Source organism: Thomasclavelia sp. (genome assembly GCF_047249845.1).
Classification (GTDB): Bacteria; Bacillota_I; Bacilli_A; order Erysipelotrichales; family Coprobacillaceae; genus Thomasclavelia.
In genome coordinates, this window is sequence record NZ_JBKTWO010000013.1 from 1 (window position 1) to 57671 (window position 57671).

Consider the following 57671-nt stretch of genomic DNA (forward strand, 5'->3'; position numbering starts at 1 on the left):
CTAACATCTGCATTACTTTAGCTAAACGATCAAATGCATTATTTACTTCTTCTTGACTAGCATTAGCATTATCATATACAGTTTGAGCATTTTCTAATGCTGCTTTGAATTCATCAGCTACTACTGGTACTAATTTATCTAACTGTTCTTGAGTTATTGCACTAGCCATATCAAGAGCAATTGATAATGCTGTTTTATTAGTTGATATAGTAGTTTCAGATACTAAAACAGTAAATGTTGCTTCTTTACCTTGATAACTTACTGTAATTGTTTGTTTTCCTACTGTATTTTTATCATAACCTGTTATTTGATAATCTGTAATAGTTTTTTCACTTCCATCACTATATATTGCTTTTACTTCTAACCCCTTAAGATCTAATTCTTCATTTATTTTATATTCAAGTTTATCTGGCTGTTTACTAATAGCTATATCTGATAAAGTAATCTCTTTTTGAGCTTCAATTTTTATAATTGTAAATGAGTGTGGGCTTAATTCAATATCTACTGATGACTTATCATTGATGAATTCACTTTTTTCAATTGGAACATTATTAGGATTTTCTAATGTATTTTCAGCTGTAAATGAACTTCCTACTAATGTTTGAATTTCTACTTTTCTATCTGTAGCATCAAGACCATCTAGATTAATTTTCATTTTTTTACTATTTGAACGATCAACATTTACAACCGCCACATAAATATTTCCATCATCATCCTTACTAACTAATGTAGAATATGATGTTACCCCATTAGCCATTTTATCTACCTGATCAAATTCTGCAGATAAAATTTGATTACCAAAATTTTTATTAATCATTTCAAAAACTTTTGCTGAAGGAGTAGCAAAAAATTTATAATCTCCTTCACCAGTAGTTGTATTCGCTCCTGCTTGTGGTACTGCTTGTATAACTGCCTGTTGTGTAGGGCCTAATGAATCTGCTCCAGAACTATACCAATCAACTAAACAATGTTTTTGAATATACGGACTTCCTAGACGTACATATTCCATCATTACCTTAGCTATATACAATGCATGAGTTTGTGAACGAACTAGTGAATCAGTTGATCTAAATATACCATATTCAGAAATTACTGGCACCTTACCTTCTGGCATCATATTAACATAGTCTTGAACATGTTTTATTCCTACATCTTCAGCTTTTTTCATTGCTGAATCATAAAATACTTCAGGATTTGCACTTCCTCCATCTGGAGTCCCAGAATATGGATGAATGGTTAATCCATCATAATAGTCGTTATAACCACGATTATTCATCTTTGTGACAAAACCCTGAGTTTCAAAACTTGAATATATATTACATTCCTTACTATTGTCAATTATATTCATGGTTTCTTTCATTGCTTTAGAAATATCTACAAACCCATCTCTTTGTACCTGATAACTTACCCTAATCTCTTGATCTTTTGGAGGAATCATCCCATGTATTCCATCACCAAATGTAAAAGATCCATCACGATAATCAATTGTATAAACTTTATCACTGCTATCTGCATTTTCTAATGACTCTACTTTATTCCATTCAACTCCATTTACAAATACCTGAACACTATTTTCTACAACCGCTTTAAAATCATTATCTAAAACTGTACCATCTCCACTCATTGGGTTTGGATTTGCATATCTCATATATCGTTTTTGATTAGGAGTTCCATCACTGTCACTAACCGCTTTATTCCAATCATCTTTTAATACCGCATATTGACGATTAATTTTTACTAGACCACCTTCAATATATGCTTCTTCAGCACCACCATCTACAAACTGTGTCCAATATTGCTGAGATGTTGTACCATCTGTTCCACCTTGATTATTTTCATTTCCTATTTCAAAATATCTAACATTAAAAGGCTCTACATGACCATTTTGAGCACGAACTTGTGCCCAATCAACGCCACCATTTGGATTAAGACCTACTGGAGCATTTAAATATTCGATTAAATCTGCTGCATCTTGTGCTGAACCACGTCCAAAACCATAAACATAAACAATTTCTGAGTTAACATCTTGTGCAAATGTTCCTAATTCATTAATTCCAAAGGTTGGTAATATTCCATGTTGATTAGCATTATTATAAAATCCATGAATTTGTTTAATTCTATTTTCTAATGGACCTATTGCACCTTTCCATTGGAATAAATTAGATATTGTTCCTCCTGGATAGCGAATTGAACCAAAATTACACTCTTTATATAATTCTACAAAATCATCTTTCATTTTCATATTTGAACTATCAAAAGAACCATAACCATTAAAAGCATAACGATGATTGATTCCAAAAATACTTTCATCGATTGATCTTTCAATACCATTTACATTAATATTAAGATTGATTCTTATAGCTAACGAATATTTATTCATTGCATCTTTTAGTAGTTCAATTGCAGAAGAAATCTTATCTAAACTACTATTAGCATCCAGTTTTTTAGCTAATTCAATATTTTCTAGTAACGTTACTGCTTCAGATGATGAAGATTCTAATTTATTTGATCCATATAATATTTCAGCCTGTTCAATAACATCGATCAATTCATCAAATAAAATTATTCCTGCCTTATCATCATAAATAGCTTTTGCTTCTTGAGCATTAACCGCTTTTTCATAATAACGAATTTCATCCACAAAACCTCTCATCGATAAAGGATCATTACCACCATTTTTATGTCTTCCAACCAATAAATCCGTCAAACTATCTACAATATTATTTCCAGCATCTTTTTGACTATCAAATTGACCATTAATATAATAGGTTATTTTTTTTGTTGCAGGAGTGTATACATATGTTACATGTTGCCACTTATTAACATCAACACTACCATCACTATCTACATCCATTCCATTTATATATGAACTGTACTTATTATCTGCTTTTAATGATAATAAAGTTCGACCGCTCCCACTTTGTTGAAGTAAAACAGTTTTTTTAATTCCCCGATCAAATGTAGTATCATATTTATACCATAAAGAAATTGAAAAATCTCCCGCATTAGCATTTATAACATTATTAATACGCATATGACCTTCTTCACCATCACTAAAATGTAGTGACTTACCAAATTTAGAATCTTTTATTGAAACATTATCTCCTACTAATGTTCCTTGATATTCCTGCCCAGCTGAATTTTTTACTATGTTTCCATCAACATCTTCAAAATTATAATAGCCCTTTAACTTATCATTTAAATCGACATCCTGCCCTTGGATTGTTGTCGACATAGTCGTAAAAATAGATAATATCATGGCTAAACTTAAAATAATTTTCCCCATTTTTTTCATAAGTTCTCCTTTCTAAAAAACAAAAAAAGACCATCCAACTATAAAAGCTGTATGGTCTTGCCTAATTAAATAGTAACAATCCAATTACATTATATCCATCTGTTATTTTTATGTCAATATGTTTACTAATTATTCAACAAATACTCAACATATTTTAGTAAAACTTATTAAAAATCATTAGATCTAACTAAAATAACTGCTCTACTATTTCTAATATAAGAATAATTATCAATCGTTTGATTAGATACACATAGTGGATCTTCACGTCTTAAATAATAATTATTTAAAGGATACTGAGCATGTTCAATATCAATATAACTATTATCCAAAGCAAATAATGAAAAATATTTATAATCACCTTGATCAATCTTATGTTTTCCAGGCTTCAATAACTCAATTACATTTTGTTTATTTATGATTCTAATTTTGACATTACGATATTTCTCTAATAAACACATCGCACTTAAGAAATGGTCTAAACGACCACCAGTTACCCCATATACATCAATTTCATCATAACCTTTAGAAATAGCATAATCAATTGCAGCATGACTATCAGTAATATCTTTTCTTGTTGGTAGACGTTCTATTTCTAACTGTACCAATAAATCTTTGTTTTTAATAGAATCAAAATCACCAATTGCATATATTGGTTTAATTCCTTGATTAACCAATATTTCAATTCCACGATCGACACCAATGTAATCTAAGGAAGAATCCAGCTCTTCAGCTAAAGCACTACAAATACCTATTTTCATTTTAGCGACTCAATTGCTTTGGTATAATCATTACTATTAAAGATATAACTTCCTGCAACAAGCACATCAACACCAGCTTGGCGACATAACTTAGCAGTTGTCTCATTGATTCCCCCGTCTACTTCAATTAAATATTTATAATTATTATCTTGCTTTAAACTAGCTAGCTTTTTAATTTTATCTAATGCTATAGGATTGAATTTTTGTCCACCAAATCCAGGTTCAACTGACATTACTAAAATTAAATCTAAGTCTGCAAGATATGGCAATAACACCTCAACTGCTGTATCTGGTTTAATAGCTATCCCCACATCAACATTGCTTTTTTTAATATAATTGATTAAATTGTCAATTTCATCTCTATCAACAGCTTCGTAATGGAAAACAATTAATGAGGCATTGCTATCGATAAAATTATCAATGTATTTAGATGGTTCACTAATCATTAAATGAACATCTAAATACATATCAGTTATCCTACTAACATCTTTCAAAATACTGTACCCAAATGAAATATTAGGTACAAAATGTCCATCCATCACATCATAATGGATCCATTGGGCCGCCTTTATCTTATCAATTTCATCTTTTAAACAAGCAAAATCCGCTGATAATAACGAAGGTGCTATTTTAACCATATTTCCGCTCCTCTTTCTTTTTTACTTCCTGTAAATTCATTAGATAATGTTCATATCGTTCCTTAGAAATCATTCCCTTAGCTACAGCTTCTTTTACTGCACATGATGGCTCACTATCATGTAAACAGCCTCTAAATTTACATTCTTGACTATATTTTTCAAAATCATGATATGCAACTGCCAATGACTCAGGTGTAATATCTAATTCTAGTGATGAAAAACCAGGGGTATCACCTATATAACCATCATACATTTTTATTAATTCCACATGCCTAGTAGTATGCTTTCCACGTCCTAACGATTTTGAGATATTATTTGTTTCTAAATTCAGATTAATATCTAAAGCATTTAATAAACTACTTTTACCAACTCCACTTTGTCCAGTTATCACTGTTACTTTATCTTTGAAAATTGTTTTTAATTCTTCAATTCCCTGATTACCTTTTGAACTTATTTCATAAACTCTATATCCAGCTTTACGATAATCTTCAATGTATTTATTTACGTTCGCATTCTCTAAATCCATCTTTGAAATAACAATTACTGGTTCGATTTTTAAGTGTTCAATAACTAATAAAAATTTATCTAATAATACTGGTGAAAAATCTGGTTCTCTAGAAGAACTAACAATTAAAGCTTGATCAATATTACATATTGGTGGTCGAATTAAAAAATTCTTTCTTGGTAATAGTTTCATAATATAATCATCTATATATTCGACAAAGTCTCCTACAAGGGGTTTTATTTCATCTTTACGAAATTTTCCCCTTGCACGACATTGAATTATGTTATTACCATCTTCTACATAATAAAATCCTGATAATGCTTTAATTATTCTACCTTGTGACATCAATTTCCTCCTTAATCATTTGTAGATATATCTGGTTTTGAATCATAATAATATAATGTGATTGTCTCACCTTTTTTATTTACTGTACCAAATGGTTCAGGGCTCTGTTTTATTACTCTATTGATTTCAATTCTTTCAATTTCTTCATCACTTAATGAATCAGTTGATAATTTACTAAATGTAACTTTAAAATCTTTACTTTCTAAACGACTCTTAGCAGCATTAATTTCCATTCCAACAACATTCGGAACTTCAATTTCTATACCTTTTGATACTGTTAAAGTAATTGTTCGATCTGTTTCATCAGGATCTATCTTATGACCTTTTTGTAAACTCTGATCTATTACTGTTCCTTGTGGTTTTTCAGATTCTTCTTGTTCAACATTAACTTTAAAACCTAATTTAACTAAGGCTTCTTTTGCCTTTTCAACATCCATTCCAAGATAATCTCCAACAACTGTATAATTTCCTTTAGATACAGTTAAAGTAATTTCTCTGTCTTTATCTGTCGGATCGACTTTCTCGCCTTTATCTATACTTTGTTCAATAACAGTTCCTTTGGTTTTTGAAGAAACCTCTTCTTCAATAATTACTTTAAAATCTAACTTCTCTAATGCTTTTTTAGCTTTACTAACTTCCATTCCAAGATAATCATCTACAACAATATACTTACCTTTAGAAACAGTTAATTTAACAACATCACCTTCTTTTATCGTACTTCCTTTCTTAGGATCGGTTTCGATAATTTCACCTTTTTCATATTCATCAGACAATTTTTCAGTTATGTCATCACTAATTGTTACATTATATTCCTTTAATAACTCTATCGCCTGCTTTTTAGTTTTCCCTTCAAGATCAGGCATTAGATTTGTATCAGGTCTAATATTTGCATAAACAAGAAAAGCAATCACTGCAACTGCAAATATAGTTCCTACAATTATTGCAACTTTAGCTTTTATATCCAAATTTTTAAATTTAGTTATTAATTTTTTTATACCTTTTTCTTCTTGTGGTTTATCATTTTGAATTGATTCAGTAGCAGGGGTCACATTAGTAGTATTACCACCATTAAACATTGAACGTGAATCTAGAACAATTGTTGGTTCTGGTTCTGTATCATAAACAAACTCTAATTTTTCCTCATTTAAACGATCCATACAAGTATTAAGATCTTCAAGCATCTCAGAAGCACTATGATAACGATCATTAAGATTTTTGGCAGTTGCTTTAATAACAATATTTTCAACTGATTGTAAAATCGAAGGATTGAACTCTAATAAAGAAGGAAGATCTTCTTGCATATGTTTTAATGCAATATTAACAGGTGACTCACCGTTAAATGGAACCTCTCCTCTAAGCAATTCATAAAAAACAATTCCTAAAGCATAAATATCACTTTGAACTGTTGCTTTTTCACCACGAGCTAACTCAGGAGCTAAATAATGAAGTGATCCCATAATTACATCTGTCTGAGTTACCTGTGCCAATGACTGCATCGAAGCAATTCCAAAATCTGCAATTTTTGCCACACCACTATCAGTTACTAAAATATTTTGCGGTTTTAAATCACGATGAATAATTCCCAGTTGATGTGCTTTAGCAATTCCACTAACTACCTGTTTCATAATATCAATTGCTTCAACCACATGAACAGCACCACGTTTTAAGATCAATTCTTTTAATGTTCTTCCAGGAACATATTCCATTACAATATAATACTTATCTTCATCTTCACCAACATCATATATTTCAACTATATTTTTATGTGAAAGGGCTGCTGCTGCACTAGCCTCACGTTGAAATCTAGTCACATAAATAGGATCTTTAGCTAGACTTGTTCTTAAAATTTTAATCGCAATTGTTCGATTTAATATGATATCTTTGGCTAGATAAACATCTGCCATTCCTCCTTGACCAATCAGTTCTAATAATTCATAACGTTCTGCAATTATTTTTGACATCCTATTTACCTCCCCGATTATCAATAATAGCTATAGCAATATTATCATAGCCACCTTGTTCATTAGCTAAATCAATTAACTCATCTACCATTTTTGGGACTTTTAAATCTTTATTTAATATTTCTATAATCTTTCCATCATCAAGACTATTATACAAACCATCACTACAGAGCAATAATAAACTATCTGCAAATTCTAACTCAATTAAAGAAGGATTTAAACTAGTATCAGCACCAATTGCCTGCATTAAAACATGTTTTTGACTATGATGTTTTCCTTCTTCTTCAGTAATAGCACCACGCTCAATCAATTCATTAACTAGTGTATGATCTTTAGTTATCTGTACCAGTTTAGCATTTTTTAAAACATAAGCTCGACTATCACCAACATGAGATATATATAACATATCATCCATGAAAACAGCCACTACTATTGTCGTTCCCATACCATTATGTTCAATATTTTGCGTTGCCATTTTTTTAACAATAATATCAGCTTCATTAATTGTTTCCATTAACCACTTTTTCACTTCGCCATCATTATCAAATGGTGGGATACAATTAAAACAGCTTATTACATGTTCCATTACCACTCTTGAAGCAATTTCTCCAGACCGGTGTCCTCCCATGCCATCACAAACAACTGCAGCAATTTGATCTTTAATATTAACAATTACTGATGCCTGATCCTGATTTTTACTTCTTACCTTACCAATATCAGTCTTTGCATAATAGTTCATTATTTCACCTCATTCCGTTTAGCCCTTAATTGTCCACACGCACCATCAATATCACGCCCATGTTCTTTTCGCATAGTTACATTTATGTGTAATCTAAGTAGTTCGCTTTTAAATATTTCAGCTTGTTCTTTTGAACTAGGTTGATATCCATGTTCATCAACACTATTATAAGGAATTAAATTAACATACGCATTTAATCCTCTTAAATAATGTGCTAATTGACGAGCATAAATAATGTCATCATTTATATCTTTTAATAAAATATATTCAAAAGTAACTCGTCGATTTGTCTTATCAATATAATTACTAACTGCCTCTCTCAAATCATCCATTGGATGAACCTTATTTATTGGCATTAACTCATCTCGAATTTCATCATTTGGAGCATGTAATGAAATTGCCAAGTTAGTTTGAATCCCTTCTTCACTATACTTATTAATCCCATTAATCAAACCACATGTTGAAATAGTAATATGGCGCGCTCCAATAGCTAGTCCATGGGGATGATTTATAATTCTGACAAAATCCATCACATTATCATAATTATCAAATGGTTCCCCTGTCCCCATTACAACAACATGACTAATTCGCTGATTAATATCTTCCTGCACTTTAATGATTTGTGCCACGATCTCGCCAGATGTAAGGTTACGCTGTTTGTTTAGTAGACCACTAGCACAAAATGAACACTTCATATTACAGCCAACCTGGCTAGTTACACATAGTGATTTCCCGTAATCATGAACCATTAAAACAGATTCAATTAAACTTCCATCTAATAATTCAAATAAATACTTAATTGTTCCATCTTTAGATACTTGTTTTTCTTTAATATTTAGAACATCTAAAGTGAACTCTTCATTTAACTGACTTCGCAAATCTTTTGATAAATCTGACATATCCTCAAAACTTTGAGCATCTTTTTGATAAAGCCAACTAAATACTTGCTTTGCTCGAAATGGTTTTTGCTTGATTGAAGCAAAATATTCAGTTAACTGTTCTAATGAATAATCATAAATATTTCTCATCTTACTTTCCTTTTTCTAATTTACACATATAAAACCCATCGCTGTCATAAATATATGGTAAAATCTTTTTTTCTTCAATTATCTTCATATCTTGATATTTTTCAAGAAACTGCTTGATCATTAATTCATTTTCTTTTTTGTTTATAGTACAAGTACTATAAACCATTTTACCACCTTTTTTCAATAAATAGTAGGCATTGTCTAACAATTTTATTTGCAAAGGAATGATCGTATCCATGGCACTAGAATCATGATACTTTATTTCTGGCTTACGTTTCATTACACCCAAGCCACTACATGGAGCATCTAATAATATTTTATCAAATGCAGCTTGTGGATACTGCTCTTTTAATAAAGTAGCATCACCTATATGTAATTCAACATTATTTACACCCAAACGCTTCAAATTATCTTCAACTAACTTGATTTTATGCGCAAATAAATCATAAGCAACTATTTTACCTTGATTGTTCATGATAGCAGCTAAATGAGTTGTTTTACTACCTGGAGCACAACACATATCCAAAACTAAATCTGTTTCTTGGGGATCCAGTAATGGAGCAATCAGCTGACTCGATTCATCTTGAATCGTAACTAAACCATTTTTAAAATATTCTGTATTAGCAATATTACCAGCTTTATATAAAATACAATCAGGTGAAAGATTAGCTTCGCTAAAATTTATATCTTTTAACAAATCAGCTTTTGTAGTTTTTAATGTATTAACTCTAGCAGCCCTTGTTGGCGGGGTATTGTCATGTTGACAAATTTTTTTTGCTGTTTCAAAATCATACTGTTTGCTTAACATCTTAACGATCCATAACGGATGACTTGTTTCGATAGATAACTTTTTTAATTCATCTGACTCATCTACTTGACGTTTTCCATTACGTAAAAAATTTCTTAAAATTGCATTAACAAATTTCCCTGCAAAATTATCCCGCTTCTTAGCTAAACAAACTGCTTCATCAATTATTGCATAATCAGGCACCTTATCTAAAAAAATAAGCTGATATAAAGACATTAACAAAATCATCTTTTCACGCCCTTTAATTTTCTTACCTTTGACATATGGTTCTAATTGATATTCAAGATATATCTTATTTTGAATTGTTCCATAAACAATTCGTGTTGCTAAATCTTTATCACTTCTTGATAATGTACTATGCTCTAAATAATCATTTAGTGTAATATTTAAATAACTTTGTTCATTTTGATATTTTATTAATACTTCTAATGCAACTGTTCTTGCCATATATAATCCTTCCTATATTTGATTATAGGGATTAAAGTCACAAATCACATTCACTTTATTCCCTTTTTTATTATAAAAGTCACTCATCTTTTCTAATACTGGGTATAACTGTTTACTATTAGTAAATTTTATCATAATTCTTTTACGATATATATCTTGCATACGATAAACTAGACTATTTGCTGGACCAAGAATAGCCATATTATCTAGTTGTTTTTTTAAATAAGTTTTAATTTGTAAAGCACATTGATCAACTATCCCCTCGTCTTTTCCTTGAATTAAAATACTTACCAAATGAACATAGGGTGGATAAATTGCCAATCTTCTGGTTCTCATTTCTTCTTGATAAAAATTAAAATAATCGTGATTCTTGACACATTGTAACACAAAATGACTAGGATTGTATGTCTGTATCATCACCGTACCCTCTTTTTTTCCGCGTCCACTACGCCCAGACACTTGTTCAAGTAACTGAAAAGTGCGCTCATTAGCCCGAAAATCAGGAATATTTAAACTTATATCTGCATTTAAAACTCCTACAAAAGTTACATTTTCAAAATCTAATCCTTTAGCTATCATTTGTGTTCCTAATAAAATATTACCTTCTTTACGTGCAAACTGATCTAAAAGTTTTTGATGACCATCTTTCTGTTTTGTTGTATCAACATCGTATCTAATTACCCTAGCTCCTTTAAAAGTACTCTCTATCTGTTCTTCAACTTTTTGGGTTCCTGTTCCTACTAGTTTCAATCGTTCACTTGAACAATGAGGACAAATACGTGGCATTTCAATCTGATGTTCACAATAATGACAACGTAATTTATGATCAACTTTATGATATGTCAATGTTACATCACAGTGTGGACATTTTATCACTTCACCACAATCAAGACATCGAACATAAGTAGCATAACCACGTTTATTCAACAACAAGATTACCTGTTCATCACAATCAAGACACGCTTGGATTTTTTCTTTCATCACTTTTGAAAAAAGAGAATAGTTTTTATTTCTGATTTCCAAAGCCATATCAATTAATTCTATCTTTGGTAATGGAAATTGATTAATTCGTTTAGGTAGTTCATATAAATCATAAACACCTTTTTGCCCGCGACTATATGACTCTAATGAAGGAGTTGCACTTCCAAGGATAACTGGACAATTATGATATTTACCGCGTATACGAGCAATTTGGATGGTTTGATAACGTGGTTTACTTTCTTGTTTATAACTAGGATCGTGTTCTTCATCTAAAATAATCATTCCAATTTTTTCTAACGGTGCGAATATTGCACTACGAGCACCAACTACTATCTTTACTTCATCATTTAAGATCCGGCGATATTCATCATACCGTTCACCAGCTGATAATTTTGAATGTAAAATAGCAACCTGCTTACCAAATTTATGTTTAAAAGCATTGACCATCATTGGAGTTAATGAAATCTCAGGAACTAACATCAGTACTGTTTTATTATTTTTGATTACATATTTAGATAAATGCAAATATACTTCTGTTTTACCAGAGCCAGTAACCCCATGAATTAAAGCTGTATGATATGTATTTATCTTATTCATAATTCCGCTAACTACCTTTTGTTGGTCAGGTGTGAGAGGAAATTCTTGCTCTTCTTTTTTATTATCTAAATATGGATCACGGTATAATTCCTCATCTACTATTAATACCGCTTCTTGTTCAATTAGTTTATCAAGTAATCCTCTACTATATGGAAAATCTTTTAAGAGAATATTTTGATGTTCTTTTAAAAAATGGTATGCCTCTTGTTGCTTAACTGTCTTGACTACTATATTTTCATTAATCACTTTAATTACTTTTTGATATTTAATACCAACACTTTTATTAGTACTTGGTTTTAATTGAGGTGGTAACATCGCCTGAAGACAACTTATTCTGGGGGATAAAGTTAGTTTTGCAAGTGTTAAAGATAATTCTTGTAATTCTTGATTCAATAAAGGCTTTTCATCAATTACCTCGCTAATATAACGATATTTAAATCCTGCTTTTACTTCTAGCTTTTCTTTTGTTAAATCAGTATATTTACATCCTGTTACATATCCAATGATTCGTTGGTATCCAAAAGCAATTGCTACTCTTACTCCACTTGCAATATTTTCATTAGCCAAATAATCAAATGTTGTGTCTAAAGCATGAGTTGGATGTTCTACTAATACTTGTACAATATACACCATTATCATCTCCAATTTTATTTTATTCTATCACATCAAAGGTATAAATTAAAAAAATAAATGAAGTTATTAGTATTTAAAATTTATAAAAAGCTTTTACTTTGATAATAATTCTAATTGATCAATTCATTTTTTAATATTTTGATAAATAACTTACTTAATGAATATTAAGATATAGACAATTGTTTTTAAGAAAAGCACTTTATATAATACAATTAAAAGGAGGCACAATGATGTTAAAAAAAATAACTATAATTGTATTATCTTTATTTATTTTTATTGGTTGTTCAAGTAATAAGCCTATAGTTTATAGCAATCTTAACAATGATGCTAGTCAGCAGGAACTAGTTACAATTTTAAAAGATACTAATATCCCCACTAGTAATATAAAACAATTTATAAGTTATATAGATGATTTTAATCAATCTGTCTCTACATTAATTGGAGATTTTAAAGAACTTCCTAATGATGGTTTTATTTATGAACATTATATATATAACAATACTAACCAAAATGATATAAATTCTCTTATTCCTACTTTTACCTTAATAAAAAACTTCATTTATACAAATAATAACGCACAAGAAAATGATGCATTTCTTCTTGATAATTTAAATTCAATTGATACAGTTAATAAATACTCAATGAACAAAAAAGATCGCCTCAAATTTATCACTACATTTAATAGTATCTCTGTTAGCGGCATTAAAAATAATAAAATTTCTCACATCAATCAAATTGTAAAGACTTTTAACGATCGTGAATTTGAAATTAAAAATAATCAAAATATTTCTTTAATAACTTTATGGTCCCATACTTCTTTACAAAATATACGTTTTATTAATCATTGTGGTGTTTTAGTAAATAGAGATAATGAACTATATTTCATTGAAAAATACGATCAGTATTATCCTTATCAAATAACTAAATTTAATAATCGCAAAGAACTAAAAACATATTTGCTATCTCGACATAATCTCGATGGCAATGAAAATGATGGACAACCACTTATTTTTGAAAATAATAAATATTTAAACGATTGATTAATAATAACCCTTAAATAAATTGTAATACATTTTAAAATTAGTACTTATATGTAACATAATAATTTTAAAAAAATTATATGACTTAGGAGCTTGTGCACTAACCATTGCATAATCAAGTTTAAATTTACGTGCATAATGATCAGCTTTACGTAGATGCCAGCTATTAGTAATAACTATACAATTTTCAAAAGCATTCTTATCCATTATTTCTCTTGCATACATTAGATTATGATATGTACACATTGCTTTATCTTCTTTAAAAAGAATATCTTGTTTAATTCCTAATTCAAGCGCATACTTTTCCATTATATCTGCTTCTTTATATCTGTTTTTTACACTACCTCCAGAAAAAATAATAAATTTTATTTCCCCTTTTTTATATAATTCAACAGCTTTATCAACTCGTGATTTCATAACTTTTGATGGTTTACCATCATTGTCAGCAGGATAGCCGCAAACTATTGCACAATCATACTTTGTATATCTGTACTTCTTTTGAGGGTATTTAAACACAATTATAAAAACAATAAGATTGATTACTCCAAACCACCCAATCATCTTTTTCAACATATTTTTACCTTCTTTCCATATTTCCCAGGAAATACGACAAAAGGGAATCAATGTCCCCTTTTCTTTGCTTTACGTTTTTCCTGTTTTAAACGAAACAAATAATCTTTTCTATCCCTTTCCAACTCTTTTTGGTTAGATTTCTTTATTTGTTTATTTTGCTCATGCTGCTTTTTTAAAGCTTGCATAGATTTTGTTCCAACAGATAAATTTGAACTTTGTTTTTTTATTATTCGTTGCATTCGTTTAGGATTTTTAGGTTTATTATTTACCCTTTCATGATAACAAGCATTAAAAGACAAGGTATAGTAGTTATATAAGATAAACTTATATATATCACCATCTTTTGGTTCACTACCAAAAACAACTTTTTCAACATAAATATCTTTACCATCTTTCACATAAAACATCCCAATCCAAAACGGACCTTCAAAAAACACATTTAATTCCATAAAGCTCTCCTCCTTAAAATAACACCAAAGAAAGGACAACCTAAGGAGGCAGGTTACTGACAGTTAATAACTGCGCCTGGACTACCAACCAGACAGTGTTTTTATCTTTGTAATTCTATTATAGCTTATTTTTCTTGTCTATTTAAGAAATAACATACGATAAATAAAACTATCCAAATAATAGCTACTATCAATAAACTAATACTGACATTATTATTCAGATAAAAATAAACTTTTAAATCATCATATAAACTCATCAACAATACTAATATAACAATAAATGCAAACATATATGGTAACTTTAACTTACCATCATCTTTTTTCATCCCTTTAAATAATTTTTTATCAAATATTTTATAAGCATCTAATAGCATATATATACCTATAATAGATCCTACAAATATAAGATCAGTAGGACAAAAGATTAAATTTGTGCTTAAATTTCCCTCTACTACCTGAGCAAAATACAGAATAAAAACAACACCAGGATAAAAAATATATGTAAATAATTTAAAATATTCTTTTAATTTTTCCATCTTTCCTCCATTAAAAATCAGGGATTACTATCCCTGATTAATATGATGCTCTCTAATAATTTTTGCAATCTTATCTTTCGCTTCAAGAATATCATCATTTTCAACAACATATTTATATTCATCTTTTGTAGCTATTTCTTTTCTTGCTTTAGCTAAACGTTGCTGTACAATTTCCTCTGCTTCTGTTCTCCGCCCTCGGATTCGTCTTTCTAATTCTTCCATACTTGGAGGTACAATAAAAATCGTAGTTGCATCTGGACATTTCTCCATAACCTGAAGAGCACCTTGAACTTCAATTTCTAATACTACATTTTTACCTTCAGCAAGTAATTGATCAACATAATCTTTAGGGGTTCCATAATAATTCCCAACAAATTGAGCCCATTCTAATAATTTACCTTCATCAATTTTCTTTTTAAACTCATCTTCTTCAACAAAAAAATAATCAATTCCATCTCTTTCAACTGGACGCGGTTTGCGTGTTGTCATTGAGATTGAATAAGCTAAATTTAAACTATCATCTTTAAACAGTTCTTCTCTTACTGTTCCTTTACCTACACCACTAGGACCACTAAGAATTATTAACATTCCATTTTGCACATTAACACCCCTTTTTTAGATATGTTCATCATACAAAATACACCTTATAATGTCAATTGTTTTCAATCTATGTTATACTATTTTGGGTGATAAAAATGGCTTATGATGGAATAATGATGCATCAAGTAATAAATGAATTAAATAATACTATAACAGGTGGTAGAATTAATAAGATTTACCAAATATCTAAATATGAATTATTGATCCAGATACGAAACAATCGAACAAACTATAAGTTACTACTTTCTTGCCATCCTATGTATGCAAGAATTCAATTAACAAATTTAGTTTATCCTACCCCAGAAAGTCCAAATCCTTTAACAATGTTATTTAGAAAACATCTTGAAGGAGGATATATAAAAGAAATAAATCAAATCGAGTTAGATCGTATCTGTCATATTCTTTTTGGGTGTCATAATGAATTTGGGGATTATATAGAATATCATTGTTTTATTGAGATAATGGGTAAACATTCCAATATAATTCTTTGTAACGAAAACAAAAAAATTATTGACTGTCTTAAAAGAATAACTCCAAATATAAATAGTGAACGTTTTGTACAACCTGGAGCAACATATCATTTCCCACCAGTAAATTACAATAAATTAAATCCTTTTAATCATGATTTTATTGAAAATAATAATTTATCTAAAGTATATCAAGGAATGTCTCCAATTCTTTCAAAAGAAATTCTCTTCAGGCATGATAACGGACATGACTTTAAAACTATTATGAATGAAATAAAAGAAAGTAATCACATATACATTAGTAGTATAAATGAAAAAGAATATTTTCATTTAATTCCTCTAACACATCTACAAGTAACACCTCAAATATATTCATTATTTGATGGTCTTGATCAGCACTTTCATCTAATTGATCAAAAGGAACGTATAAAACAACAAACTTCTAATTTATTAAAATTTATTTCTAATGAATATCATAAAAATGTTACTAAATTATCAAAATTGCAGGCAACATTAGAAGATTCAAAAAACAGTGATGAATATCGAATCATTGGTGATCTTTTATATTCTAATTTAAATTTATTAAAAAAAGGAATGAAGCATATTGAATTAGATAATTATTATGATAACAGTAAAATTATGATTGATTTAGACGAAAGACTTAATCCTAAAGCTAATGCTCAAAAATATTATAATAAATATCAAAAAGCAAAGAATTCAATTAATGTATTAAATGAACAAATAAACTTAACAAAAAAAGAAATAGAATATTTTGACAGTTTATTAACATTAATGGACAATGCATCATATTATGATGCATTAGAAATAAAAGAAGAATTAGAAAATTTAGGCTACTTAAAAAAGAAAAAGAAAATAAATACTATTCGTAAAAACAAAAAACCTGCATTTGAAACATATTATACTAAAGATGGAATTGAAATATGTATTGGTAAAAATAATCTTCAAAATGATTATTTAACCTTTAAACATGCTCATCGCTATGATACATGGTTTCATGTTAAAGATATGCCAGGAAGTCATGTTATTGTTAGAGGCGATCAATTAGATGAATATACGATTCGTCTTGCTAGTAATATTGCCGCCTATTTTTCTAAAGGTAAAAATAGTAGTAGTGTCCCTGTTAACTATACATTAGTTAAAACTCTAAAAAAACCAAATGCAGCAAAACCAGGTCAGGTTATTTTAGATAAGTACAAAACGATTTATATAGATCCTGATGTCAATTGTTTAAAAGAATTAAGAAAAAAATAGATGCTTAAAGCATCTATCTTTTCTAACGATTACAACCACATCCACCACTACCAGCAGTGTTATACATTCCATTAATTACTGATTCTCCATCAGCTGCATTAATACCACTACTATTACCATATGCAGGTGTTGCATTAGCAGCGCTTGCAAATGGATTTCCATTGCTTTGAGTCATAAAAGTACGTTCATAGCGTGGATAGTAACGTGGATAGTACACAATATTATTAACATGACGGCATTCTATTGGGCAAATAATTGGTTGTTCTACATATTGATTAGAGCAACTTGTACAAACTTTTCTAGGTGCAACGATTGGAGTAGCACGGCAACTATTCATGTTGTTATTCCATCCACATCCGTTGCAATTATTACAACCACATCCTGAGTTACAAAACATCATTACCACCTCCTTTAATATACTATATGTATTATAAAATTTAGTGCTAAGGCAAATCACACAGAAAGGAATAAAATATGAAATTTATAAAATGGGATACTGTTGAAAACATTGAAGCCTATACCATAACTAAAGAGTTAGGTGACATGTCATATAACAATGAAAATAAAAAATTAGTTTTAAATAATCGCAAACAATTAGCTGAGATACTTAATACTGATTTAAACCATATGATTGCTCCCCATCAAATTCATTCCTCTAACTTTAAAGAGGTCAGTCTTAAAGATGGAGGCTCTGGAATGTATTGTAAGGATGATGCTTTCAAAGATACTGATGCTCTTTATACTAAAGATGCTGATTTATTTTTATTATCATTTCATGCTGATTGTACCCCTATTTTACTTTATTCACCAGAAACTAAGATTATTGCAGCTATACATTCAGGATGGTTAGGAACAACAAAACAAATTGTTTCTAAAGTTACAAAACATTTAATAAAAAAAGAACATTGTAATCCAACAACAATGCTAGCATACATTGGTCCATGTATATGTCAAAATTGTCTTGAAGTAATGGATAATGTCATAGATTTAGTAAAAGAAATGGACTTTGATTCAACACCATTTTATAAAAAAACAGACGAAACACATTATCTTCTAGATAACAAAGGTTTAAACAAACAGATGTTATTAAATCTTGGTCTATTAAATAATAATATTACAGTATCTCCTTACTGCACTGTTGAAAATGATGATCTATTTTATAGCTATCGCAAACATAAAGATAGCGCAAGAAATATTACAATAATTAAAAGAAAGGCTGATTAGCCTTTCTTTTAATCTTTAATAATTTCATGCATTACTTTAGGAATCAAATTAATCAGTTTACTTGGTATTACTGTATATGAGTTATCACCAATAATATCACCACAACTACCATGTAAATAAGTACCTAAGATAGCTGCATCTTTAGGTAAGTATCCTTGTCCTACAAAACTTGAAATCATTCCAGCTAATACATCTCCCATTCCTGCTGTAGCCATAGCTTTATTAGCTGTAATATTTCGATATATTTCTTTACCATCCGTAATAATAGTATTGGGACCTTTTAACACTACAATAACCCCATATTCTAAAGCAAAATGATAAACTTTTTCTACCATTTCCAACTCATCATTATAAAAACATAATCTTTTAAATTCACCATAATGAGGTGTTAAAATAACTGGTACTGGGCATGTTTTTAATAAATCTAGGTGGTTAGATATAATTGTTAAACCATCAGCATCAATAATCAATGGACATTTAGCATTCTTTATTGTATCAATAACATATTGCTCACTTTGCTCATTTAAACCCAACCCTGATCCAATTAATATCGCATCACGATTTTCATATACACTTAAATCTAAACTATCTTTTCTAAGCAAGGAAGTACATTCAGGAGTGGTTGTTGATAAAGCATCAATAACTTTTTTACTTGAACATACACAAACTACTCCGCTACCACTATACACTGCTGCTCGAGAAGCCAATAGTGATGCGCCACGATAGTGATCACAACCAGTTATATGAAGAATTTTCCCATAAATTCCTTTATGTCCATAATAACTACGCGGCTTTAAGTGGTATTTGATCCATGAAGGACTAACTAATTTAGCTAACCCTAATTCATGTCGTAAATCCTTTACATCTAATAATTCTACAGCAATTTCTCCTGTATACATATGACATTCTTCGTTTAAAAATGCTTGTTTTATAGCTGTAAGTGTCACCGTTTTACTAGCACAAACAACTACCCCATCAGGAATACCAGTATCAGGATTTAATCCTGTAGGTATATCTATAGCAATGATATCAGTATCATATAAGCTATTAATTTCGTTAACTAATATTTTTGCAATTCCTCTAACTTCACTATTTAAACCAAAACCAAACATTGCATCAATTACTACATCAGCTTTTCTGGCATCTTTTATGAATAAAGGAATATCTTCTTCATCCATAAAAGTAATTGGTACTTCCATTTCCTGAGCTTGATCAATATAAAAATTATTTGCTTTAGATAGCTTATCAGGATTTCCAAAACAATATAATTTAACATTTCTAGCTCTTAAATGTAATTTTATTCCTAAACTCAGACCATCAGCACCATTATTTCCTGGTCCACAAACAATTACAATATTATCATAATTTTTGCAATGCGGTAAAATGGCATTACTAGCTTTATCCACCAATTCTTCAATAGTATATCCTTCTTTTAATAAAGCTTCATCATACGCTTTCATTTGTCTACTTGTTGCAACATACATATTATCACCAATACTTTCTATATATTATGTAATAATTATAAAACAAATAAAAAGAAAAGCCTACATATATTATATATTAATTGATAAACCAGCAAATAAAAAGGAATCCATCAAGATTCCTTAAATTATTTTATATTCAATTGTTTATCTTACTCTTACCGCACAAACAAAGCCTGAACCTGAGACAGATGAAATTTTAACCACATCTCCTGTTTGAGGAGCATGAATATATTTTCCACCGCCAATATAGATTCCAACATGTCCTGATTTCCACAAAATATCACCTGGCTGAGCTGCAGAAACACTAATTTGTGTCCCAGCATTCTTTTGTCCTGATGATGAATGTGGTAAAGAAACTCCCACTTTTGCATAACACCATTTAACAAAACCAGAGCAGTCAAATGCATTAGGACCTTCAGCACCCCATTTATAAGGAGCTCCTAGTTTAGAATATGCTGCGGATAAAACAGCATTCCCATAATCATTTCCTGGTGCTTCACCACTGTATACTTTATTAATTTTCACAGCCAAAGAAACACTGCTTGCATTACCAGCTTCATCTTTTACAGTATATGTTGCAGTTTTATTACCTGCTTTATCAGTTTTTGGTGCAGAGATTTCGACCTTAGCTTTTACATCCCCATCTTTGTTATCAACCGCAGATACAAGATAAGAACTAAAATCTACTGCATCACCAGCATTAATAGTAACTGTTGATTCACTTAGTGTAATGACTGGTGCACTTAAATCTTTTACTACAACATTTAAAGTACTTTCTGTTATATTTCCAGAACTATCTTGTACTGACAACTTCAATGGCTGCACTTCATCCATTTTTAAAGTATCAACAGTTCCTTCAACATTTGGTATTAATACACCATCTAAATTATCAACAACATTTACATAATTATTTAAATCAAATGCGCTACCATAATCAACAGTAACATTGTCACCCTGTAATAAATTAATCACTGGTGCTTCTAAATCACTTACCGCAAAAGTAAATGTTTTAACTGTTTCATTTCCAGAACTATCAGCAACTTTCAAAGTAATATCTTGGAAATTTGGCACTTCAGTATTTAAAGCAGCACTTGCTTCAATAAATGGTGTTACATCCCCATCAACATTATCAGTAGCTTTTAAATAACTGGCAAAATCAGTACTACCTTTTACAGGTACTTCAATAGTATACCCACTGCTTGTCCCAAGCATTTCAAATTCAGGTTTTTCGTTATCAACAACAGTAACCTTAACTTTTTTCTTTGCTTCATTAGCACCTTGATCAATAGCAACAACTTCAACATCATATGTTCCCAATTGATTTACATTTAATGAAGAAGTATCAGCTTTCACATCAATCAATTCTCGGCTATCTTTATTGTCACTAATATCAATACTAGCTAAATCAAATTTTTCTCCAAAAGGAATTTCAATTTGTTTAGACTTAATTTCAGGTTTTTCTTTATCGGCTGCAGCATATCCAACAAGCATAAAACTCGCAACAGCTGCAATCGGAATGAACATTGCTTTACGGTTAATAATATATTCATCAACCATATTTTTAAGCTTAGTCTTAATATTTATATCCATTCGTTACCTCCTTTCAATAATATATCCAACTATAATTATATTACTATTCATTTTAAAAATCCACCCATGAAAGCTGTTTCATTTTCGCCACTTTCTCGTATCCTAAGCCTAGCTTAGCTTTTAGAGAAAAAATTTTTTTAAGTTTTCTTTAGATTTTCTTAAGATTTTACTTAGCACTAAATTAAAATTACTATATCCATAAATATATATAGTTATTCTATACTTTTCAAAGACTCAACCATATCAATATTAGTTAATACTTTTCTCATTATTAAATTAATAAATGATGTAAATAACATTGTTATAACAATAGCATAAACATAACTCATCAAATTAACACTCCGTACAAACATAGCAACTTCAACTTCAACTGTAGCAATAATAAACATATGAAGCAGCTTCCCTATTCCTAATCCAACAAAAGCCCCAATCAATCCTAAAATCCGATTTTCTCTAAATACATAATCATAAACTTCTCTTGGATAAAAACCTAATACTTTAATAGTTGCAATTTCACTTTTACGCTCTTGAATATTAATATTTGTTAAATTATAAAGAACAATAAAAGCTAACGCCCCAGCACAAGCAATCAAAATTACAACTACGCTATCAATACTTCCCATCTGATCTCTAAAACCTTGAGATATTCCTTGAATAAAATTTACTGAACTAATTTTATCATCTTGATTACAATATTTACTTACAGCTTTTTGACCATCACTATTAACTAAATTAAAATAAGTATAATTTTTTAAAAGATTATTACCCGTTAATTCATGATAAAACTGTTCACTCATATAAATATGATGCTGAAAATGCAAACGCATTACACCACTGACTTTAACTTGATAATTTTCATTATTGATTTTAATTTTAATTTTATCTCCAGCTTTTACCTTTAATAATTCTGAAAGCTTAGCTGAAATTACTACTCCATCATTTTCTAATTGTAATTTTTTATGATTACGATAATCTTCAAGTTTAATATATTTACTTAACTCTTGATTGTTTTCAAATACTTCTAATGTTCCATAATGTTCCTTATTACCATATACACTAATTGTTTTTCGATAAAAACTTCCGCTTTCTTTAATATTATCAAGTTGATTAAACTTTCGCTGTTCTTGTTTTAAATCCTCTTGACTTAAATTTTTATCAAAAACAGTGACTCCATCATATGTCCATATTTCACCATACTGCTTATCAGCTAAAGTTGAAACAGAATTTTTAATTCCAAAACCAACAACAATTAATGCCGTACATCCTGCAATTCCAATAACTGACATAAAAAAACGTTTCTTATATCTAAATATATTTCTCATTGTAACTTTTTGATTAAATGATAACCTTTTCCAAATCAAGTTAATTCTTTCTAAAATTATGCGTTTACCCATTTTTGGCGGTTTAGGTCTAAGTAAATTTGAAGGTGTTTCATTTAATTCCTGATGTACTACTAAATAAGTAACAAACATAGTAATTGCAACAGAAATAACAAATGTTTGAACACATATAAAACCATCAAAAGTTATATTAATATTTGCCCCAACATTAAATAACATCTTTTGATACAAGAAATAAATAATTCCTGGAAAAAAATATACTCCTAAAATAATTCCCAAAACACTAGCAAAAAAAGTTGCTAAAAAGGCATAAATAAGATATTGATTTATAACATCTTTTTTATCATAACCTAAAGCTCTAAATGTTCCACTTTGAACCCGTTGTTCTTCTACCATCCTAGTCATTGTTGTAAGACTTACCAAAGCTGCTACCAAGAAGAAAATTAACGGAAATACTACTGCTAAAGCTTCCATTGATTCACATGTTGAAATATAACTCAATATACTAGCATTTTCCTCTCTAGTCAACGACACCAATTCCCCTTTAGGAATTTTTTTAAGATCATTACGGCCATTATCTAATTGTAATTTAGCATCTTCTAATTTGATTTTGGCATTATCTAAATCTAATTTAGTTTGATCTAATATTTTTTTAGAATCATCTAATGACTTTTTTGAATTATCTAATTGCTGTTTTGATTTTTTTAGAGTTACCTCTGTATTATCAAGCTTTATTTTAGATTTATCTAATTCTTGTTTACTTTTTTCTAATTTATCTTTAGATTGATCTAACAATACTTCCTTAGCATCTAATTCAGCCTTACTTTGATCTAATTTTTCTTTTAAACTAGTATAAGTTGTCTGTAAAACTGTTAAATTATCTTTTGTTTGATCTAAAAATATTTTCAATTCTATTAAAGATCCTTCAGGAATTCCTGCTTCGATATAGTCATTATATTCTTTTTGCTTTTCTTTATATAACTGATTTAATTGTTGATGTTGAATTAACAATTGATTATATTGATCAAGCCCTCCATGCCATTGACTTACTCCCTGATCATATTGCGACTTACCATTAAGATAATCCTGCCACCCTTGTTCATACTGTAGCTTACCCTCATTATATTTGCTTAGACCTTCTTGAAATTGTCGATACCCTTGATTATATTGTTCTAACCCTTCTTGATACTGTTGATAACCATCTTGATATTGTTTCAGACCCTTCTCATATTTAGAAATACCATCATTATATTCTGTTTCTCCTGCTAGCAACTCTTCTTCTCCCTGATCAATATCTCTATTAGCATCATCAACTAGCTTTCTATTATTTTCATCAATTTCTTCATTTAATAGTTTTTTAACTTGTTTATCAACTTTTTTTACATAACCAAGATACTCATCACTAAACACACTATAATTATGAGGATTCTTTAACAAAACTCTCAATTCATTGAATACTATTTCTCCTTGTAAATCATATAATTCCTGCGGTAATGACAAATCTTCATTTCCATTTGATAATATTTCAACAAAACCATCATTCGTCCCATCACCTAATGTATTTGTTCCTCGCTCAATAGTACTAAAATATCTAGAGTCATTAATTAACCCTGTTACAATAAACTCTTTAGTTCCATTATTATTACTTAAAACAATCTTATCACCAATATTCACCTTATTTTTTTTAGTAAAATTATAATCAATTACACACTCATTTTCTTTTATTGGTAACTTTCCTTTAACTATTTCAGATCTATTAATTTTATTATTAAAATTTTTATTAGTATATACAGTAACACCTTTACTACTATCTCTATAATTTATTAAAGCATCAAAACGATTCCCATATTCCACTGCTTCAACATCTTTAATTTCTTTAACTTTATCAACAACATCAACATTAAATCCCAAAGTAGCAATATAGTTAAGATCATTATACTCATACTTATTTAAATAATCATTCATGGTTATTTCCATTATTGATGAAGTATGACGTAACCCTGCAAAAAAAGCAGCACCTAAAAATACAATGCAAAAAATAGATAAAAATCTAGCTTTTGTTTTACGAATTATTTGAACTTGATTCTTTACATATGCTCTTTTTTTCATATTACCACTCTATTTCCGCGATTGCTTTAGGATTTTTATTCATATTCATTGATGCTACTTGACCATTTTTTAAATGAATAACCCGATCTGCCATTGGTGCCAGGGCACTATTATGAGTAATTACAATTACTGTCATCTCATATTTATCACACATTTCTCTTAATAGTGCTAAAATTGCTTTACCTGTTTGATAATCCAATGCCCCTGTAGGTTCATCACATAATAAAAGTTTTGGATTCTTAGCTATTGCTCTTGCAATAGCTACCCTCTGTTGTTCACCACCAGATAATTGTGCTGGAAAATTATTTATTCTTTTTTCAAGTCCTACACGATTCAAGACCATTTTTACATCTAATGGATTTTTTGAAATCTGTGTTGCTAATTCAACATTTTCTAAGGCAGTTAGATTTTGAACAAGGTTATAAAATTGAAATACAAATCCAATATCATCTCTTCGATATTGTGTTAACTCCTTTTCTCCATATTTAGCAACATCTTTACCATCGACTAAAATTTTACCGCTTGTTGCTTTATCCATACCACCTAACAAATTTAAAATCGTTGTTTTCCCAGCGCCAGATGGACCTACAATAACAACAAATTCACCTTTTTCGACTTTAAAATCAACACCATTAGAAGCATTAATTTCAATATCCCCTACTTTATATGTTTTTTTTACATTATCAAAGACAATGAAGTTATTCATTTTTGTCACTACCTTTCTTTAGATATTAATAATTATACCATGAAAAAAATCATGATTAAAGAAAACCCTATTTTAAGCTAATGTTATTTTTATATAAATTTTAACATTTTAATGTTAAAATTATATTACTAAAGGAGATGTTATCAATGAAAGTAATGATTTTATCTGATTCACATATTATCCCAAAAGATAACCTAATATCTTTACTCAAGCACAATCAAGTAGACTATTATATACATTGTGGAGATATTTATACATCATATGAAAAACTTAATTTAAACAACTTTTATCTAGCCAAAGGTAATAATGACTTTAATAAAAATATTCATGAAGAGTTATTTATTACAATTGATAATATTAAGTTCTTTATTACTCATGGTCACCGTTATAATGTTAATTCTAATCTTAATTACCTATATAAAATAGGCAAAGATAAAAATGCTGATATTATTTGCTTTGGACATACCCATCGTCCCTATTTTAAAGTTCATAATAAAATAATTATGATTAATCCTGGCAGTATTTGCTATCCCCGTGGACAGTACAATTCTCCAACCTATTGTATTTTTGATACTAAAAATAAAAAGAATAGTTTTTACGATGCTAATTCCCTTTTACCCTATGATCCTTTTAAAAAAGAACCATTTTAAAATGGTTCAAATAATTTTCTATTATTTATATTCATATAATTTCTTTTTTAAATCCTCGATATAGCGTTCTTCAAATTTATCAACATTTACAAATTTACCTAGTATTGAACATGGTTCAAAATAAAAAGACAAATACATCCGACACCCGCCATCCTTCAAAGGTGCAAATTGTCCACTCCAATGCCCTACATAATTATCATTTTGAATATCATATTCAAACTGAATATTTTTTCGACAGTCTGTTATTTTTATCTTAGTAGCATGATTTTTACGATTATATTCAATATATGTGTGAGCATCAACTTTTTTCACTTTTGATAAATCACTTCGCCATGAACAATCATCAATATTACTCACTATTTTAAAAACATCCTCTACGCTACTTTTAAAATCAATTTTCATTTCTACCCGTTTCATCTTCATCCCTCCAAAACAATATAGTATAAATTTATTATATTATAACATAGTCATATAAAAAAATTTAAATCAATATAATAAAAGACTGTTGATCTTATTTATCAACAGTCTAATCATTATGCTTCTAATGCTTTTTTAGCAGTATTTACAATTTCTGTAAATCCTTTTGGATCACAAATTGCAACTTCTGATAACATTTTACGATTAATTTCAACGTTAGCTAATTTTAATCCATGCATTAATTTAGAATATGAGATATCATTTAATCTTGCAGCTGCATTAATACGAGCAATCCATAATTTTCTCATATCTCTTTTAACTTGTCTTCTATCTCTATATGAATAAGCTAATGAGTGCATAACTTGTTCATGAGCTGTTTTATATAATCTATGCTTAGCTCCAAAGTATCCTTTGGCTAATTTTAATACTTTTTTTCTTCTACGTCTTGTAGTAAATCCACCTTTTACTCTTGCCATTTGTTTCTTCCTCCTATGTCAATAATTATTTTGCTAATCTAGATTTAATTCTCTTGTAGTCTGATGCACTTACCAAAGTAGCTTTAGCTAAGTGTTTCTTTTGTTTATGAGTTTTATTGTGAGATAAATGTGATACATAAGCATGGCTGCGTTTTAATTTACCGCTACCTGTTCTTTTTAAACGTTTTTTAAGACCACTATGTGATTTCATTTTTGGCATAATATATTCCTCCTAAATTATTTTTTCTTTGGCGCAATTATTGCAGTTAAAGTTCTACCTTCAAGCTTAGCTGGTTTTTCAATTTGTCCAACTTCAGCGCATTCAGCCACGAAGTCATCAATAACTTTTTTACCAAGATCCATATGAGCTAATTGACGTCCCCTAAATCTAATAGCTACTTTAACTTTATTACCCTCTTCTAACCATTTTAATGTTCTTTTTAATTTAACATTTTTATCATGAACATCAATAGTTACAGATAATTGCGTTTCTTTTAATGCGACAACTTTAGAATTTCGTTTCATTTCTTTAGCTTTCTTTTGTTGCTCAAAACGATACTTACCAAAGTCCATAATTCGACATACTGGTGGTTTTGCATTTGGTGCAACACACACTAAATCAAGTCCCTCTTTATAAGCAATATCTATTGCTTGATTCCGAGTTTTTACTCCTAACTGATCACCATTTTGATCAATTACCAAGACTTCTTTGAAACGAATCTTTTCGTTTACTAACTCATCTGGTTGTTTTGGTTTTCTGTTATCAAATCTGCTAATAAAAGCCACCTCCATTTTAGTAGTTTAAATAAAAAGTGAGCACACTAAGTACCCACGCATTGACAATAAGATAACTATCTTAGTGACATTGGCCTATTGACATTATCAATCAGGCGAGAAGCAGGCACTTCTTCTTTCCACTACTTTTCATTTACTCAGATATAGTATCATTATATTTATCTTAAGTCAACATTTTTTTAAATTTATTTATCTTCTTTTATTTGTAAATATTTAAATAAACCTATCATTGTAAATCCTATTAAAATCATAATTGTAAACATTTCATCACCATTAATAATATATGCATAATTATTTTATTTACCACTATATTTTATGATTAAAATTATTAAACAAATTTTGTTTATTCAAATATCTTTTTAAATTCCTCTGGAACTGGTGCTTTAAATTCATATTTAACTTTTGTATCAGGATGAACAAATGCAAATATATGGCTATGTAATCCCATTCTTTTTATTGGATTAGTTACTGCACCATATTTTTTATCTCCAATAATACTATGCCCTAATGATTGCATATGAACCCTAATTTGATTTTTACGTCCTGTATCTAAAAATATTTCAACTAACGAATTATTAGATGTTTCTTTTAATACTTTATAATTAGTAATTGCTAATTTCCCCTTATCATTAGTTATATAAACCATTTGTGTTTTACTCTCTGCTAAATGATTTTTTATTGTTCCATGCTTTTTCTTTAGCTTTCCCTCAACAATAGCTAAATAACCTCGTTTGGATACGATTGTATTCCAATTATCCTGAAGCTTATTTTTTATCACTTCATTTTTAGCGAACATTAATATTCCTGATGTGTCTTTATCTAAACGATGCACTACAAATATTTTTGCATTTTTATTCTTTGCTTTAAGATACTTTGCAACCATATGAAATGCTGTTTTTTCTTTTTCGCCCCCTCCTGAAATACTTAACAATCCAGATGGTTTATTAATGACTATCAGTTCTTTATCCTCATAAATAATATTTAAATCGGTTTCATTAACCTGATTTTTATCAATCACAACTTGATCACCTTTATTTAATCGATAATTAAATTGACTTACAACTTCACCATTTACTTTTATCCGCTTATACTTTAATAAGTTTTTCACATTTTTTTTATTATAAAAATCCAACAAAAACTCCATTAATAAAATATCTTTCTTTACTAGATATTTATTCATTTATTTTTCTCCGCCTTTACTGCCATTCCTGATACCTGACATTCAATCATATTATTCCCTAAATTAGTAGTTGTAAAACGAACATCAATAATTGCTGTAGCATGTCTTCTTAAAGCATGCTCAATAATAACTGACGTTGCCTCTTGTCGAGTAATATCTAATAATTGTTCGATATTTGTATTATCATCATTTTCTAATGACTTATTCATTACTTTACTACCAAAAACAATTCCTAAATTTTTAGTTATCTGATATCCAGGTAAATAATCCATAGTACAAATTTCAATCATTTTCATTCCTCATTTCTTTAAATAGTCTTTTACTTTAATAAAAAGTCAGTTAATATCAACCGACTTTATTTCATATCAATAATTCGATGAGTATTTAATAATACAATTACTACTTCTAATAAATAAATCACTAAAGCTACCCACCATGGTAATATACCAGCTATTGCAACAAGCATCATAATAACATTAATAAATAAACTCATAAAAATATTTTCATATGTTACATCTTTTTGTTTTTTAGAAATCATAAATGTTTCAATTACAGTATTCAAGTTTGAATTCATCAACATAATATCACTGTTTTCTATAACTTTTTTATCCTTTATACCACCTCTACTAATTCCTACATAAGCCTTTTGCAATAAAGCAATATCTTTTGAATTATCCCCAATATAAGCTACTGGTCCAGCAACACTAGCCTCTTCCATAACCTCTAATTTTTTCTTTACAGATAAATTATTATAAATCTGATACTGATCATTTTCCAAATCAACAGGTCCATCATTATAAATTATTAAATCACGATTAATTCTTGATAATTTTGCAAATAATTCCATCTCTTCTTCAGTTACTTCTACACCATCAAAACGATCATAAATTATAGTATGACATAAATTCAAAGCATCTAAACCACTATTTTCTTTTATCACAATATTTTTAGAAAATGCTTTAGCAACCCCTGATAAAATGGCAAATGATGAAACCTGTTTATAAGCAAAAGAACCTGAAATTGTCAATAAAATAGCACCCAAATAAACATACTTAAAATTAGCTTCAATATTGATAAATGGTACTAGTATAGCACAAACAATCCCTGCAACAACTAAAACAATCGTATAAATCTTAGATATTAACTCTACCAATTTATGGGTTCTCGATGAATTTACTGGTGCCATCATAGCAATTTCTAAAACTTTATTCATCGCACTATGATCATATGTATACAAAACCTCTATCCTTAGCATCTCACTAACATTAACACATCCACTTTGTACTTCTGATCCTTCACTAACCTTATCTAAGATATCACTACCATTAATAGCAAACATATCTAAATCACTTGTGCCAGAAATAACCTTTCCTCCCAATGGGATGGTTTCTCCTGGCATGATAGAAATAATATCACCAATATCTATATCCTCAAGCGATACCATTTCATATTCATTTTCCTTAATTTCACGTCTCCCTAATTGAACAGGACTAATTTCATTATTTATTTTTTCCATCGTTAAATTAATTAGATACATCTGAAAACGTTCACTTAATTGAAAAATCAAAGAAACTACTAATGTCTCAATATAGGCACCATAAACCCAGCCAAATAAACATGCAATATTGATAGTAATATTTTCACTGATATAATGCTTAACTTTTAAATCTTTATATGCACGTCGTAAAATTGTCTCATTAAAAATAATTATCGCTATTAACCAGGCGATATTTGTAACTATACTAGGATCATTTCTAGTTACTAACCCTAAAGCAAGAGCAACAAATAAAATAGCCAGTTTTGACATTGTTTTTAAGTACTTTTCTTGGAATAAATCTTGTGATTTAAATGGTTTTTTCCATTGTTCAACACTTATATCAGGATTAATTTTTTCAACTAAACGATTCAATCTTACTAAAATATTTTTTTGACTTGTAGTAACTTTTAATAATTTATTAGTAAAATCTAAACTAACATTTTCATAAGCAGAATAACGTGAAATAACTTCTTCTATTTCCTTAGCATCTTCTTCTGTTTCTAAATTAGTAAACATAAAGATATATTCTGTTTTATTTTCAGTTGCAATAAACTCTCGTTTACGTGAGTTTATTTCTTCTTTCAGTACTAGTTCAGGATAACGCTCTTTTAAAATCTCATGAACATTCTCTGGATGCTCACAATAAAAAGATATTTCTGTTTTACTTATTTTGATTCTTGATACTTCTTCCATGCTATTTAACAATATACTTATTTCATTTAATTTATCAGTATCATTTATATTATCAATATAGAAATTACGGGCCATAGCAATCTCCTTTCTAATCATTTATTTATTCTATCATATCTGCAAAAAAATTCCAAACCTATAAATCTACTCCATATACAAGATTTAAAATTTTAGGATAAAAACAATTAAAATCTGCTTCTATAATTTCTTTTGGATACGACATTAAATGAAAATATAAACGATGTTTTAAATTACGTACTGGAGGAACATAATAATCATATTGATCATTTAAAATAAGACCATTTCTTTGATAAAAAATGATTCGTCTTTGACTCTGTTCATCTTCGGGATGTTCGACTTCTAAAATCACTTGTTTATTTATCATTTCTAAAAAATATTTTAACATTTTACTTCCAAGTCCTTTACCTTTTTGATTACCATCGATAGCAAAATAATCAATAAAAGTAAATTCTCCACCATCATAATAGGATAAGATACCTTTAATTTTATTATCTTCCTTTAAAGTCAGCACTTTATAAGCACCCGCTATAAAAGTATCCTTCATATAATTATATTCTTTAATTTCCTTTGCTGGAAAATTATTTAAAATAACTTTATAAAAATCATCAAATTCTTTTAACTCTAAATTCTTAAACTCCATTATTTCATTCCTTTCTTTTTAATTAAAACAAAACTTTCCTCAAACTCTTCTTTAGTACAAGATAAATCAAACTCATTACCATAAATCTTATAATAAACCTGCAGATGACCACTATCCCTAATCACACAATCATAAATATGTCCTTTAGTAAATAAATCACGCTGCTCTTTACCAATAACTATATCCATTGTTTTAATACAACGACAAATGCGTCGTTTTCCTACATTTGCGATAGCAATCACCTCTTTTCGTCTCTATTATAACATGACAAATAAAATAAAAATATGAATTAACATCAAATCATATAAAACGCTTTACATAAACTATTATATTAAAAAAGTCCAGGTATTGACCCAGACTTAGAGTAAATCTAATTTTTACTAAACTCTAATAATTCTAAACCAGGATTCTTTTCACTTGCCCAACGTACTCCCCAATCATTTGTAAACAACAGTAAGTGTTGACCTTTTAAATCCTGTACTTTTTTAGTATCACTAGATAAATTTAAAGAGCTTAAATCACATCCCTCTTTTACCCAGCGAATATATTGATAAGGTAATGGCTGTTTAATAATATCAACATTATACTCATTTTTTAAGCGATATTCTAATACCTCAAATTGAAGCACGCCTACTACACCAACAATAATTTCTTCCATACCGCCGCCTAGCTCTGTAAAGATTTGAATTGCCCCCTCTTTGGCAATCTGTTCAACTCCTTTTACAAACTGTTTTCTTTTCATTGTATCTTTATTACGAATCAAAGAAAAATGTTCTGGTGCAAAAGTTGGTATTCCCTCAAAAGCAAATTTCACTTTTCCTGTAGTAATTGTATCCCCAATTGAAAAAATACCAGGATCAAAAATACCAATAATATCCCCTGCATATGCCTCATCAACTTCTTGACGTTCATCAGCCATCAATTGTTTAGATTGGTTTAATTTAATTTTACGCCCTCCTTGATAATGATAAACTTCCATACCTTTTGTAAATTTACCTGAACAAATTCTAAAGAAAGCCATTCGATCACGATGGGCTTTATTCATATTAGCTTGGATTTTAAAAACAAACGCACTAAAATCCTCGCTAAATGGATCAATTACTTTTTCACCTGTACTGCGTGGTAATGGTGTTGTAGTCATTGTTAGAAAGTGCTTTAAAAACGGTTCAATTCCAAAATTAGTTAATGCTGAACCAAAACATACAGGTGAAAGTTTTCCCTGACGAACTTTTTCTAAATCAAAGTTATTTCCCGCCATATCTAATAATTCTATATCATCTTGTAATTTATTATATAATTCATCATCTAATTCATTAATCAGTTCAGGATCATCAAATTTCATGATTTTTGTCTCAACTTCTTTACGACCACCATCAACTGGTATAAAACGAATTATCTCTTTATCATCTCGTTCATAAACCCCTTTAAACTCTTTACCAGAACCAATCGGCCAATTGACAGCGCATGTATCAATACCTAATTCTTGTTCAATTTCTTCCATTAACTGATATGGATCTTGAGCTTCACGATCCATTTTATTAATAAAAGTAAAAATAGGAATATTACGCATTGTACAAACTTTAAATAATTTTCGTGTTTGTTCTTCTACCCCTTTACTAGCATCGATTACCATTACTGCACAATCAGCTGCCATTAAAGTACGATATGTGTCTTCAGAGAAATCCTGGTGACCTGGTGTATCTAAAATATTTATACAAAAACCATTATAGTTAAATTGTAATACTGACGATGTTACCGAAATTCCTCTTTGTTTTTCAATTTCCATCCAATCACTAGTTGCATGCCTGCTATTCTTTTTCCCTTTAACAGTTCCAGCTTGTTGAATAGCCCCACCATACAATAAGAATTTTTCTGTTAATGTTGTTTTACCAGCATCTGGATGTGAAATGATGGCAAAAGTTCTTCTTTTTTCTATTTCTTTGATAAACTCACTCATTTTAATGTCTCCTTGCAAGCCTAAATAATATCTATTAATAATTAATTTGTCAATCAAATTCTATTTAGTTATAACACTTATTGGTGTCTTAGTAATAATAAATGCTATTATAATGAAAATAATAAATCCTGATGTTACAACAAATGGATAAATAATTAATTTATCTGTTTCAATTAATAATGGCAAAATTGCTAAAGCGCCAGCTGGGGGAAAATATAATTTCAACCCCTTCATCATTATTATCATTATTATTACGCTTACCATCGCACTAAATGTTAATGGTAATTTATATATCTCACTAAATAATAACCGTCCATAAGCACCGATAAATGTCATTACAAATACTAAAACTAATAATTTTATAACTTGACTTCTAAGCTTAGGATGATTACTGCTCAGCTCCACAAATGCAACAATTATAGGTGGTGCAATTAAAAACGGCAGTGATAATTCAAAAGCAATAAAGGCAACAATCATTAAAGCTCCTATTCTTTGTATATTCAAATATAAAGTATCTTTTAAATTATTTTCAACTAAAATATATTTATAATCATGACGATACTCATACTTCTCCAAAAACTTTTGTCCTAAAACGACCATAATAGCCATTATGGTTGCAAAAATAGGATATAACCACGATTCACTATTAATAATTATTGGCAATATCATGGCAGAAATTAAAGGAGCAAATGTTGTCTTTGATACATATAACCCAAATAAACAGACAACAAACCCTAAAATCACTTCGAAATAAATATCGATATTTACATATCTAACTAAAATAACTCCAAATATTGCATATAACGAAATTAAAATAACCAGTTTTATTCGATTAGTTTTCCACACTTGCTTTGGTGCTAACCATGCCCCTACTGCTAATGCAGTTATTTCAGGAAAAATAAACTCTCTTTCTTTAAATATTTCAGACATTAATACCATTATTACTACAATTACAATTGTCATTAACTCTGGAAGCAACTTCTTTTTCATCTACATCTTTTCACCCCATTTGTTCTATTTTAATATAAAAAAATTATTTTTTCTATAAAAAAGAGGGGAATCCCCTCTAAAACACAAAATTACCATCCTTAAATATCATAACCTCTTGATTATCCTTAGTTATTCCTTTAATCATCAAATCACTTGTTCCAATCATAAAATCTACATGCGTTAAAGAATCATTGACTCCCTTTTCCAATAATTGCTCTTTAGTCATTGATAAACCATTTTTAAGACATTCACTAAACCCTTTTCCTAATGCTAAATGACATGAAGCATTTTCATCAAATAAAGTATTATAAAATAACGTTTTCATATTTGATATTGGTGAATCATATGGAACTAATGCTATCTCACCTAAATAATGACTACCTTCATCAATATTAATTATCTCTTTCAAAATCTCTTTACCAACTTTAGCATCATAATCAACTACTTTTCCATTTTCAAATATTAATTTAAACTCATCAATTATATTACCATTATAATTAAGCGGCAAAGAACTGTAAACAATTCCATTTGTACCTTTATAAAAAGGACTAGTAAATATTTCTTCTGTTGGTATATTGGCAAAAAAGTATACACCATTAGTGGTATAAGAACCTCCTCCAGCAAATAAATAGTCTTCATTTAAGGTAACAGTTAAATTAGTTCCTAATGAATTTGTATAAATCAACTCTTTTAAATTTAAATTATTTAAATATTCTACTCGAGACTCAAAACTTTTACGATGTTCATCCCATGAAATAAGAGGGTCATCTTCATCAACTTTCACCGCTTTAAAAATTGCACTCCATAAAGCTTCTAAAGCCTCATTATCAGACATATCTGGATATACTTTATTAGCCCACTTCACCGAACTACTAGCAACAATACACCATGTATTTATACCTAAATCAAGACTATCATAAAATGGCTTACAAGCTGTTGAAACACTTTTAGACCACATTGCAATTTTAGCTGGGTCAACTCCCTTAAGACCCTCAGGATCATCACTATGAATAGTTAAAAAAGCTGCATTTTGCTTAGCATACCCGTTTCTAAATTCACTAAACCATTCTGGAACCTTACTAAAATCATCTTTAAAAACATATTCATATTTATAACGTGATACTACTTCATCATGATATTTTACTACAACTTCTTTTGCTCCTGTTTGATAAGCCTCTTTTGTAATTAATCTAACTAATTCTACACTTTCAACTGGTGCATCAATAACAACTATTTGATCCTTTTGTACATTTAAACCAGCTTTTACAATTAATTTTGCATATTTTTTTAATTTCGTTTCAAATGACATAGCTCTACCTTTCCTCACTTATATATTGCCTCTTTTATTTGTTGACATAATATTTGAAAACCACTGTCTAGATCATTAACATCTAAAACACTTGCCTCCATTGAACATATTCCATCTTTACTATGGTTAGTAATATATGGTACTAATTCATCATAACTATATTTTATTTGATAATCTTCAAATAATCTTTTTGCAGGTTCACTTAAAATAACTGCATGAACTGCTTTTACCCCAGAACGAATCAATAAAATTGCTACTGAACGGCCAATCACACGATCAATAATGACATAATCCTTAAAATAATCATTACTAACAATAATTTTACTCATAATTGGCTTGATTCCATGTAAACAGGAACTGTAAACTTCTCCATCTTTTAAGGCTACAAATGTATAACCATTTTCTATTAACAGCCGTTTGCCTTTTCTAACTAAATTCATTTAAACCTCCCCGTTACCTAAAATCTCATTAAATATATTTTACCACTTTTTTTATTATTTAATAAAGCAATACCATATTTTATTTTAATTTTTCTAATTCTTTTTCAGCATCCTGTAAACCTAAATCAGCCGCCTCTTGATAATACTCTTTTGCCTTTTTAATATCTTTTACAACACCATCACCATAACAATACATATATCCCACCATAAAACATGCCTCACGATACTTCATCTCACCAGCTTTACAAAACAACTCAAAAGCCTTTTGTTTATTTACATCAGTACCTATACCATAAAAATAACAGCGGCCTAAATTATATATACCTGGAGTATACCCTTGATTTGCTGCTTTTGAAAAATATCTAAAGGCTTCTTCTAAATCTTTATAATCACCTATACCATTTTCAAGATATATACCATACATATTCATCGCAGGAGCATATTCTTGATTAGCAGAAACTTGTAAATATGTAAAAGCCTTATGAGTATCTTCAGAAATAACTTTTCCCTCATCTAAATATAATGCCATTCGATACATCGCCCGAACATCATTTTGATCAATAGCCATTTCATAATATGAAATAGCTTTTAAATCATCGTGATAATCTTTATTTTGTTCATAGATCAAACCTAAATTATACATTGCAATTGCATAATTCAAATTTGCTGCTCGTTTATAAAAAGTAATTGCTTTATCAATATCTACTTCTTTTACCTTACCTTCTTCATAAGCTAATCCTACATGATATAAACCTGGAGCGTAGTTTGCTTTTGCTGCCTGCATATATAATTCAAAAGCTTGTTGATGATCACACTTTACACCCTCACCATGATCATAAAGATAACCTAAATTGCACATAGCTCTTGGATAACCAGCTTTACTAGCTAAACGATAATAGTGAATTGCTTGATCTATATCTGGTTTTGTTCCAATCCCCATTTCAAAGCAATAAGCTAAATTACATTGAGCAGCAGGATAATTTAATTTTGCTGCTCTTGAATATAGTTTAACAGCTCGTTTTAAATCCTGCTTTACTCCAAAACCACTTTCATAACAATATCCTAAAGCCACAATTGCCTGGACATCATTTTGTTTACTTGCTTTACGATACCAATAACTGCAACGATAAGGCGCATTCTTTATTTCTAAATGTGTTTCATAAAAATAACCAAGCCAAAATTGAGCCCTAACATAGCCTAAATGTGCTGCCTTTTTATAATAACTTCGAGCCATTTTTATATCTTCAATTGTACCTTGACCCAACTCAAAACAAGTTGCTAAAGATACCAAGGCTGGTGGATAATTATTTTTACTTGCCTGCTCATACCAGTAAAATGCTTTAACAAAGTCTTGTGAAGTTCCCAATCCATTTTCATAACAATACCCTAATCGATATTGTGAGCGTTCATGACCTTGGTTTGCAGCTTCTTCATAACATTTAAAAGCTCTTTCAATATCTTTTTCAATACCTTCCCCAAACTCAAGACAAGTTCCTAAACTATACAAAGCTTCACTATAACCTAATCTTGCAGCCTCAAGATAGTACTCTACTGCCCGATTTAAATCTGCTTTAACTCCACGACCATATTCATAACAATATCCAAGATTACAAATAGCTCTTGGAAAACCTGCTTTTGCTCCTCTTAAATATAATTCATATGCTTTTTGATAATCCTGTTCTACACCAATACCTAGTTCATAAAAATAAGCTAAATTACAACTTGCAACCACATTATTTAAATTCGTTGCTTTTTGATAATAATGCGCTGCTTTACCACAATCCCGTTTTACTCCTAAACCTCTTTCATATAAATAACCAATAATACATATACAATCACTATTATTTACTTCTTTACCTTTTTTAAAATACTTTAACGCTTCTTCATACTCATGTTTATCAAATAGTTTTAATCCTAATTCATATAATAATTTACCACTTAAATCATTAAGATCATTTGTTTTATAATTATCTTCTTTCATTAATAAACATAAATCAATTCCTATTACTTCCCCTTGATTATTTTCAATCAAATACTGTTCATATCCTACAAATTCATTATGATCTTGATCAATATTTAAATCATTTTTTATATCTTGAATTCTTTTTTCCAAATTACTCAAATTATTATCTTGGTCATACACTGTAATAACTTTTACAAATGCATGCTTTTCACTTCCATATGAAAGATGTTTGACACTAATCAAACTCTCTTGATCATATATATCTATCACATCATCAAAGAGCCACTGATCAAACAAAGGTTCATAACTTTTTATTCGGTCTGTAATATCCATAGTTACCTCCTTACCCATAAACAAATAAGCAGATATTTCTAATCTGCTTATTTATCATTTATCATATTTGATATTTCTTTAGAATATTTCCCAAAAATTGCACTAACCTTATTAGTCGTTTGAACAATTCCTGAAGCCCCTAAAGCTTTTAGTTTTTCCAAATCAACCAAACTATCATTATTAACAAAAAATGTTACTTTAGAAGATGTTGCTACTGTCTCTTTAAGATTAACTTTCCCACCAACAGCATCAATAATCATATTTATATCCACAGGAATATCCCCTGCTTTAATTTGTTTAGGCTGTTTATTTTTTATTACCTTTAAAAAGATAAAAGCTAAAATAATTATTACTACTAAAGCAATAATTCCATACAATAAATAATCATTCATTAACATATACCCCCTATTAATTATTATTTAATTATAGTATACTATACCAAGATAGAAAAAACTATCTTTTTTATAAGGAGGGATTTGGTGGAAGAAAAAGAAAAATCCGTAATTTGCTGGTCCTTGATTGGCTTATTATTATTACTATGTTTTATTAGCTGTCTAGGAATAAAAAGTGCTACTCCGTTGATTACCAAGGGAAACCCTAGTACATATTGGTTAAAACAGCTAGTATTTTATGGAATATCCTTTACATTAATGATTATTGTTTTTAAAATATCCAATGATCGTATTTACTCATCAATGTGGATTATTTATGGTATATTGTTAGTCCTGCTTATTGGCTTAGCTGTAGAACACTTTTTACATACCCGCCTAGGTATTCAGGTAGTTCCTATGGCTAAATATGCTGGTGGTGCAACATCCTGGTACAAGCTACCTGGTTTTGATCTCCAGCCCTCAGAATTCATGAAAATAATCTTAGTTGTCGTCATGGCTGATATTATTGATAAACATAATACTAAATATCTTATTCATAATTTACATAATGACTGTTTATTAATCGGTAAGATCTTAGCTGTTTCAATGCCACCATGCATATTAGTTTATTTACAAAATGATGCTGGGGTAACGATGATAATGTTAGCATCTGTTGTTTTTATCATTTTTATATCTGGAATACAGGCAGGATGGTTTATTATAGGAGGTATTATTGTAGCCATTGTACTTGGCATTATGGTATATATTTTCTTATATGAACATGAACTATTTGCTAATTTAATGGGAGGCGATCATAAATTAGGACGTTTTTATGGCTGGATAGATCCCGAAGGAACTTATGGAGATCAGGGATATCAACTCTTTAATGCCCTACTATCCTATGGTACTGCAGGTTTATGGGGACATGGTATGGAAACTGCTTTAATAAACTTACCAGAAGCCCAAACTGATTTTATTTTTGCTGTAATTGCTTTAAGTTTTGGATTTGTTGGAGGGGGATTTACAATCCTAATTATATGTATTCTTGATATTTTATTAATTCGAATTGGATTTAAATCCAAAAATAATCGTGATAAATATTTTACTGCTGGAATCTTTGGTCTCCTGATTTTCCAACAGGTTTGGAATATTGGAATGGTTCTAGGCCTCTTTCCTATTACTGGAATCACACTACCTTTTTTATCATATGGTGGTTCATCATTACTTTCGTACATGATTGCAATGGGAATTTTCTTAGATATGGAAAAACAAACAAGAATTATTGATCGCAAAAAAAGATACTAAAAAACGCTTAATAGCGTTTTTTCTTTATTTTAATATATTCATTTGTCAAAGGGTGAATAAACTCAATTTTAACACTATCTAAATAATACTGGACCTGATGTTTAGAACCATATAAACTATCGCCAATTAAAGGATGACCAAGTGAACTTAAATGAACTCTAATCTGATGTGTTCTACCAGTTTCTAAAATGCATTCAACTAAACTTTTATTATTATCCACTTTTAAACTACGATAATAAGTAATTGCCTTTTTACCTTTTTCATTTATTAACCTTTTAATACTATTACTATCCTTGATTATTGGCTGATCAATGATACCCTCACCTTCAATTACCCCTTCTACTAAGCAGTGATATACTCTCTTTACCTGTTTTATATCTTTAGATAATAGATAATGCGCCTGCCGATTTTTTGCAACTAGCATCAAACCTTGAGTATCTTTATCTAACCGATTAACAAGATGAATTGTCGCATTAATATTATTTTGTTGATAATAGTATACAAGTGCATTAGCCAAAGTCTCTTTAGGATAACGTTTAGTAGGAATACAGGGAATACCTGATGGTTTATCAATTATTAAATAATCATCATCTTCATAAGCAATTTTTAATGGGTAAGCAAATGGTAACATTTCTGTTTTTTCTTCTGGCCAAATCACCTCAACTATTTCATTTGTTTTGATCTGATATCTAACTGTTTGATGAACTCCATTTACCAAGATTTCTCCCATCATTTTAATTACTTTAAGAGATTTTTTACTTATACTCTGATTAATTAAAAACTCCTTTAGCAACAAACCATCATCTTTTGTTTTTACAATAAATTTCATTCGTTAATAAAAGCCCCTCTGATTCTTTGGATAAATGATTTATTCTTATATTCTATAAAATTTACTTTCTTTTTAGCAATTCTAATTTCAATATATTCAACTTTCTCAATAGAATACGATAAATGGTCTATTCCCAAATATACTTGGTCAAAATGTTGTCCCTCAAGCCTTATTACCTTAGCAACATCTAAAATTAAGCTTGAACCCAAACTCCGATATGCATTATGTTGAATTCCTGCTACTTCTGTTAACTGCATCAAAGGAGTACCTGGATAAATAACAGCACCACCAATCGATTTATTATATGCTGTTGACCCTGATGGAGTTGAAACACATAGACCATTGCCTCTAAAAACTTCTAGTAGTTCACCATTAATATAAACATCAATTACTTGTGTCGCATAGCCATGATCTATTCGCATTTCATTTAATGCTAAATAAGTCTTTATACCCTCGCTATACTTCACTTTAATCTCCAGCAAACTTCGTGGCGTAATAAAATATTTATCTTGTTTAATTAATTCAATTAATTCTATAACTTCATCTTTTTGAAAATCCGTAAAAAAACCCAGTGTTCCTGTATGGACACCAACAAAATTAACATTATGTTTCAAGTACTGATGAACAGACATCAACATCGTACCATCACCACCTACACTAATTACTAAGTCAGGATCATCCTGATTATATTCTAAAACCCCTATTAATCCAGTCCTAATTTCTTTAGCAACCTTTTTTGATAGTTCATCCTGCTTAACCACTAATGCATATTGTTTCATTGTTTTCACCACCCTTAGAGTATATACTATAGTATATACTAATGGAGGCAACTATGGAAGAAAACTTAGAAATTGAATTTAAAATATTAATAACAAAAAACATCTATAAAAAAATTATTAATGATTATAAAATTACTGATTCTTATCAGCAAACTAATTATTATTTAATGCACCCAAAATTAAATGAACTAAAATATTCTTTAAGAATACGAAAAAAAAATAATCAGTATGAACTCACATTAAAACAGCCCCAAATTAATGGTAATTTAGAAACAAATTTAATTATTAATAAAAAAATTAAAGATAAAATAATAAAACATGAATTAATAAATAATGAAATATTTGATTTATTAAAACCGTATAATCTTGATAGCACAATGCTTATTACTAGCTACTATTTAACTACTATCCGTAGTGAAATTAATACTGAGTATGGCTTGATCTGTATTGACTATAATCAGTTTAACGGCTTAGAAGATTATGAATTAGAATATGAGGTAATTGATTATAACTCTGGTAAACAAGCATTTCTAAATTTTATTAAAAAATATAACTTAACTTATATTACAAATTGTCCTAGTAAAATATCTCGTTTAATTAAATCATTAAACAATAATAAATAATAATATGAAATATTATTATAACAGTGATTTTAGTTTCAATATTAAAAAACAGTGTTTTAAAATATAACACTGTTTATTTTTCTTTTAAATAAGCTTCTTTAATTTTATAAGACTGATTAATAAACTGCGGACATGCTTCTTGACGTGAACACTCAGCCAGCTTACGAAGTTCTCGTGGAATAAATACCCTAATTTCTTCAGCATTATAACCAACTTGAAATCTTCTTTCATCAATCATAATAGGTCGTTTTAAAACAGAAGGATTATCTTGAATAAATTTAATTAATTCATTGATTGACATACTATCAATATCTATATCATTTTCCTTAATTATTTTGCTTCGTTTAGAAATGATATCATCTGTCCCATTTTCACTTCGCTCCAATAATTCCTTTAACTCAATTTCTCTAAGCAAGGTTGAAAAAATATTTTTTTCCACATACGGAATATTATGCTCTTTCAGCCAAGATTTAACTTTTCGACATGATGCACAACTAGGCGCAGTATAAATACGAATCATAATATCATCTCCCTTACTCCACTATTATACATTATTTTTATTATTTTTCTATCATTTTTTATCTGATATATAAATAAAGAACTTAATTTTAATTAAGCTCCTCTATCAATTTAATTATATCCTTTTTACAATATCCTAATTCATTCATTTCATTAACAAATATTTTTATTTTCTCAACAATGATCACTTTTTTTAAATTCTCTATTAATTCAATATCTTCACTAACAAAACGACCACTAGATCTTTTACTGTACAATAAGCCTTCACGTTCTAACTCACTCAAAGCTTTTTGAACAGTATTTGGATTAACACCATATTCTAATGCCAAGTCTCTAACAGAATCAATCTTAGTTCCTGAAAGATATTTTCCATTAAAAATTTTTTTCTTGATTTCATCCATTACTTGTATATAAATTGGTAAATTAGGATTAAAATCATATTTCATTTATCCACCTACTCTACTTCAATTTTATGATCAATTAAATAAATAGTTAAAAAATAAAAAACTCCTGCAAATAAACAATTAGACAATATTTCACAAATAGTTATTTGAATAAAACTTAGATTACTAACAAAATTATCTATTGGTATTAATGATAAAATATTCGCAATCAATACAAGTCCTAAAAAATAAACTCCTATACCAAGTACCGTTTTATACTTTGGAATATATTTTGTTTTAGTAAGGGTAATCACAAAAAAGAATGATAAGATCATAGTACTAATACCTGCCAAATAATTGACTATTTGTAAAATAAAACCACCAATATTTTCCCCTAAAGCATTAATTAATATATTACCACCCTCTAATATATCCTTAAAATCCACACCACCAACTAGCAATGATAAAATAATAACTCCAATCGCTAAAACTAAATACCCAATAAATACCCAAATCAAACTTCCCAAATACTTTGCTGCCAATAATTTATTTGTACTAACAGGCAAAGTCAAAGTTAAATAACCAGGTCTTTTATACATCGAACGATTAAAATTTAAAATTACATTTACATTAATTGCAATCGAAATTCCCATAAATGCAAATACCAATAAAGGGGCTAATATTCCACTAATAAAATCAGGTAACCAGGGTGTCATGATACACAATATCAAAAAAATAGCAAACGTTAATAAATATTGACGATATGATTGAATAATTTCATATTTTAATAACTTTAACATCTAAATACCTCCCTAAAAGCCTCATCTATTGATTGTTTTCTTTCAATTCTCAATTCTTCCGTTCCCTTATGCAATACAACTTTTCCTTCTTTTAAAAAGATTACTTCATCAAAAATTGTTTCTAAATCACTAATTAAATGAGTAGAGATCAATACTAAAGAATTTTCTTCATAATTATTTAAGATTACATCTAAAATAACTTCTCTAGCTGCTGGATCAACACCTGCAATTGGTTCATCTAGGATATATATTTTAGCTCTTCGTGACATTACCAAACATAATTGAAACTTTTCTTTCATTCCCTTTGACATTGCTTTAATCTTCATATTTTTATCTAATTTAAAACGATTCATTAATGATAAACATTTCTCATTATCAAAATCTTTATATAAATCACTAAAAATTTCTAAAACATCTCTAACATACATCCAATCTTGAAAATAATTTTCATCTGGTAAATAAGAAATAATTTTTCTTGAACTTTCACCAATCTTTTTACCATCTACTTGGATTTGTCCATCATACTCTTTTAATAGACCGTTAATTATTTTAATTAATGTCGTTTTCCCAGAACCATTGGGTCCAAGTAACCCAATTATTCTACCTGCTTGTAAATTTAAAGAAACATTGTCTAAAGCTTTAAAGTGCCCATATTTTTTATTTACATTATTTATTTTTAATAATTCTTGCATACTTTCCTCCTTTTGTATTAATACATTAATACAGTAACACATATATTTATTATTGTCAAATAAAAGATAGAGCAAGAACTCTATCTTTTAACAAACTCGTTATACAATAATTCATGAATAAAAGAATAACCTTTTTCTAATTTTTTCTTTAACCTTAAATACATTCCAATACTTTTTTCTTCTTTGATTTCCAACTGTTTACAAATTTCTAAAAACTTTTCATAATCTTCAACATATAATTGATCAACCATATTTTCAACATATTGCTTTTTTATCCGCTCATTTCTAGTTAAGCCATATTCCTTAATTAACCCTTCATCATACATATGATAATTAAATTTAATCTGATTTTGATTCTTTAAGTATTCATTAATTAAAGTGCGCTGATTAATCATTGGTAAAGAACGATAAACAAGCTTACCAGCACTATTTATTTCAACAACCACACTATACTTACCATCACCTACAATAAAGATACTATTGAAATAATCTTCATTAAACAAATTAATACATCCATAAATAAAATCATGTAATGTCTTTTCATCTACTAAATATGCTTCTAAGACAGAAATAATCTCTAAATCATCATCTTCATCCCATTCGTATGGTTCTAATAATTCTTCGTCTTCTTTAACCCAATTAACAATTATATCTTTCATATTTCCTCCCATATAAGTATATGTTCATTTTAATAAATCATGTTTTACTATATTTTTATTTTCAATTAAGTTATAATGTTTGCCGAGGTGAAAACATGGAACTAATCAAAAATATTATTATTTATGGTATTCTTGGAGCAATTCAAGGTTTTAGTGAACCAATTCCTATTTCTAGTAGCGGACATTTAGTTATTTTTCAAAGTATTTTTGAAAAAATGAATTTAATGGTTCCCCAAATGAACGATGTAACATTTGAGGTAATTGTAAATACAGGATCACTCCTTGCAATCATGTATTATTATCGCCATGATATTATTAGATTATTCACTGCTTTCTTTGGTTATATCCAAAAACCCAAAAAAAGAACTTATTATGAAAAAGATTTTCGTTACTGTATTTTATTAATTATTGCTACCATCCCAGCTGCAATTGGGGGATTTATATTTAATGATAAAATTGAAACTGCTTTTTCTAATCCTAAATTAGTTGGTTGTATGTTACTTATTACAGCAATATTTTTACTTTCAGTACATAAATTTGGTTATACTGGTAAACGTTCAACAAAAAATATTAATCTTTTTGATGCCTTACGGATGGGATTATTCCAATTATTTGCTTTATTGCCTGGAATTTCTCGTAGTGGCTCAACTTTAACAGGCGGAATGTTAGGTGGTCTTAGTCAAAAGGCAGCCCGTGATTTTTCTTTTTTTATGTTTATGCCTGTAAGTATCGGAGCTATTGTACTTAAATTAAAGGATTTCATAACCTCAAGCACTCTACAAACTCTATGGTTACCATATTTGATCTCTTTTATAATCAGTGGAGTTGTAACATATCTAGCTTTACACATCTTATTTAAATTATTAGAAAAAAGAAAATTAATTGTTTTTTCTCGATATTGTTTAATATTAGGAATATTAGTAGTATTATTTTTATAAACTAAAGGACTTTGAGATAACTCAAAGTCCTTTAGTTTATTTCATTGCAATTACTTCTATTTCAATCAATGCTCCTTTTGGTAATTTTGCAACCTCTACAGCACTACGAGCTGGAAATGGTTCAACAAAATAAGTAGCATAAATATCATTTACAGTAACAAAATCATCCATATTATCCATAAATACTGTTGTTTTAACTACTTTGGAAAAATCTAAACCTTGACTCTCTAATAAGCCCTTAACATTTTTTAAAGCTTGATGAGTTTGCGCCTCAATTCCTTCAGGCATTATACCAGTAGCTGGATCTAAAGGAATTTGACCAGAAAAAAAATACATATCCCCAATATTAATTCCTTGACTATAAGGACCAATAGCTCCAGGAGCTTGATCTGTTTTTACTATATTTTTCATATTAAAATCCTCCATGATCATATTATAACAAAAAATTACCATTTTAAAAGATATCTAATTAAATCTCTACTATTAAATGCCTCTTTTAATAAAAAGTTAAAAATTATTTATACTGATTATTTATTAAGAAGATAAACTTTTTAGTACTTTTCTAATTTTTTAACGTATAATTTAAATGAGGAGATAAGTGTGAAAAAATAACCAAAACAGATAAAAAACTTAAAAACAAGTTTCAATTATATCGAAAAACAGAAAAATAAAATAATATCGTTTAGTTAATTTAGAAACATTATAACCTAATTTTTTAAATTCAGTTGCTGATTCTTCAGTTAATTTTGTTTTAACTACTGACTAGTAACCCTTTAATGATTCATACTGACAAGCTTCATTCATGCAATAGCATAATAACTTCTATGTATCCCCGTTTATTTTTGATTCTAGTGTACCTAACCTTAAAATAACTTTCTTATCTTTAATTGCACCAAGTGTATACTGGATAAGCAATGGTTTTAAATATTGATCTGCTTTAAAGATACGAACAGATTTTTTCTTATTATCACTTTCAATACCAATTTTAAAGATAAGCAATATTGCTGATAAAGTACTGGTTCCTGGAAGTACACTAATCTGCATGAATTAATCAAACATAGAAGATACACGCTTAATCATTTCGATGATATGAACTTGTAATTCATTCATATGAGTCATTGTTTCTTTCATTTTGAATCCTTGATCAGTTTTAATGTTACATTTTTTAATGGAATTAAGAATTTTATCCTTGTTCTTGTAATGTATTTTAGGGTTTTGTCTTCTTCAATGATATCTGATTCAAGAACTTATTTCATGATTGCTTATGCAGATTTTCTAAAAGAATCTAGTAGTACTGAAACGTTACCAGCAAGCTTAAATTTTTCTTGTCAGTTTTCTTTCCATTGATTGCTTTAACGTATTTGGGATAAGTTAAGCAAATATTGATTTCATCTTCTAGGATATTAAAAATAGAAATTCAGTATTTACTAGTTGATTCCATGCATGCATTAAAGTATTTGTAATTAATAGGCCATTGTTTAATTATCAATAACTCAGGGTTAAGAATCGAAAACGTTTCCTGGATGTACTTGGTAATACGTGTTTTCATATCGATAATACCAATAGTGGCCATAATAGATTAGTTTAACAATCTTCACGAAAAAACTCTCCTTTCACTGAATTATTGACTACTATCTAAGCTAAATCACTTAGTTGATAATTCAATAATATGTGTCCAGGCATTAAACCTTACTTAATTGACAAGATATTCTATTTGAGTAAAATTACCTACTCTCCTCCACGTGCTCTGTAGTGTATGTTTGATTATATTATTTTATAGAGGTACAAACTAAAGTTTTGATGGATTTGAGTTTGATGAAATATTTGTGTCCGCGCACTTTAAACGCGGAGAAATGGAGGTATTTATGAAACAAGCATTAGTATTAGCTGGTGGTGGAGCAAAGGGAGCATATCAAGCTGGTTGTATCAAAGCAATGCGTGAAATTGGATATGATTTTGATATAGTAACTGGTACATCAATCGGTGCCTTAAATGCACTTTTAGTTGTTCAAAAAGATTATGAAGCATTATACAAGTTATGGGATGAAATAAAAATTAGTGATGTTTTAAAAGATCCAATTAATCTTGATTTTTCATTTGAGTCAATGATATCACAAGCAAATCTAATTAAACCTTTTTTTAAATCATATATTAATGAAAAAGGTGCTGATATTACCCCCCTTAAAAAATTAATCCATTCTCTTTATAATGATAAAAAATTTTTTGATAGTAATATTGATTACGGAATTGTAACTGTAAAATACCCAAATCTCTCACCATTAGAAATAACTAAGCATGAAATGAAAACAAATGAGCCTGTTGAATATGCGATTGCTTCTGCTTCTTGTTTTCCTGCATTTCCTGTGCACTATATTAATAAACAAGGTTATATTGATGGCGGGTATTATGATAATCTTCCCATTTCTTTAGCCTTAAAAATGAAAACCAAAAAGATTATTGCTATTGAATTATCTAAAGAAGCTAATCATGATTATTATATAGACCGCCCTTATATTAAATTAATTCGTCCTAGTTATGATTTAGGAGGATTTTTAGATTTTAATCGTGATATTCTTAATTGGCGTATTAAACTTGGTTATTATGATACATTAAAAACATTTAAAAAATTAATGGGTTATCGCTTTAACTTTAATAAAACTACTCTTGATCAAACTATTTTAGATAAATTTTATTGGTCAATCATTAATTATGAAGACGCTATTAATAAAAGTATTATTACTAAAAATATCTTTAATTCAAATATACCTTTAACAGATTTATTAAAAGCAGATGTCTATCTTGATAAGCTTAAGTTAGAAGATTATTTTATTCGTGGTGTAGAAATAATGATGGAATATTTTCATTATGAAAGTGATTTAGTGTATGATTTTAATCATGTATATATAGAAATATATAAAACCTTTTTTAAGGAATATCAACATCGATATATTTCAAATGAAAATCGGTTTAAAAACCTTCCAATCAAAGAAATATTTACTACTATAAAAAAATTGAGCAGTAAAGATGCTATTTGTGCTTTCTATCATTCAATCAAAAATAGTGAAGAAATTGAACCTAATATAATCAATGATCTATTTTTAAATGAATATTTGATTGCATTAGTTTTATCTTGTATAGGATAAATAATTCTGTTAAACTTGCTACCAGAGGTGATTTATTTGAATCCAAAAGTTAAAAATATGATTTATTGTTCAATGTTCGCTTGCATTGTCGCATTACTTGCTCAAATTAAAATTGATTTACCTGGTTTAGTTCCCATTACCCTCCAAACACTTGGAATATATATAATCGCATGTAGTTTAACTCCAAAATTAGCTGTTATTGCTACTATGGTGTATGTGTTAATGGGTTCTATTGGCCTTCCTGTATTTACTGGATTTCGTGGCGGCTTAAATTCTTTGCTAGGACCAACTGGGGGATATATCTTTGGATTTGTGATAACATCACTAATTATTAGTATAATTATCAATAATAAAAATTCTATTATTCGTAAAATAACTGCTATGGTCATCGGTACTGCTGCTTGTTATTTAATTGGAACTATCTGGTTTATATATATAACAAATAATACTATCATTACTGCTTTAACAATTTGTGTTATTCCATTTATTCCTGGGGATATTATTAAAATAGCTATTGCATCTACTCTTTCAACTAAAATAAAAGCAAGATTATAAAAAAATAATAGACACTTTAAAGTGTCTATTTATTTATTTGCCTCTTTTACTTCTAGCCGTTTATAGGTTTGATAAAATAATGTAGCTGTAACTGATACTGCAATTGTATCAGCTATTGGCTCAGCTAAGAAAACAGCAAAAGTCTGATTAGAAATAAATATTGGTAAAATAAAAATCAAAGGAATTAATAAAATAATCTTTCTTAAAATTGCAAGAAATACTGATGTCTTAGCATTTCCAATTGCAATAAAAGTTTGTTGACAAGCAATTTGAATCCCAAAAATTCCTGAAGCTGCCATATATACTCTAAGTGCCCAACGGGTATGTTCAGCTAGATTACTATCATTAGTAAAAATATAAACAAATACATCTGGTATAAAAATTGCAACTGCCCATAACAGCATTGAATAAAATAAAGAACATTTTAATAATAACTTAAATGTATTTTTTACTCGATTAATATTATTAGCTCCATAATTAAAGCTGATAATTGGTTGTGCTCCCTGAGTTAGACCTTGTAATGGTAACATTGAAAATTGCATTACACTAGTAAGAATCGTCATTGATCCAACTGCTATATCCCCACCATATTTTAACAATGAAGTATTAAAACATACAGATATCACACTTTCTGTAAATTGCATAATAAAAGGTGAAAGTCCTAACGCTAAACATGGTAATATAATTTTATAATCTAATTTTAAATTACTTATTTTAATTCTTAGTGTGCTTTTTTTACTTGTAAGAAAATATACTACCCATAAAGAAGATATTCCTTGTGAGATAATTGTTGCTAGAGCAGCCCCTTTTACCCCTAATGAAAACTGAAATATTAATATCGGGTCTAAAACAATATTTGTGATTGCTCCAATTGCCACAGTCAACATTCCCATTTTTGCAAAACCTTGGGCATTAATAAAAGCATTTAATCCTAATGCTAATTGTACAAAAATCGTTCCAACAGCATAAATTTTCATATAATCTAGAGCATAACCAATTGTTTTTTCACTTGCTCCAAAAATTAACAGTATATTTTCTCCCCATATCAGAAATACTCCCGTTAATATTATTGCCATGATTATAAGCATTACTGTACAATTTCCTAAAATTTTTTCAGCCTGCTTATGATCCTTTTTCCCCATCATTATTGATGCTCTAGGTGCACCACCCATAGAAACTAAAGCTGCAAAAGCAGATATTGCCATGATTACCGGCATCGTTACTCCTACTCCAGTTAAAGCATCAGGGCCAATTTTTGGTATATGACCAATATACATACGATCAACCATATTATATAAAACATTAATTATTTGTGCTAAAATTGCTGGTAAAGCTAATTTTAATAACAGTATTCCTAGCTTATCTTTTCCCAAATCTGTTTCTTTCATTTAATTACTCCTTTCTTCTTTACATACAGTTTAATATTATATCACTTTTTTATTCAAAAAGTACTTAAATTATTTATACAAAAAAACTAGCAGTTGGGAAAAGGCTGCTAGTTTTAAAATATAGATATCAGGGAAAGGGATATCATTTTATGTAGTCGATTATATTATTAAGAGAAAGGAATGAAAAACTATAAAGTTTTCTGACTACACTTGTAAGTATAGACAATAAATGTATAAAAAATTCATTTTAATCTAATTAAAAAGTAACAGAAAGATGGTTAATTGTGTTATTAGTTGATATAATGCATTCAGGAGGTAATAATGAAAACAATTAGAAGAATGTTTATTTTTATTCTATGTGGATATTTAATAATTGGTTTAATCTGGATAAGTAAAGATATAATAATACACTATTTAAATATTAATGGTTTACCAATTTTAGGATATCATGGAGTTGTAGAAGATAATGATAAAAAAATATATTTTAGTGACTATACATATTATATGGCTAAGTCTGACTTTGAAGAACAAATGGCTTATTTAGCTAAAAATAATTATCATACATTAACTATGAAAGAAATTGAAGACTATTATCATGGTAATTATAAATTACCCAAAAATGCAGTTGCTTTAACTTTTGATGATGGTTTATTAAATTTTAAAACTATTGTTAAACCAATTTTAAAAAAATATAATCTTAAAGCAACCTGTTTTGTAATTGGTTATAAAACAACTCTAAAAAATAATAATGATCCCTCTAAACATCAATATTTAAGAAAAAAGGACTTAATTAATGATGAATATGTTGAATTTTACTCACATTCATACAATCTTCATCATAAAAATAAATCTACTAAAAAAGTTGACACCCTAAACATCAAGCAAATAAATAATGATTTTAACTTAAATAAAAAAATTGTCAGTGATAAATATTTTGCTTTTCCTTATGGTACAACTAATAATAATATTATTAATGTTTTAAAAGAACATAATGTTTCATTAGCTTTTGGTTATAATCAAAATCGTAATATGACCATTAATGATAACCAATATCTTTTACCTAGATATTTAATGTTTAGTGAAATGCCTATGTTTTATTTTAAATGGATCACACAATAAAAAGCTGCTTAGCAGCTTTTTAATTATTAATCCCTTGATGTGGAGCAAACGAACTATCATTAATAGCCTCAAACCGATATCCTCGAGCTAAATAATTTTCAATAATGGCAGGTAAGGCCTGAACTGTTGTCGATTTAGCACTTGTATCATGAAAAAGAATATTTATATTATTAGACTTGCTTGAAGTTGCATTAGCGATCAACTTATTAACTGGTACATTATTTCCAGAAGCATCAGTCGAATCACCGTTCCAATCATAATATTGGTAACCCCTATTTATAACCTCTTTAGATAAAGTTGTCATAATTCCAGGTGTATATTTACGAGAAACTGTATTTGAAGAACCTCCAGGAAAACGAATATATTTTGGTGTATAACCAATTAAATCTTTTACCATATTACCAACTTTTGTTAAATCATCAAAATAAGCCTCAACTGATGAATAAACAGTTTTATAATCATGACAATATGTATGTAATCCGATAGTATGTCCTTTATCATGAGCTTCTTTAATTAAATAATTATAATTTTGATTTGTTCCAGTAACAAAGAATGTTGCCTTTGCATTATATCTTTCTAATATTTCTAATATTTTTTGTGTGTTAGCTGAAGGACCATCATCAAAAGTGAGATAAACAATTTTTTCATTACTTTGTTGTGAGATACCTATATCTTTCTTTTCAACAACTTTAACAGTACGTTCCTTTTTTGTCTTATTACCAGAACGATCAGTAGCTGTGTATTTTGCTTTATATGTTCCTAATTTATCTATGTCTACTTTTGAACTATCAATATCCAGCTTGGGATTAGGATCGCGATTATCAGTTACATTAACACCGCTATTATAATCAGCTTTTCCTCCCTTAGCAACTGTCAGTTCGCTGATTCCATTAATCTCTGGACCAACTTCATCTTTAACTAATTTAACCTTTGCCTTTTTCTCACTTATATTACCAGCTTCATCAATTACCCGCACAACTACAGCGACAATACCCTCTTTATCAAATTTATAATCTTTTTTAAATTTTACAGTAGTTTTAGTTGCATCTTCGATATTTTTCACCATACTTTTAGGGGATATTTTCATCCCTACATCCAAATCTAAATCTACTATTTCAAATTTAGGTTTTTTTGTATCAACAATTTCAACACTAACTTCATAATCATTGTCATTATAAGTATAAACAATATTATATTTACCTAATTTATGATAATTAACATCTTTTGTATTTATTTTTACATCATTAATTTTCCCATTTTTTACTTCCAATATATTTTTAACAGCATCAAAATCCTCATTAATTTCAACTTTAACTTTTTCTTCTTTAAAAACAATTGGACATTTTGTAACAAAATAACTAATGACTCCTGCTACTATTAAAAATAACAATACCCCTATAATTGTTATTTTCCCTTTTACTGAAATATTTTTTAAACTAACCCTTTTCATTTATTTCACCTTTCTTCTATAATGTTATATTACAGTAAAAGACAAAAGTAAACAACTTTTACACATCTTAAAACAAATTAAGATAATCATTTATCTAATAAATCCACAAAAAAGAGTAACAAAAGTTACTCTTTAACAATACTTCTTACACTAATAATTCCTTTTGCAGATTCAATTCTTTCAATAATATCTTGACGTACTTCATCATTAGTATCAATTATTGTATAAGCATATTCACCACGTGAGCGATTAACCATATTTTCAATATTTAAATTATGATCAGCAAATAGCTTTGAGATATTTGCTAAAATATTTGGAACATTTTTATTAATTATACATAGTCTTGTTTTAGAAACTCGTGCTTGATTTACACCAGGAAAATTTACAGAATTAATAATATTTCCATTTTCTAAATATTCTCTAACCTCATCAACTGCCATTTTAGCACAATTATCTTCTGATTCAGGTGTACTAGCGCCTAAATGTGGTAAAATAATTATGTTTTCCTGACCTATTAATTCCGGTGCTGCGAAATCACTTATATACTTTTCAATTTTACCATTTGCAACATTTGCTAATAAATCTTCATTATTAACTAAATCCCCTCGAGCAAAATTTAAAATCTTCACACCATCTTTCATTTGTGCAAAAGCTTCATGATTTAAGAAACCTTTAGTTTCCGAATTACTTGGAATATGAATCGTAATATAATCACATTCTTGATAAATCTCATCTAATGAAATCGCATGTTTAGCATGCTTAGATAATGCCCAAGCAGCATTTACACCAATATATGGATCATAACCTTTAACTTTCATACCAAGTTTAATTGCTGCATTAGCAACATTAACTCCAATTGCCCCTAAACCAATAACACCAAGTGTTTTTCCTTCGATTTCTGGACCAACAAAGTTACTTTTACCTTTTTCTGCAGTTTTAGCAATATTTTGATCATCTTTTAAAGTATCAACCCATCTAATACTTTCAATAATTTTACGAGATGATAAAAATAATGCACATAATACCAATTCTTTAACTGCATTTGCATTTGCACCAGGTGTATTAAAAACAACGATCCCTTTTTCACTACATTTATCAACTGGGATATTATTTACGCCTGCTCCAGCTCTTGCAATTGCTTTTAAATTTTCCCCAAAATCATATTCATGTAAAGAGGCAGATCTAACTAAAATAGCATCTTCATCAGCCATCTCTTCATTATAACTATAGTTTTCATCAAAATTATCTAATCCTACTTTAGATATTTTATTTAATAATTTTATATTATACATAACAACTCTCCTATTTATTTGATGCTTCAAAATCTTTCATAAAGGCAATTAATTTTTCAACACCTTCAATTGGCATGGCATTATAGATAGATGCTCTAATTCCCCCAACAGAACGGTGCCCTTTTAAATTAGTCATACCCGCAGCAATACTTTCCTTAACAAACTTTGCATCTAGATCCTTATTTGGTGTTGTAAATGTAACATTCATTAATGAACGATTATCCTTATCACTATGACAAATATAAAAATCACTTTTATCAAGATAATCATATAATAGATTAGCTTTTTTTATATTTCTTTCTTCCATTACTTCTAATCCACCTAAATCATCAATCCACTCTAATACTAAGCCTAAAACATAAATTGCATAAGCTGGCGGTGTGTTATACATTGAATCATTATCAATCATTAATTTATAATCTAATAACACTGGTGTTGTTGGTGCTACTTTTTGCAATAACTCTTCTTTAATAATAGCTACTCCTAAACCAGCAATCCCCATATTTTTTTGTGCTCCAGCATAAATCATTCCATACTTAGATACATCAACCGGTTTAGATAAAATACTAGAAGACATATCAACAATTACTGGAATTCCATTAGTTTCAGGAACATATTTCCATTCTGTACCATAAATTGTATTATTTGCACATAAATGTACATAAGAAGCTTCTGAATCCAGATTTAATTCATCTTGTGTTGGAATATGTTTAAAGTTATTAACACTTCCATCATATGCAATATTAATTTCCCCATACTTTTTCGCTTCTGCTGCAGCTTTTTTACTAAATGCCCCAGTAACAATATAATCTGCTTTACCATTTTTTAATAAATTCAATGGCACCATTGAAAATTGTTGTGTAGCTCCCCCCTGGATAAACACAATTTTGTAATCATCAGGAATATTCATTACTTTCTTTAATAATCCTTTTGTTTTTTCAAAAATGTCTAAGTAGGAAGAGGATCTATGACTCATCTCCATTACACTCATCCCACTATTTTCATAGTTCAACATTTGTTTAGCCGCTTTTTCTAAAACCGGCACAGGTAACATTGAAGGACCTGCAGAAAAATTAAATACTCTCTTTTCAGTCATATAAATACCTTTCCTTTCTTGTAATGTATTTATTATATTGTATACAATTCTTTTTGTAAAGCAATTTTATAAAAATTGTATACAATTAATCCAAAATCACCTAATTTCCGTCATATAATCTATTTAATTTTTATATACATCATCGTAATATATGCTAGAATTTATAATTTATTATAAAAATACTATTTGTTTTTTGCTTTCTTTAAT

56 protein-coding genes and 1 other annotated feature are annotated in these 57671 nt (G+C 28.8%); of the genes, 10 read left to right on the forward strand and 46 right to left on the reverse strand.

The window, feature by feature from the left end; translation table 11 throughout:
- From ACLR9T_RS04970 to priA, 9 genes are all read right to left on the reverse strand, one after another.
- The coding region (locus ACLR9T_RS04970) for a LamG-like jellyroll fold domain-containing protein (RefSeq protein ID WP_413108430.1) at nucleotides 1-3295 on the reverse strand (3295 nt) is incomplete at its 3' end.
- A gap of 167 nt (nucleotides 3296-3462) precedes the next feature.
- Entirely contained in the window at nucleotides 3463-4053 is a 591-nt protein-coding gene (locus ACLR9T_RS04975; protein WP_413108431.1) for a thiamine diphosphokinase, read from the reverse strand.
- Nucleotides 4050-4691 (reverse strand): ribulose-phosphate 3-epimerase, encoded by a 642-nt coding sequence (rpe, locus tag ACLR9T_RS04980; protein ID WP_413108432.1) that lies wholly within the window; start codon nucleotides 4689-4691, stop codon nucleotides 4050-4052. The genes ACLR9T_RS04975 and rpe overlap by 4 nt, the downstream gene beginning before the upstream one ends.
- Nucleotides 4684-5541, reverse strand: a complete 858-nt coding sequence (rsgA, locus tag ACLR9T_RS04985; protein WP_413108433.1) for a ribosome small subunit-dependent GTPase A — start codon at nucleotides 5539-5541, stop codon at nucleotides 4684-4686. The genes rpe and rsgA overlap by 8 nt, the downstream gene beginning before the upstream one ends.
- A gap of 11 nt (nucleotides 5542-5552) precedes the next feature.
- Nucleotides 5553-7502 (reverse strand): Stk1 family PASTA domain-containing Ser/Thr kinase, encoded by a 1950-nt coding sequence (gene pknB / locus ACLR9T_RS04990; RefSeq protein ID WP_413108434.1) that lies wholly within the window; start codon nucleotides 7500-7502, stop codon nucleotides 5553-5555.
- 1 nt (nucleotide 7503) lies between these two features.
- Nucleotides 7504-8241, reverse strand: a complete 738-nt coding sequence (locus tag ACLR9T_RS04995) for a Stp1/IreP family PP2C-type Ser/Thr phosphatase (protein ID WP_413108435.1) — start codon at nucleotides 8239-8241, stop codon at nucleotides 7504-7506.
- The gene (gene rlmN, locus ACLR9T_RS05000) at nucleotides 8241-9269 is read right to left on the reverse strand and encodes a 23S rRNA (adenine(2503)-C(2))-methyltransferase RlmN (RefSeq protein WP_413108436.1); all 1029 of its coding nucleotides are present in this window, start codon (nucleotides 9267-9269) and stop codon (nucleotides 8241-8243) included. Before rlmN ends, ACLR9T_RS04995 begins: the two co-directional genes overlap by 1 nt.
- A gap of 1 nt (nucleotide 9270) precedes the next feature.
- On the reverse strand, nucleotides 9271-10524 hold the full coding sequence (gene rsmB, locus ACLR9T_RS05005) for a 16S rRNA (cytosine(967)-C(5))-methyltransferase RsmB (RefSeq protein ID WP_413108437.1): 1254 nt from the start codon (nucleotides 10522-10524) through the stop codon (nucleotides 9271-9273).
- 12 nt (nucleotides 10525-10536) lie between these two features.
- The gene (gene priA, locus ACLR9T_RS05010) at nucleotides 10537-12735 is read right to left on the reverse strand and encodes a primosomal protein N' (RefSeq protein WP_413108438.1); all 2199 of its coding nucleotides are present in this window, start codon (nucleotides 12733-12735) and stop codon (nucleotides 10537-10539) included.
- 230 nt (nucleotides 12736-12965) lie between these two features.
- Here priA and ACLR9T_RS05015 point away from each other — a divergent pair, with 230 nt between their 5' ends.
- Nucleotides 12966-13775, forward strand: coding sequence for a DUF4300 family protein (locus ACLR9T_RS05015; protein WP_413108439.1), 810 nt, complete (start codon nucleotides 12966-12968; stop codon nucleotides 13773-13775).
- Here the strand turns inward: ACLR9T_RS05015 and ACLR9T_RS05020 are convergent, their stop codons facing one another.
- The 4 genes from ACLR9T_RS05020 to gmk form a co-directional block, all read right to left on the reverse strand.
- The gene (locus ACLR9T_RS05020) at nucleotides 13776-14348 is read right to left on the reverse strand and encodes a YdcF family protein (RefSeq protein WP_413108440.1); all 573 of its coding nucleotides are present in this window, start codon (nucleotides 14346-14348) and stop codon (nucleotides 13776-13778) included.
- Between the two features lie 47 nt (nucleotides 14349-14395).
- Entirely contained in the window at nucleotides 14396-14797 is a 402-nt protein-coding gene (locus ACLR9T_RS05025) for a YjdF family protein (RefSeq protein ID WP_413108441.1), read from the reverse strand.
- A gap of 125 nt (nucleotides 14798-14922) precedes the next feature.
- Nucleotides 14923-15333: a hypothetical protein gene (locus tag ACLR9T_RS05030; RefSeq protein WP_413108442.1), complete on the reverse strand. Its 411-nt coding sequence runs from the start codon at nucleotides 15331-15333 to the stop codon at nucleotides 14923-14925.
- 27 nt (nucleotides 15334-15360) lie between these two features.
- The gene (gene gmk, locus ACLR9T_RS05035; RefSeq protein WP_413108443.1) at nucleotides 15361-15933 is read right to left on the reverse strand and encodes a guanylate kinase; all 573 of its coding nucleotides are present in this window, start codon (nucleotides 15931-15933) and stop codon (nucleotides 15361-15363) included.
- A gap of 95 nt (nucleotides 15934-16028) precedes the next feature.
- Here gmk and ACLR9T_RS05040 point away from each other — a divergent pair, with 95 nt between their 5' ends.
- Complete coding sequence (locus ACLR9T_RS05040; protein ID WP_413108444.1) at nucleotides 16029-17672, forward strand: NFACT family protein; 1644 nt, start codon at nucleotides 16029-16031, stop codon at nucleotides 17670-17672.
- A 22-nt stretch (nucleotides 17673-17694) separates the two neighbouring features.
- Here ACLR9T_RS05040 and ACLR9T_RS05045 read toward each other — a convergent pair whose 3' ends face one another.
- Entirely contained in the window at nucleotides 17695-18072 is a 378-nt protein-coding gene (locus ACLR9T_RS05045; protein ID WP_413108445.1) for a hypothetical protein, read from the reverse strand.
- 74 nt (nucleotides 18073-18146) lie between these two features.
- Here ACLR9T_RS05045 and pgeF point away from each other — a divergent pair, with 74 nt between their 5' ends.
- Complete coding sequence (gene pgeF / locus ACLR9T_RS05050; RefSeq protein ID WP_413108446.1) at nucleotides 18147-18896, forward strand: peptidoglycan editing factor PgeF; 750 nt, start codon at nucleotides 18147-18149, stop codon at nucleotides 18894-18896.
- Nucleotides 18897-18904: 8 nt separating this feature from the next.
- On the opposite strand, the gene ACLR9T_RS05055 is transcribed toward pgeF, so the two are convergent.
- The 4 genes from ACLR9T_RS05055 to ACLR9T_RS05070 all read right to left on the reverse strand — a co-directional run bounded on the left by ACLR9T_RS05055 (nucleotide 18905) and on the right by ACLR9T_RS05070 (nucleotide 26125).
- Nucleotides 18905-20380 (reverse strand): NAD(P)H-hydrate dehydratase, encoded by a 1476-nt coding sequence (locus ACLR9T_RS05055; RefSeq protein ID WP_413108447.1) that lies wholly within the window; start codon nucleotides 20378-20380, stop codon nucleotides 18905-18907.
- A 144-nt stretch (nucleotides 20381-20524) separates the two neighbouring features.
- On the reverse strand, nucleotides 20525-21970 hold the full coding sequence (locus ACLR9T_RS05060) for a C40 family peptidase (protein WP_413108448.1): 1446 nt from the start codon (nucleotides 21968-21970) through the stop codon (nucleotides 20525-20527).
- Nucleotides 21971-22182: 212 nt separating this feature from the next.
- The gene (locus ACLR9T_RS05065) at nucleotides 22183-25419 is read right to left on the reverse strand and encodes an FtsX-like permease family protein (protein ID WP_413108449.1); all 3237 of its coding nucleotides are present in this window, start codon (nucleotides 25417-25419) and stop codon (nucleotides 22183-22185) included.
- 1 nt (nucleotide 25420) lies between these two features.
- Nucleotides 25421-26125, reverse strand: a complete 705-nt coding sequence (locus ACLR9T_RS05070; protein WP_413108450.1) for an ABC transporter ATP-binding protein — start codon at nucleotides 26123-26125, stop codon at nucleotides 25421-25423.
- A gap of 146 nt (nucleotides 26126-26271) precedes the next feature.
- Between ACLR9T_RS05070 and ACLR9T_RS05075 the strand changes: the two genes are divergently transcribed.
- On the forward strand, nucleotides 26272-26775 hold the full coding sequence (locus tag ACLR9T_RS05075; protein ID WP_413108451.1) for a metallophosphoesterase: 504 nt from the start codon (nucleotides 26272-26274) through the stop codon (nucleotides 26773-26775).
- A gap of 21 nt (nucleotides 26776-26796) precedes the next feature.
- Here the strand turns inward: ACLR9T_RS05075 and ACLR9T_RS05080 are convergent, their stop codons facing one another.
- The 15 genes from ACLR9T_RS05080 to ACLR9T_RS05150 all read right to left on the reverse strand — a co-directional run bounded on the left by ACLR9T_RS05080 (nucleotide 26797) and on the right by ACLR9T_RS05150 (nucleotide 39915).
- Entirely contained in the window at nucleotides 26797-27192 is a 396-nt protein-coding gene (locus ACLR9T_RS05080) for an SRPBCC family protein (RefSeq protein WP_413108452.1), read from the reverse strand.
- Nucleotides 27193-27308: 116 nt separating this feature from the next.
- Nucleotides 27309-27668 carry a 50S ribosomal protein L20 gene (rplT, locus tag ACLR9T_RS05085; protein ID WP_092354884.1) on the reverse strand — a complete coding sequence of 120 codons (360 nt, stop codon included), beginning with the start codon at nucleotides 27666-27668 and terminating at the stop codon, nucleotides 27309-27311.
- Between the two features lie 25 nt (nucleotides 27669-27693).
- Nucleotides 27694-27888 carry a 50S ribosomal protein L35 gene (gene rpmI, locus ACLR9T_RS05090; RefSeq protein WP_003538543.1) on the reverse strand — a complete coding sequence of 65 codons (195 nt, stop codon included), beginning with the start codon at nucleotides 27886-27888 and terminating at the stop codon, nucleotides 27694-27696.
- A gap of 17 nt (nucleotides 27889-27905) precedes the next feature.
- Nucleotides 27906-28460 (reverse strand): translation initiation factor IF-3, encoded by a 555-nt coding sequence (infC, locus tag ACLR9T_RS05095; RefSeq protein WP_092354881.1) that lies wholly within the window; start codon nucleotides 28458-28460, stop codon nucleotides 27906-27908.
- A gap of 6 nt (nucleotides 28461-28466) precedes the next feature.
- Nucleotides 28467-28587, reverse strand: a sequence feature (ribosomal protein L20 leader region).
- A 219-nt stretch (nucleotides 28588-28806) separates the two neighbouring features.
- The gene (locus ACLR9T_RS05100; RefSeq protein ID WP_413108453.1) at nucleotides 28807-29643 is read right to left on the reverse strand and encodes an RluA family pseudouridine synthase; all 837 of its coding nucleotides are present in this window, start codon (nucleotides 29641-29643) and stop codon (nucleotides 28807-28809) included.
- Complete coding sequence (locus ACLR9T_RS05105; RefSeq protein ID WP_413108454.1) at nucleotides 29640-29933, reverse strand: YbjQ family protein; 294 nt, start codon at nucleotides 29931-29933, stop codon at nucleotides 29640-29642. The genes ACLR9T_RS05100 and ACLR9T_RS05105 overlap by 4 nt, the downstream gene beginning before the upstream one ends.
- Before the next feature lie 65 nt (nucleotides 29934-29998).
- Nucleotides 29999-31948 carry a hypothetical protein gene (locus tag ACLR9T_RS05110; protein WP_413108455.1) on the reverse strand — a complete coding sequence of 650 codons (1950 nt, stop codon included), beginning with the start codon at nucleotides 31946-31948 and terminating at the stop codon, nucleotides 29999-30001.
- Between the two features lie 58 nt (nucleotides 31949-32006).
- A complete protein-coding gene (locus tag ACLR9T_RS05115; RefSeq protein ID WP_413108456.1) occupies nucleotides 32007-32531 on the reverse strand; it encodes a GNAT family N-acetyltransferase in 525 nt (174 codons plus the stop codon).
- Complete coding sequence (locus ACLR9T_RS05120; protein ID WP_413108457.1) at nucleotides 32531-32773, reverse strand: hypothetical protein; 243 nt, start codon at nucleotides 32771-32773, stop codon at nucleotides 32531-32533. Before ACLR9T_RS05120 ends, ACLR9T_RS05115 begins: the two co-directional genes overlap by 1 nt.
- A 128-nt stretch (nucleotides 32774-32901) precedes the next feature.
- The gene (locus ACLR9T_RS05125) at nucleotides 32902-34488 is read right to left on the reverse strand and encodes a peptide chain release factor 3 (protein ID WP_413108458.1); all 1587 of its coding nucleotides are present in this window, start codon (nucleotides 34486-34488) and stop codon (nucleotides 32902-32904) included.
- Between the two features lie 60 nt (nucleotides 34489-34548).
- Nucleotides 34549-35478, reverse strand: a complete 930-nt coding sequence (locus ACLR9T_RS05130; protein WP_413108459.1) for a hypothetical protein — start codon at nucleotides 35476-35478, stop codon at nucleotides 34549-34551.
- Nucleotides 35479-35554: 76 nt separating this feature from the next.
- Nucleotides 35555-36787, reverse strand: a complete 1233-nt coding sequence (locus ACLR9T_RS05135) for an aminopeptidase (RefSeq protein ID WP_413108482.1) — start codon at nucleotides 36785-36787, stop codon at nucleotides 35555-35557.
- A 14-nt stretch (nucleotides 36788-36801) separates the two neighbouring features.
- On the reverse strand, nucleotides 36802-37227 hold the full coding sequence (locus tag ACLR9T_RS05140; RefSeq protein ID WP_413108460.1) for a DUF1893 domain-containing protein: 426 nt from the start codon (nucleotides 37225-37227) through the stop codon (nucleotides 36802-36804).
- Between the two features lie 79 nt (nucleotides 37228-37306).
- Nucleotides 37307-39523 (reverse strand): SEL1-like repeat protein, encoded by a 2217-nt coding sequence (locus ACLR9T_RS05145; protein WP_413108461.1) that lies wholly within the window; start codon nucleotides 39521-39523, stop codon nucleotides 37307-37309.
- Nucleotides 39524-39570: 47 nt separating this feature from the next.
- Nucleotides 39571-39915, reverse strand: coding sequence for a hypothetical protein (locus ACLR9T_RS05150; protein WP_413108462.1), 345 nt, complete (start codon nucleotides 39913-39915; stop codon nucleotides 39571-39573).
- 87 nt (nucleotides 39916-40002) lie between these two features.
- Here ACLR9T_RS05150 and ACLR9T_RS05155 point away from each other — a divergent pair, with 87 nt between their 5' ends.
- Complete coding sequence (locus ACLR9T_RS05155; RefSeq protein WP_413108463.1) at nucleotides 40003-41199, forward strand: FtsW/RodA/SpoVE family cell cycle protein; 1197 nt, start codon at nucleotides 40003-40005, stop codon at nucleotides 41197-41199.
- A 7-nt stretch (nucleotides 41200-41206) separates the two neighbouring features.
- Here ACLR9T_RS05155 and ACLR9T_RS05160 read toward each other — a convergent pair whose 3' ends face one another.
- Both ACLR9T_RS05160 and ACLR9T_RS05165 read right to left on the reverse strand, forming a co-directional pair.
- Nucleotides 41207-42028 carry an RluA family pseudouridine synthase gene (locus ACLR9T_RS05160; RefSeq protein ID WP_413108464.1) on the reverse strand — a complete coding sequence of 274 codons (822 nt, stop codon included), beginning with the start codon at nucleotides 42026-42028 and terminating at the stop codon, nucleotides 41207-41209.
- Nucleotides 42025-42807, reverse strand: a complete 783-nt coding sequence (locus ACLR9T_RS05165) for an NAD kinase (protein ID WP_413108465.1) — start codon at nucleotides 42805-42807, stop codon at nucleotides 42025-42027. Before ACLR9T_RS05165 ends, ACLR9T_RS05160 begins: the two co-directional genes overlap by 4 nt.
- 53 nt (nucleotides 42808-42860) lie before the next feature.
- On the opposite strand from ACLR9T_RS05165, the gene ACLR9T_RS05170 reads away from it, so the two are divergent.
- A complete protein-coding gene (locus tag ACLR9T_RS05170) occupies nucleotides 42861-43430 on the forward strand; it encodes a CYTH domain-containing protein (RefSeq protein ID WP_413108466.1) in 570 nt (189 codons plus the stop codon).
- A gap of 73 nt (nucleotides 43431-43503) precedes the next feature.
- On the opposite strand, the gene spx is transcribed toward ACLR9T_RS05170, so the two are convergent.
- The 5 genes from spx to ACLR9T_RS05195 form a co-directional block, all read right to left on the reverse strand.
- The gene (gene spx / locus ACLR9T_RS05175; RefSeq protein ID WP_092354839.1) at nucleotides 43504-43950 is read right to left on the reverse strand and encodes a transcriptional regulator Spx; all 447 of its coding nucleotides are present in this window, start codon (nucleotides 43948-43950) and stop codon (nucleotides 43504-43506) included.
- An 88-nt stretch (nucleotides 43951-44038) separates the two neighbouring features.
- Nucleotides 44039-44395 (reverse strand): GntR family transcriptional regulator, encoded by a 357-nt coding sequence (locus tag ACLR9T_RS05180; RefSeq protein ID WP_413108467.1) that lies wholly within the window; start codon nucleotides 44393-44395, stop codon nucleotides 44039-44041.
- Nucleotides 44396-44403: 8 nt separating this feature from the next.
- Nucleotides 44404-45132 (reverse strand): hypothetical protein, encoded by a 729-nt coding sequence (locus ACLR9T_RS05185; RefSeq protein ID WP_413108468.1) that lies wholly within the window; start codon nucleotides 45130-45132, stop codon nucleotides 44404-44406.
- Nucleotides 45126-45824: an ABC transporter ATP-binding protein gene (locus tag ACLR9T_RS05190; protein ID WP_413108469.1), complete on the reverse strand. Its 699-nt coding sequence runs from the start codon at nucleotides 45822-45824 to the stop codon at nucleotides 45126-45128. Before ACLR9T_RS05190 ends, ACLR9T_RS05185 begins: the two co-directional genes overlap by 7 nt.
- 80 nt (nucleotides 45825-45904) lie before the next feature.
- Nucleotides 45905-46483, reverse strand: a complete 579-nt coding sequence (locus ACLR9T_RS05195; RefSeq protein WP_413108470.1) for a hypothetical protein — start codon at nucleotides 46481-46483, stop codon at nucleotides 45905-45907.
- Nucleotides 46484-46578: 95 nt separating this feature from the next.
- Here ACLR9T_RS05195 and ACLR9T_RS05200 point away from each other — a divergent pair, with 95 nt between their 5' ends.
- Nucleotides 46579-47421 (forward strand): undecaprenyl-diphosphate phosphatase, encoded by an 843-nt coding sequence (locus ACLR9T_RS05200; protein WP_413108471.1) that lies wholly within the window; start codon nucleotides 46579-46581, stop codon nucleotides 47419-47421.
- Between the two features lie 36 nt (nucleotides 47422-47457).
- Here the strand turns inward: ACLR9T_RS05200 and ACLR9T_RS05205 are convergent, their stop codons facing one another.
- The gene (locus ACLR9T_RS05205; protein WP_413108472.1) at nucleotides 47458-47832 is read right to left on the reverse strand and encodes a RidA family protein; all 375 of its coding nucleotides are present in this window, start codon (nucleotides 47830-47832) and stop codon (nucleotides 47458-47460) included.
- Nucleotides 47833-48243: 411 nt separating this feature from the next.
- Nucleotides 48244-48465 (reverse strand): hypothetical protein, encoded by a 222-nt coding sequence (locus ACLR9T_RS05210; RefSeq protein WP_413108473.1) that lies wholly within the window; start codon nucleotides 48463-48465, stop codon nucleotides 48244-48246.
- Between the two features lie 821 nt (nucleotides 48466-49286).
- On the opposite strand from ACLR9T_RS05210, the gene ACLR9T_RS05215 reads away from it, so the two are divergent.
- Together ACLR9T_RS05215 and ACLR9T_RS05220 are read left to right on the forward strand one after the other, a co-directional pair.
- Nucleotides 49287-50564, forward strand: coding sequence for a patatin-like phospholipase family protein (locus ACLR9T_RS05215; protein WP_413108474.1), 1278 nt, complete (start codon nucleotides 49287-49289; stop codon nucleotides 50562-50564).
- Nucleotides 50565-50600: 36 nt separating this feature from the next.
- Complete coding sequence (locus tag ACLR9T_RS05220) at nucleotides 50601-51119, forward strand: biotin transporter BioY (protein WP_413108475.1); 519 nt, start codon at nucleotides 50601-50603, stop codon at nucleotides 51117-51119.
- Nucleotides 51120-51148: 29 nt separating this feature from the next.
- On the opposite strand, the gene ACLR9T_RS05225 is transcribed toward ACLR9T_RS05220, so the two are convergent.
- Complete coding sequence (locus ACLR9T_RS05225; RefSeq protein ID WP_413108476.1) at nucleotides 51149-52507, reverse strand: MATE family efflux transporter; 1359 nt, start codon at nucleotides 52505-52507, stop codon at nucleotides 51149-51151.
- A 321-nt stretch (nucleotides 52508-52828) separates the two neighbouring features.
- Between ACLR9T_RS05225 and ACLR9T_RS05230 the strand changes: the two genes are divergently transcribed.
- Nucleotides 52829-53626, forward strand: a complete 798-nt coding sequence (locus ACLR9T_RS05230; protein WP_413108477.1) for a polysaccharide deacetylase family protein — start codon at nucleotides 52829-52831, stop codon at nucleotides 53624-53626.
- 19 nt (nucleotides 53627-53645) lie between these two features.
- On the opposite strand, the gene ACLR9T_RS05235 is transcribed toward ACLR9T_RS05230, so the two are convergent.
- From ACLR9T_RS05235 to serC, 3 genes are all read right to left on the reverse strand, one after another.
- On the reverse strand, nucleotides 53646-55076 hold the full coding sequence (locus ACLR9T_RS05235; RefSeq protein ID WP_413108478.1) for a polysaccharide deacetylase family protein: 1431 nt from the start codon (nucleotides 55074-55076) through the stop codon (nucleotides 53646-53648).
- Between the two features lie 125 nt (nucleotides 55077-55201).
- Entirely contained in the window at nucleotides 55202-56368 is a 1167-nt protein-coding gene (locus tag ACLR9T_RS05240; protein ID WP_413108479.1) for a phosphoglycerate dehydrogenase, read from the reverse strand.
- A gap of 10 nt (nucleotides 56369-56378) precedes the next feature.
- Nucleotides 56379-57464 carry a 3-phosphoserine/phosphohydroxythreonine transaminase gene (gene serC / locus ACLR9T_RS05245; RefSeq protein WP_413108480.1) on the reverse strand — a complete coding sequence of 362 codons (1086 nt, stop codon included), beginning with the start codon at nucleotides 57462-57464 and terminating at the stop codon, nucleotides 56379-56381.
- Between the last annotated feature and the right edge of the window lie 207 nt (nucleotides 57465-57671).

What these genes read in the sequence shown, in the direction of transcription:
- rpe (WP_413108432.1), bottom strand. Translation starts at nt 4,691, where the DNA reads ATGGTTAAAATAGCACCTTCGTTATTATCAGCGGATTTTGCTTGTTTA.
- ACLR9T_RS05195 (WP_413108470.1), bottom strand. Translation starts at nt 46,483, where the DNA reads ATGAAAGATATAATTGTTAATTGGGTTAAAGAAGACGAAGAATTATTA.
- ACLR9T_RS05160 (WP_413108464.1), bottom strand. Translation starts at nt 42,028, where the DNA reads ATGAAATTTATTGTAAAAACAAAAGATGATGGTTTGTTGCTAAAGGAG.
- ACLR9T_RS05070 (WP_413108450.1), bottom strand. Translation starts at nt 26,125, where the DNA reads ATGAATAACTTCATTGTCTTTGATAATGTAAAAAAAACATATAAAGTA.
- rpmI (WP_003538543.1), bottom strand. Translation starts at nt 27,888, where the DNA reads ATGCCAAAAATGAAATCACATAGTGGTCTTAAAAAACGTTTAAAAAGA.
- ACLR9T_RS05200 (WP_413108471.1), top strand. Translation starts at nt 46,579, where the DNA reads ATGGAACTAATCAAAAATATTATTATTTATGGTATTCTTGGAGCAATT.
- ACLR9T_RS05165 (WP_413108465.1), bottom strand. Translation starts at nt 42,807, where the DNA reads ATGAAACAATATGCATTAGTGGTTAAGCAGGATGAACTATCAAAAAAG.
- ACLR9T_RS05150 (WP_413108462.1), bottom strand. Translation starts at nt 39,915, where the DNA reads ATGAATGATTATTTATTGTATGGAATTATTGCTTTAGTAGTAATAATT.
- ACLR9T_RS05060 (WP_413108448.1), bottom strand. Translation starts at nt 21,970, where the DNA reads ATGGATATAAATATTAAGACTAAGCTTAAAAATATGGTTGATGAATAT.
- ACLR9T_RS05180 (WP_413108467.1), bottom strand. Translation starts at nt 44,395, where the DNA reads ATGAAATATGATTTTAATCCTAATTTACCAATTTATATACAAGTAATG.
- ACLR9T_RS05015 (WP_413108439.1), top strand. Translation starts at nt 12,966, where the DNA reads ATGTTAAAAAAAATAACTATAATTGTATTATCTTTATTTATTTTTATT.
- ACLR9T_RS05025 (WP_413108441.1), bottom strand. Translation starts at nt 14,797, where the DNA reads ATGGAATTAAATGTGTTTTTTGAAGGTCCGTTTTGGATTGGGATGTTT.
- priA (WP_413108438.1), bottom strand. Translation starts at nt 12,735, where the DNA reads ATGGTGTATATTGTACAAGTATTAGTAGAACATCCAACTCATGCTTTA.
- ACLR9T_RS05145 (WP_413108461.1), bottom strand. Translation starts at nt 39,523, where the DNA reads ATGGATATTACAGACCGAATAAAAAGTTATGAACCTTTGTTTGATCAG.
- rlmN (WP_413108436.1), bottom strand. Translation starts at nt 9,269, where the DNA reads ATGAGAAATATTTATGATTATTCATTAGAACAGTTAACTGAATATTTT.
- ACLR9T_RS05105 (WP_413108454.1), bottom strand. Translation starts at nt 29,933, where the DNA reads ATGATTGAAATTTGTACTATGGATTATTTACCTGGATATCAGATAACT.
- ACLR9T_RS05185 (WP_413108468.1), bottom strand. Translation starts at nt 45,132, where the DNA reads ATGTTAAAGTTATTAAAATATGAAATTATTCAATCATATCGTCAATAT.
- ACLR9T_RS05115 (WP_413108456.1), bottom strand. Translation starts at nt 32,531, where the DNA reads ATGGAGTTTAAGAATTTAGAGTTAAAAGAATTTGATGATTTTTATAAA.
- ACLR9T_RS05130 (WP_413108459.1), bottom strand. Translation starts at nt 35,478, where the DNA reads ATGAAAAAGAAGTTGCTTCCAGAGTTAATGACAATTGTAATTGTAGTA.
- serC (WP_413108480.1), bottom strand. Translation starts at nt 57,464, where the DNA reads ATGACTGAAAAGAGAGTATTTAATTTTTCTGCAGGTCCTTCAATGTTA.
- ACLR9T_RS05170 (WP_413108466.1), top strand. Translation starts at nt 42,861, where the DNA reads ATGGAAGAAAACTTAGAAATTGAATTTAAAATATTAATAACAAAAAAC.
- ACLR9T_RS05055 (WP_413108447.1), bottom strand. Translation starts at nt 20,380, where the DNA reads ATGTATGTTGCAACAAGTAGACAAATGAAAGCGTATGATGAAGCTTTA.
- ACLR9T_RS05235 (WP_413108478.1), bottom strand. Translation starts at nt 55,076, where the DNA reads ATGAAAAGGGTTAGTTTAAAAAATATTTCAGTAAAAGGGAAAATAACA.
- ACLR9T_RS05205 (WP_413108472.1), bottom strand. Translation starts at nt 47,832, where the DNA reads ATGAAAAATATAGTAAAAACAGATCAAGCTCCTGGAGCTATTGGTCCT.
- rsgA (WP_413108433.1), bottom strand. Translation starts at nt 5,541, where the DNA reads ATGTCACAAGGTAGAATAATTAAAGCATTATCAGGATTTTATTATGTA.
- ACLR9T_RS05230 (WP_413108477.1), top strand. Translation starts at nt 52,829, where the DNA reads ATGAAAACAATTAGAAGAATGTTTATTTTTATTCTATGTGGATATTTA.
- ACLR9T_RS05140 (WP_413108460.1), bottom strand. Translation starts at nt 37,227, where the DNA reads ATGAATTTAGTTAGAAAAGGCAAACGGCTGTTAATAGAAAATGGTTAT.
- ACLR9T_RS05190 (WP_413108469.1), bottom strand. Translation starts at nt 45,824, where the DNA reads ATGCAAGAATTATTAAAAATAAATAATGTAAATAAAAAATATGGGCAC.
- rplT (WP_092354884.1), bottom strand. Translation starts at nt 27,668, where the DNA reads ATGGCAAGAGTAAAAGGTGGATTTACTACAAGACGTAGAAGAAAAAAA.
- pgeF (WP_413108446.1), top strand. Translation starts at nt 18,147, where the DNA reads ATGAAATTTATAAAATGGGATACTGTTGAAAACATTGAAGCCTATACC.
- ACLR9T_RS05045 (WP_413108445.1), bottom strand. Translation starts at nt 18,072, where the DNA reads ATGATGTTTTGTAACTCAGGATGTGGTTGTAATAATTGCAACGGATGT.
- ACLR9T_RS05125 (WP_413108458.1), bottom strand. Translation starts at nt 34,488, where the DNA reads ATGAGTGAGTTTATCAAAGAAATAGAAAAAAGAAGAACTTTTGCCATC.
- ACLR9T_RS05065 (WP_413108449.1), bottom strand. Translation starts at nt 25,419, where the DNA reads ATGAAAAAAAGAGCATATGTAAAGAATCAAGTTCAAATAATTCGTAAA.
- ACLR9T_RS05020 (WP_413108440.1), bottom strand. Translation starts at nt 14,348, where the DNA reads ATGTTGAAAAAGATGATTGGGTGGTTTGGAGTAATCAATCTTATTGTT.
- ACLR9T_RS05225 (WP_413108476.1), bottom strand. Translation starts at nt 52,507, where the DNA reads ATGAAAGAAACAGATTTGGGAAAAGATAAGCTAGGAATACTGTTATTA.
- ACLR9T_RS04995 (WP_413108435.1), bottom strand. Translation starts at nt 8,241, where the DNA reads ATGAACTATTATGCAAAGACTGATATTGGTAAGGTAAGAAGTAAAAAT.
- spx (WP_092354839.1), bottom strand. Translation starts at nt 43,950, where the DNA reads ATGATTCGTATTTATACTGCGCCTAGTTGTGCATCATGTCGAAAAGTT.
- ACLR9T_RS05110 (WP_413108455.1), bottom strand. Translation starts at nt 31,948, where the DNA reads ATGGCCCGTAATTTCTATATTGATAATATAAATGATACTGATAAATTA.
- ACLR9T_RS05100 (WP_413108453.1), bottom strand. Translation starts at nt 29,643, where the DNA reads ATGAATAAATATCTAGTAAAGAAAGATATTTTATTAATGGAGTTTTTG.
- ACLR9T_RS04975 (WP_413108431.1), bottom strand. Translation starts at nt 4,053, where the DNA reads ATGAAAATAGGTATTTGTAGTGCTTTAGCTGAAGAGCTGGATTCTTCC.
- ACLR9T_RS05075 (WP_413108451.1), top strand. Translation starts at nt 26,272, where the DNA reads ATGAAAGTAATGATTTTATCTGATTCACATATTATCCCAAAAGATAAC.
- ACLR9T_RS05240 (WP_413108479.1), bottom strand. Translation starts at nt 56,368, where the DNA reads ATGTATAATATAAAATTATTAAATAAAATATCTAAAGTAGGATTAGAT.
- ACLR9T_RS05210 (WP_413108473.1), bottom strand. Translation starts at nt 48,465, where the DNA reads ATGCAGATTAGTGTACTTCCAGGAACCAGTACTTTATCAGCAATATTG.
- ACLR9T_RS05215 (WP_413108474.1), top strand. Translation starts at nt 49,287, where the DNA reads ATGAAACAAGCATTAGTATTAGCTGGTGGTGGAGCAAAGGGAGCATAT.
- rsmB (WP_413108437.1), bottom strand. Translation starts at nt 10,524, where the DNA reads ATGGCAAGAACAGTTGCATTAGAAGTATTAATAAAATATCAAAATGAA.
- ACLR9T_RS05080 (WP_413108452.1), bottom strand. Translation starts at nt 27,192, where the DNA reads ATGAAACGGGTAGAAATGAAAATTGATTTTAAAAGTAGCGTAGAGGAT.
- ACLR9T_RS05135 (WP_413108482.1), bottom strand. Translation starts at nt 36,787, where the DNA reads ATGTCATTTGAAACGAAATTAAAAAAATATGCAAAATTAATTGTAAAA.
- ACLR9T_RS05040 (WP_413108444.1), top strand. Translation starts at nt 16,029, where the DNA reads ATGGCTTATGATGGAATAATGATGCATCAAGTAATAAATGAATTAAAT.
- infC (WP_092354881.1), bottom strand. Translation starts at nt 28,460, where the DNA reads ATGGAGGTGGCTTTTATTAGCAGATTTGATAACAGAAAACCAAAACAA.
- ACLR9T_RS05030 (WP_413108442.1), bottom strand. Translation starts at nt 15,333, where the DNA reads ATGGAAAAATTAAAAGAATATTTTAAATTATTTACATATATTTTTTAT.
- pknB (WP_413108434.1), bottom strand. Translation starts at nt 7,502, where the DNA reads ATGTCAAAAATAATTGCAGAACGTTATGAATTATTAGAACTGATTGGT.